Genomic DNA, 56,740 nt, shown 5'->3' with positions numbered 1-56,740 from the left:
ATGAAGCCGTCGCAGGTGATCTGGGTGGTGGTGCGGGGGTCGTCCTTGACTCGTTTGGCCCAGGCGGCGCGTTCGGTGTCGACGAAGCGAACGCCGCCGCGGCGGGGGCTGGTGAGGCTGTCGAAGGTGGATTTGATGAACTCGCCCTGCTCAGGCGGAAAGAGCCCGTCGATGCGCACCTGCCCGGTGTTCAGGGTCCAGATGCGCAGGTAGCGGTCGTCCCAGGCCTTGTGTTCCCGCACCCGGATACCGGCTTCATCCAAGGAATCCCGGGTTTGCCGGGCGCGTTTGAGGAGCTGGTCCACGTTCATCGTCTCGGCGTCGGTGAGCAACCGGTCCAGCGCGCCGGCGAGGACCGGGCCCGTGACGACGGTGTCGACGTCGCCCAAACCGGTGCGGATAGCGTGGGCGGCATCGATGGAGAGGGTGCCGGCGTTCACCGCGCGGGAGATCGGCGCGTGCCACGGCACCGGCAGCAGGGGATCGGCCGGTTGGAGCGCGTCCACGGCTGGATCGAGCGGACCGGTAAGTGCCTCGTCGACGAGCCGGCGGGCGGCTTCCGCCTCGGCTTGGGCGGCTTGCAGGTCGGCGGCTTCGGCCTCGGCGAGCATTTGGCCCACGCCGACGAGTTTGCGCGACTCGACCTTGCTCGCGCCGGTCAGCTCCTGGATCAACGCCTCGGGCGACAGGAACCCCTGCTTCTTCGCGAGGCCCGCCTGGCCCAACTCCCACCGCGATCGCTGCGCGAGGGTCTTCGCCATCCACGCCTTGCGGGTATCGAGCTCCCGCTGGGCCCGGGCGAGGGTCTGCTGCCCGGCCAGCGCGTCGGCATCCGAGAGGGCGTCGTACTCGGCACTCGTGGAGCCCAACCGGGCCACACTCGTCGCCGCGGCCACGAGGCCGTCACCACCGACAGCAGCACGACCAGCAACCCCGGCAGCAGACCTCTCAGCTAACCTTTCTGCAGCGCCCGCGTCGGGACGAAAAGCACCGTCGAGAAGGTTCCCGACGGTGAACGTGTCTGCGATGCTCGACTGGATTGCCATGCCCCGAATCTAGCCCGATATCGTATCCTTGTGTGAGCAAAACTCACCTTGTGGATAAGTTTTTTGGCCCCGGATCCCAGTGCTCGTCTGGCGAACGCTCCCGCCCTGTTGTGACACCGCCCTCGACGCGACGGCGTGTGCATGACTCCTGCAACTTCCCTCCGCCGAGAAAGCCTCCCGCTGCATTCCGGGCTCTGACCCGGTGACCTGTCGGGAACTGCAGGAATCCCGCCGAGGAGAGGTCGAGCCGATACCGCGGTTGGGGCGCGGGAAATCACGAGGATTCGGGGTTAGGGTCAATAGATGTCCGGTGCACCGCTTCCCGTGCCCTTCGTCAGGCGTCAGGCCGATGAGGTGCCCGTCGCTCCTGCCGTGCACACGGATGCCCCGCTCGTCGACACCCTCAACCGCCCGCTGCACGACCTGCGCCTGTCGGTCACCGACCGGTGCAACTTCCGCTGCGTGTACTGCATGCCCAAGGAGGTCTTCGGTAAGGACTTCGCGTTCATGCCGCGGGGCGACATGCTCTCCTTCGAGGAGATGACCCGGCTGGCGCGCATCTCGGTAGCGCACGGGGTGGAGAAGATCCGGCTCACCGGCGGCGAACCGCTGCTGCGGAAAGGCCTCGAAGAGCTCATCGCTATGCTCGCCGCCCTGCGTACCCCGGCCGGCAAGCCGGTCGACATCGCGCTGACCACCAACGGTTCGGCCCTGGCGATGAAGGCGCAGGCGCTCAAGGACGCCGGTCTCAAGCGCGTGACGGTCTCTCTGGACTCCCTCGACGACACCACCTTCCGGGCCATGAACGACGTCAACTTCCCGGTCGCCCGCATCCTGGCCGGCCTCGACGCAGCCCACGCCGTGGGCCTCGGCCCGATCAAGATCAACATGGTGGTCAAGCGCGGCCAGAACGACCACGACATCGTCAACATGGCCCGCTACTTCAAGGGCACCCCCTACATCCTGCGGTTCATCGAGTTCATGGACGTGGGCACGAGCAACGGCTGGGACATGGCCGCCGTGCTGCCCTCCAGCGAGGTGCGCGATCGCATCCACGCCGAACTGCCGCTGGAAGAAGTGGCCCCCAACTACACCGGCGAGACCAGCCGGCGCTGGCGCTACCTCGACGGCGAGGGCGAGATCGGGCTGATCTCCAGCGTCACCCAGTCGTTCTGCCACACCTGCTCGCGCGCCCGGGTCTCCACCGACGGCAAGCTGTTCACCTGCCTGTTCGCCAGCGAGGGCCACGACCTGCGCGCGCTGCTCCGCGACGGCAGCACCGACGAGCAACTCTCCGCCGCGATGGGCGCCATCTGGCGGCAGCGCACCGACCGTGCCTCCCAGCTGCGCAGCGCCCAGACCGGCGCGGTGCGGTCGTCGGGTCGCAAGAAGATCGAGATGTCCTACATCGGCGGATGACCGCCGCCCGCGGTGGTTTAACCGCACGCTGCTACTCTAAAATCATGGTTCCGACCACGCAGACCGATGCCAGGCACGCCGCCCTGGCCAGTGAACCCCGCCGCCGCGCGCTGGCCCTGCTCGCCGAGTCCGCCGTGCCGTTGGGAGTGGGCGCCGTGGCAGAAGCGCTCGGCCTGCACGTCACCACGGCACGCTTCCACCTCGAGCACCTCGAAGCGGCCGGGCTCATCGAGCGCCAGGTCGCCCGGGCCGGGCAACGCGGTCGGCCACAGGTGCTTTTCCGCGCGGTAGCGGCGCCGCTGCCCGCCGAAACGGCCCAGCAACAGCTCACTCAGGCCCTCGCCGCGGTGATCGGCGAGGACCCCGACGGCGGCCGAGCCCGCTCGGAGCGCGCCGGCGAACGCTGGTCGGCGCAGTACGCGGCCGCCGCCGACGCGGTGGCGCCGCCCGCCCCGATCAGCAACGCCCCCGCCGAAGCCCCCGCCGAAGCCCCCGCCGAAGGCCTGGCTAGTGGAGCGCCTACCGTCGCCGTCGCCCTGGTGCCCCCGCTGCTGCGGGTGCTCACCGAGATCGGCTTCGAGCCCGAACTGCGCTCCGACGAGGCCGCGATCGCCCTCACCGCTTGCCCATTCCGGGCCGAGGCCCGGGCCAATCCCGACGTGGTCTGCTCGGTGCACCTGGGCCTCATGAAGGGCCTCGCGCGCTCGCTCGGTCACGACGGCGAGGGCATCCGACTCGAGCCCTTCGTGCAGCTGCACCTCTGCCTCGTGCACCTGCCCGCCCCCCTCGCGAACTGAGAGAAGAGCACCTTAATCGGGCCAGATTGGGTGCTTTTCTCACAGTTCGCGACACTAGGCGTACGTCGAGACGTCCACTTGCGTGCTGACGTCTACGTAGACGTCGCCGTCGATGATGGTGAGGGGGTAGACGGGGACGGGTTCGGAGGCCGGCAGAGTGCGGGCCCGCCCGGTGGCCAGCTCGAACCGGCCGCCGTGCGCCCAGCACTCCAGGTCGTCGCCCTCGACGAAGCCGTCCGAGAGCGAGATGTCGGCGTGCGAGCACATGTCGCCCAGCGCGAAGCAGTTGCCGGCGCTGTCCTTCACCAGGGCCACGGCCACGCCGTCGACCATCACCTTGATCGCTTCGCCGAGCTCGAGCTCCGATTCCGCGCACACCCTGGTTGCCACCTGTTCCTCATTCCTGCCGATGCTGGATCAGCTCGTGGGACGAACGTCCCGATTAAAAGGATATGCATCCTCTAAAGTAACTCACCAGGGTCATTCGACCCGGCGAAGGAGAAATCTTGTGAGTAGCGAACCGATCGTCCTGTCATCCAGCCGCCCCGGCGCCGCCCCGGCCGAGCATGCGGCACCCGCCGAAGCGCACACCTGCGCCTGCGGTCACGAAGACGAAGAGAAGATCGTCCTGGACTCCCGCAGCATCCCGCACGCCATCCGTCACGCCACGATCTTCGGCGCCCTCGGCGCCATCAAGCCCGGCTTCGCCCTCGACCTGATCGCCTCGCACAACCCGCTGCCGCTGCTCGGCCAGCTCGAGAGCAGCCGCCCCGGCGAGTTCCTCGTCTCCTACCTCGAGAACGGACCCGAAACCTGGACCATCCGCCTCACCCGCGCCAACTGACCCGGCGCCAGCCTGACCTTGACCTGACAGCAGCCGCCGATGACCACCCTGAGCCCTCTTCGCCGCACCGGCAGCGCCGCGCGCGGCACCGGCCCGGCGGCGCGGCCCAGAGTGACCGGGCGGCTGGTCTTCCTGCTCTGCGGCGGTATCGCCCTGCTCGCCGGCCTCGACGGCGCCCTGCTGCTTCTTGGCCTGGCGGCCCCCGTCGACAGCACCCGGCTCAGCGCGGTGCACGGCCCGCTGATGGTGTTCGGTTTCGTCGGCACCGTGGTCGTGCTCGAGCGGGCCGTGGCCGTGCGCCGCGGCTGGGCCTACCTCGCCCCAGGCCTCCTCGGCGCCGGCGGTCTCGCGCTCATCTCACCGCTGCCGGTGATCGTGGGCCAGGTGGCCCTGGTCGCCGGCAGCACCATGCTGCTGGCCGTCTACGCCGAGATCTGGCGGAAGCAGGGCTCGGTCTCCACCGCGGTGCAGGTGCTCGGCGCCCTCACCGGTCTGATGGCCACCATCTTCTGGCTGCGCGGCATCGGCATCCCGCAGCTCGCGCCGCTGCTCATCCTGTACCTGGTGCTCACCATCGCCGGCGAGCGCCTCGAGCTGTCCCGCATCTCGCCCACCGTCAACCGTCGGGCCGAGGCGTGGATGCTGGGCATCAGCCTGGCCCTCAGCTTCGGCTCGGTCGTGGCCCTGGTCTGGCCGGTCGCCGGCTACCCGCTGCTCGGTGCGGGGATGCTGGCCCTGGTGGCCTGGCTGTTCCGGCACGACATCGCCACCCGCATGGTGCGCTCCACCGGGCTGCCCCGCTATATGGCCTGCTGCCTGTTGGCCGGCTACGGCTGGCTCGTCGTGGTCGGCGGCATCTGGCTGCTGCAGGGCCCGGTCTACTCCGGCCCCGGCTACGACGCGATGATGCACGCCGTGTTCCTCGGCTTCGTGATGTCGATGATCATGGCGCACGCGCCCACCATCCTGCCCGCCGTGCTGCGCCGGCCGCTTCCCTACCGGCCGGTCATGTACCTGCCGGCGGCGCTGCTGCACATCTCGCTGCTGGCCCGGGTGCTGCTCGGTGACGCCTACGGCTGGCCGGTGCTGGTGCAGTGGGGCGGGATGTTCAACATCGTCGCGGTGCTGCTGTTCGTGGGTGTGGCGGTCGTGTCGGTGCTGCGCGGCAGCAGCGCGCTGCCGAGCCGGGTGCTGCCGCGGAAGGTTGCGGCGCCGGGCTTGCCCGCCGAGCCCGCTGCCTCCCCGCCGGACAGCGTGCCGCCATCAGCCGTGCGGCCCACATCTCTGCTGCGGGGGCCGCTCTCATGAAAGACAAGCTCTGGCACATCGTGTCGGGCAGCCTGGTGCCCGCCTGGCTGGCCGCCGCGGTGATCCTCACGGTGCTGCACCGCCAGCTGCCGTCGTCGGGGTGGCTCCTGGTGCACCTGCTGCTGCTCGGCGCGGTGAGCACGGCCATCCTGATCTGGAGCCAGCACTTCGCCGACACCCTGCTGCGCCGGAAGGCCCTCGGCCACCGACTCTCCCTTGGCCTGCGGCTGAGCGCACACACCGTCGGCGCTGTCGCCGTCATGACGGGCATGGTCATCGGCTGGTTCCCGCTCGTGCTGGTCAGCGGCATCCTGGTGGGGTTGAACGCCCTGGCCCACGCCGCGGTGATCATCACGCAGACCCGGGGTGCGATGTCGGGCCGATTCGCCCCGCTGGTGCGCTACTACGTGGCCAGCGCCGTGATGCTCGCCGCCGGCGTGACCCTGGGCATCCTGATGGCCAGGCTCGACGGCGGCGGCGAGGACTACGAACGCCTCTTCATCGGCCACCTGGCCCTCAACCTGCTCGGCTGGGTAGGCCTGGCCGTGATCGGCACCATCGCGCTGCTCTGGCCCACCGTTCTGCACACCCGCATCGAGGGCGCCACCATGGCGGCCGGCAGCACCCTGGCGGTGCTGGCGGGCGGCCTCGGCCTCGTCGCGCTCGGCTGCCTGGCCGATCTGCGCCTTGTGGTGGCGCTTGGCGTTCTGGTCTACCTGGTAGCCCTGGGCCGGGTGCTCGTGGAGGGTGTCGGGCACCTGCGCGGGGCGCCCGCCGTGACCTTCGCCGCCTGGAGCCTCGGCGCGGCGCAGGTCTGGTTCGCGCTCTGCACCCTCGGGTTCGGCCTGCAGGTGGCGCTCGCCCCGAGCTGGACGGCCGCCGCAGCCGGCGTCCAGACCCTGGTGCCGTACTTCGCGATCGGATTCGCCGCGCAGATCCTGCTCGGCGCGCTCAGCCACCTGGTGCCCGTGGTGCTCGGCGGCGGCCCGGCCGCCCTCAAGGCCACCGCCGCCGAACTCGACCGCGGCGGCCTGTTCAGGGTTGTGGTCGTCAACGGCGGACTGGCCCTGTCGCTGCTCCCCGTCTCGAGCACCCTCACGGTGGTGTTGTCGATGCTGGTCGTGGCCACCCTGGCCGGCTTCCTGGTGCTCTTCGCCCGGGCCCTCCGCGTCAACCGTCGGGTACGCTCCCTGCCGCTCGTGCGCGTGGCGCCGGGCGAACGACCCCCGCAGGGCGAGCGGCCACGCATGACCGGGCGGATGCTCGCGGCCGCGAGCGTGCTGCTGCTCACGGTGACCGTGGGCATCGTGGTCGACCCGGCCTCGGTGGGCCTCGGGGCGATGTCGACCCAAGCCGCCGGCTCCGCCGCCGCCGGGGCGACCGGGCACACCACCACGGTGGCCGTCGATATGGTCGACACCCGCTTCGTGCCCGACCGCATCGAGGTGCCGGTCGGTGACGAGCTCGTGATCACGCTCACCAACAGCGATGAGATGACGCACAACCTGGTGCTGGAATCCGGCCTGGTGTCGGGTTCCCTCGACCCGGGCGCATCCGAGACCGTGCGGGTGGGCGTGATCGGCGCGAGCGTGGACGGCTGGTGCTCGATCGCCGGCCATCGGCTGCTGGGCATGGAGATCAGCATCGCGGCCGTGGGCGCCGAGGCGTCGGTGGGCGCAGCCGCAGCCGCAGCCGCAGGCATCGGCGACACGGCGATGGACGGGGTGGACGGGATGGCCGCCGAGGGCAGCCACACCAGCCACGAACAGGCCGCTACCGGGGCCTCCGACGCAACCGCCGCATCCGCCGCCGACGACCTCGACCCGTTGGCCGAACCCGACGCCGACTTTGCGGCGCGGGACGCCACTCTGCCGCCAGCCACGGCCGCCACCGTGCACCGGCGCACCCTGATCGTGCGCAATGTGGAGACCGAGGTGGCCCCCGGGGTGACCCAGATGCTGTGGACCTTCAACGGCTCCGCGCCCGGTCCCACCCTGCGCGGCACGGTGGGCGACGTGTTCGAGATCACCCTGGTGAACAAGGGCACGGTCGGGCACTCCATCGACTTCCACGCCGGCGATGTCGCCCCCGACGCCGTGATGCGCACCATCCAACCCGGTGAGAGCCTGGTCTACACGTTCACCGCCACCCGGTCGGGCATCTGGCTCTACCACTGCTCCACCATGCCCATGTCGGTGCACATCGCCAACGGCATGTTCGGCGCCGTCATCATCGACCCGCCGGGCCTGGCCGCGGTGGACCGCGAGTACCTCGTCGTGCAGTCCGAGCTCTACCTCGGCGCCCAGGGCGGCGAGGTCGACGCCGTCAAGGTGGCGGCGCAGACCCCCGACCTCGTCGTCTTCAACGGCTACGCCAACCAGTACGCGGCCCGGCCGCTCACGGCCAGGGTCGGCGAGACCGTGCGCGTCTGGGTGCTGGCTGCCGGCCCGAACGTCGGCAGCGCCTTCCACGTCGTCGGCGGCCAGTTCCACACCGTCTACACAGAGGGCGACTACTCGCTCAAGGACGGCGGCAGCACCGGCACCGGTGGTTCCCAGGTGCTCGACCTCGCCGCCGCGCAGGGCGGTTTCGTGGAGCTCACCTTCAGCCAGGCGGGGCACTACCCCTTCGTGAGTCACGTCATGTCGGATGCCGAGAAGGGCGCCCGCGGCATCCTCGAGGTGCTGCCCTGATCACCCGGCCCGAGCGGCCGGAGACGCCGCAACCACCCGGGCCCGCTCGTGCACCAGCAACCCCCACACGATGAGTGTCTGGGCCGCGATGTAGGTGACCATGATCACAAGGTCCGCCAGGGGGATCCCCGCCTCGGGCAGGAACTTATTGATGGCCAGGACGGAGTCGGAGGCGACAAAGAGCGCCCCGCCCCAGGCGACCCAGCGGTTGCACCGTGAGGCGAAGGCTGCCATCAGAGAGAGCACGACACCGTACGCAATGACCGGGATCAGCAGAGCGCCGGTACTGGTGCCCAGAATCGTGAGCAGCAGGACGAGCCAGACCACGTAGGCGCTGGCCCACCATTGCACCCGTCGCTCGGCGAGTCGGGTGATGAAGAGCACTAGGTAGGCGATGTGCGCGAGCAGGAAGAAGACCAGCCCGACAACGAACCACCGGAGCGTGACGTCGCCCACCCAAGACAGCAACAGGGCGAGAACGCCGAGCACGACGGTGGGCGAGCGACGTTCGGGTGCGCCCCAGATCAGTCCGATCACCAACGCGGGCAGGAGCAACGCCTTCGTCCACTCCACGACGCCGGGCAGCGACAACAAGGTGGCGGCCAGGTGGACCAGGCCCACCACGATGATCGGGAGCAGCACGACGGTTGCTGCCTGCTGATCTGCACTGCGCTGCTGACCTGCACTGTGCTCTTGACCTGCACTGCGCTGCTGACCTGCACCGTGCTGCTGACCTGCACTGCGGGATTCGCGCACTTGCTCACCTCGTTGGGGTCGGATGTCACCCACTGTACGCAGACGCACCCGCCGTACGCCCGCTTCCGGCACCGGACTCGCCGCGGGCGCCGAGCCGGAGCAGCACGATCCCCGTCCAGACCACCCACACCCACTGCAGCAGCGCAGCCAGGTAGAGGCCGGGCAGAACGAACCGCAGCACTTCCGCGGCGAGCCCGAGCACGCCGACGGCCACGCCGAGCCAGCCGAGCGGACGCGGGAACACCCCACGGGTCATCACCAGCGCGGTCACCAGCAGCCCGATCATCCAGAGCGGTCCGGTGAAGGTCACCGTGGTGTTCTCCGCGATCACGGCCTCGGCGGCGGCCACGATGCCCGGCTGTTCCTCGGCCGGCGCGCTCGCGTACCGGTCGCTCAGGGGCACCAGAATCAGCGAGCCGCGGGTGGAGACCGGGATCGCCAGCGAGAGCGCAGGGGGCATGGCGCCGAGCAGACCGGCCAGCAGCGCCCAACTGCGGCCGACCGGCGCCAGGGCGATGCCGACGGCGACGTAGACCAGCACCGCCAAATAGCCGGGCAGGATCCACAGAATCTGCCCTGCGGTGTAGAGCACCCGATGGTCGGCGATGAACACCAGCGTGTCCAGGCTGCCCGTCACCGGTGGTGGCGCCAGAGTATCGAGCACCACCGCGGTGAGCAGCACCACCACGTAGAGCAGCGCGGCCACGCCGCCCACCCTGTAGAGCGGATGCCAGGAGCCGTGCCAGGCCGCCGCCGCTCGTGCTGCGGTCGGCGAGGCCTGCTCAGCGCGTGACGTCATCACGGTCGGCGCCCGGCTCGAGATGTCCGGGCGGCGAGCCGGCGCTGTCGGGCGGGTCGAGGAAGGAGAGCACATCGGGCAGGAACCGCGGGTCGACGGTGGTGCTCAGATGCCCTCTGCCCGGGTAGAGGGCCAGGCGCCCGCGGGGAATGCCCGCCGCGGTCTGCCGGAACAGCTCGGGGGAGTAGAACGCATCCCGCTCGCCGCCGACCACCAGGGTCGGCGCGACGATGTCGTCCAGCCGGGTGAGCAGGTCGAAGCCGTCCTCGGCCCGGATGGTGGTCATCAGATCGGCCGTGGCGCGGGCGAAGTAGGCGGTGCCGAACAGCCAGCCCAGCACCGCCAGCAGGCGTTTTGACCCGGCACCCGCGCCGGTCATCCGCATCAGCTCGGACCCGGCGGCACGCGGGCGGCCGTCGAGCACGTCGTCGGCGACGTTCAGCTGGGTCTCCCGGCCCTCCTCGCCGAGCCGGTATGCCGCCGAAACGATGACGAGCCGCTTCACCACGGCCGGATGGTCCGCGGCCAGCTGCAGCGCCACGCTGCCGCCGGTGGACTCCCCGATCACGTCGACGGGCTCGTCGAAGCGGCGCAGCATCGCGTTGGCGTAGTCGTCGGCGATGTCGGCCATCGTGGCGGCGGGGTCGAGGCCAGGGCGTCGGTTCACCCACCAGACCCGGCGCGACCCGGCATACGGCAGCAGCTGCCGGGTCTGGCGCCGCCGGTCGGCGCCGGTGGGCAGGTAATGGTTGGGCGTGATGCCCGGTAGGAACACCAGCGGTGGGCCGGAGCCGACCGCCAGGAACGGCATCCCGCCCGGCCAGGTGCCGTAGACGCGGGGCGGCGGCGGAGCAGCTGGAGACATGAGAGTGGCCCTTCGCTCGGGGGCAGGTCGGCGCGCGGCGCTCGGAACGTAGCCGAGAGTAGCGCGGCCGGGTCTTTCCCGGCAGTGCGGGGCCGCTCCCGGTCAGGCGCTGGGCAGCACCGCGATCAACCGCAGTCGTTCGAGCACGACCTCGGTGTCGTCGGTGACGGTGAAGACCGGGTCGCCGAGGACCTCGCGGGTCTCGGCGCCGTGCCAGAACCCTTCGTGACCGGCCCGCCAGGCCGCCACCGAGTCGAAACCCTCGCCCTCGTCGCGGGCATGGTCGAGATCGACGGCGCCGAGGCGCACCACCCGCACGTCGGTGGTTTCGATGATCGCCACCGGCCGTTCGGCGGAGTCGATCAGCACCTGCCGGCTGCCGACCGTGGGCAGCGGGTCGTTCTCGATCCCGTACTCGACGAGCAACGAGGTGGTCGAGGTCTTCGACCCGGCCAGGATGGCGGCGACCAGGCGGTCGCGCAGCGGGCCGGGGTAGCCGAACTCCGCGACCGGCAGATCAGAGGGCGCCACCGGGGCCGCCGCCGACGTGGTCGTCTCGAACGGCCCGGCACCGATCTTCAACGCCTCGGCCGCGATCCGGGCCGTGGCGCCCACGTCGGTCATCCAGAGCGGCACGGCGGCGGCGCGGATGCCGGCGGCCGCCAGCGCGGGCAGGGCCGCGGCATCCGTCTCGTCGACCAGCCAGGCGTCGAGCACGCCGCCCTGCCGGCGGAAGCCGTAGTGCAGCCCCACCGCGAGGGCGGTGGTCTCCACGCCGATCGTGCTCAGGCAGGCGTCGGCCATGCCGCGCACCGCGGCGCCGGCGATGATCGGCGCGATCCCCACCACCCGGGCCGGGGTGGCGCGCAGGGCCTCGCGGATGCCCGGGATCGACAGGATCGTGCCGACCGACACGACGGGGTTCGACGGCGGCAGGATCACCAGGTCGGCGGTGAGGATGGCGTCGATCACGCCGGGAGCCGCGACGGCGTCGGCCAGGCCCACCTGCACGAACTCGGTGACCGGCAGGGTGGCGCGGTAGCGCACCCACCACTCTTCGAAGTGGATGAGGTCGCCGGCGCGGTGCTCGTCGGCGTCGGCGGCCAGCCGCACGTGGGTCTCCACGAACTGGTCGCTCATCGGCAGCAACCGGGCGCCGGGCTGCCAGCGGTGGCAGAGGAACTCGGTGGCGGCGCTGAGCGTCGCGCCGTTCCGAAGCAGGTCGGTGCGCACGATGTGGGTGGCCAGGTCGAGGTCGCCGAGGGTGAACCACGACCAGCCCCGGCCGTATGCGGCGATCTCGGTGGAGGTGCGCCGGGACTCATCGGGCCGCCCCCAGCCCTGCTCCTCGCTGATGCCGCCGCCGAGGGTGTACATCACGGTGTCGAGGTCGGGGCAGATGCGCAGCCCGTCCAGCCACATGTCGTCGCCGGTGTTGACGATCACGGTGACCTCGCTGGCCTGCCCGGTCGCCGAGTTGCCGGAAAGTGCCCCTTCCGCGCCGCCGAAGGAGACATTCGCCGCACGTCGAGCGTCCTCAAACGCCAGGTGCTGCAGCAATCCGCGGGTGAACCGGGCGCCGCCGACGCCGCCGGCGAGAACTGTGACGCGGGTCATGGGGTTCCTTCAATCGTGCGGTGCCGTGAATTGCCAGTTGCTGCCGTCTGCCGGATGTCCGGGGGGTCGGAAGCGGCATCTCGCGAGGCGGGCGGGGCGGATGCGGCGCGCGCGTGCGGGCCGGGCTGCTCGTCGGGCCCGGAGAACACGATCACCGGGCGACCGGTGCGGGGGTGCGGCACGATGTCGCAGTCGACACCGTAGACCGCCTGGATGATCTCGGGGCGCAGCACCTCGGCAGGCGTGCCGAACGCGGCCACCCGACCATCCTGCAGCAGCACGATGCGGTCACAGTACGCGGCCGCGAGGTTGAGGTCGTGCAGCGCGAGCACCGAGGTGAGTCGGAGGCCGCGCACCTGGTGCAGTAGCGAGAGTTGCGCGCTCACGTCGAGGTGGTTGGTCGGTTCATCCAGCAGCAGCAGGCTCGGCCGCTGGGCCAGCGCGCGGGCGATCTGCACCCGCTGCTGCTGCCCGCCGCTGAGGGTATGCCAGCGCCGGTCGATCAGGTCGCCGGCGCCCACCATCCCCAGCGCCTCGGTGGCCACGCCCAGGTCGTCCTCGCCGCCGAAGCTGCCCAGCATCCGGCTGCGATGCGGGATGCGGCCGAGCAGTACGACCTCCCGCACCGACAGGTCCACGCTGGGGGCGACGTTCTGCTCGAGCAGGGCGATGCGCCGGGCGGCCTCACGCCGGCGCAGCTGCCCCACGACCGCGCCGTCAAGGGTGACGCTGCCGGCATCCGCGCGGTCGATGCCCGCGATGATGCGCAACAGGCTGGACTTGCCCGCGCCGTTGGGCCCGAGCAGCCCGGTGACGGTGCCCGGCGGCAGGGTCGCTGAGACATCCCGCAGGATGCTGGTGCCCTCGATGCTGAGCGACACCCCGTCGAGCACTACGCCCGCAGTGCTTGCCGCTGGTGCGTCGCCCCGCGCCGTCGAGAGGGCAGTTGAGGTCAGTTGTGCGCTGGGGGACTGCCCCGAAGTGTCTTCTCGTGTGGTGGGGTCTGCCGAGAGGGCAGTTGGGGTCAGTGAGGCGCTGCGGGACTGGCCTGAAGTGCCTTCTCGCGAGCTGGGGGCTCCAGCGGGGGCAATCATGCCCAGGCCGCGCTTCGCTTGCGCTTGATCAGCAGGATGAACACGGGCACCCCGATGAACGCCGTGATGATGCCCACCGGCAGTTCGCGCGGGTCGAAGACGGTGCGGGCGAGGGTGTCGGCCAACACCAGGAACAGCGCCCCGACCACCGCGACGAGCGGCAGCAGCCGGCGGTGCCCCGGCCCGCTGAGCCCGCGTACCACGTGCGGCAGAATCAGCCCGACGAAGCCGATCGCCCCGCTCACCGCCACCATTGCGCCGGTGAGCAGCGCGACCGCCACCAGGAAGCCCCACCGGGTGGCGTTGACGTTGATGCCCAACGACGCGGCGTTGGTGTCGCCGAAGGTGAAAGCATCCAGCCGGCTGGCAGCGAGCAGGATGCCGCTGCCCACCAGGACCAGCGCGACCGAGGAGATCAGCACGGTGCTCCACGAGCTGCCGGCCAGGGAGCCGAGCAGCCAGTTGAGGATCTCCCGGTACGAGTCGCCCTTGGCGGCCCAGAAGATGATGAACGAGGTGCCGGCCGAGCCGAGCTGGGCGATCGCCAGCCCGGCCAGCACGGCCCGGCCGGGGGTGATGCTGCCGCCGACGCGGGCGATGTTGAGGGTGGCGAACAGGGCGATCAGGGCCCCGGCGAACGCGGCCGCCGGCAGGGCGAAGCCGATGCCGAGGATGACCACGCAGACCGCGCCGAGCGATGCGCCGGAGGACAGGCCGAGCAGGTAGGGGTCGGCGAGCGGGTTGCGGGTGACGCTCTGCATCACCGCGCCGCTGAGTGCGAGGCCGGCTCCCACGGCGGCGGCGGTGAGCACCCGCGGCATCCGCAGCTGCCAGACGATCGCGTCGGTCAGCGGCGGCAGCACGGTGTCGCCGGCGAGTGCGGGCAGGCCGAGGTGGCCGACCACGCTGGCCCAGACCTGCGGCAGGCTCACGTCGGCCGGTCCGATCGTCACGGCCACAGCGCTGCCGAGCACCAGGGCAGAGACGGCCGCGACCAGCCAGAGCAGGTACAGCCCCGGCCCGCCGCGCCTCGCCCGAGCGGATGCCGCGACCGGCTCCGGCGCCGACACCGCCGCCGCCGCCGACGCCGACCCGCCGGAGCCCGCGCCCGATGCCGAGCCCGCCGCCGCCCCGCCGGGGCCCGATCCGGAGCCGGCGCCCGATCCGGCCGCTGCCCCGCCGGAGCCCGCGCCCGATCCCGCCGCCGCCCCGCCGGGCCGCGCGGCAACGCCAGGCACCGTCGCACCGGGCGCGTCGGTGCCGCGGCCCTGGGTGCTCGGGGTGACGCTCATTCGTGGTCCTTCGGGTCGGTTCAGCTGCCGGTGGGTTGTGGGCGGGTCGGGAGGGGTGTCCTGCTCTACTTGGCCTCGAGGGCGGCGAGCTGGTCGATGATCGACCCGGCGGCCTCCACGTTGCGGATTCCCGCCTCGGTGGCCGCGAACGGCACCACGATGTAGCGCTCGTTCAGCACGGCGTCCAGTCCGGCGGTCGCGGCGTTGGCTTTCAGGTTGGCGATCTTGGACTCGGCGGTGTTCCAGGTCGCATCCACGAGCACGATGACGCTCGGGTTCGCCTCCACGACAGACTCCCAGCCGGCCGAGGTCCAGGTGTCCTGCACGTCGGCGAAGATGTTCGTCAGGCCGGCGGCATCCATGATCATCTGCGGCGAGCCGATGCCGGCGCCCACATACGGGGTATCCGTGCCGCTGGAGTACCAGAGCGCGGTGGTGTCGCCGGTGGCGGGATCAAGCGCGGCCAGAGCCGCCTCCTGCTCGGCGACGAGCGCGTCGGCGGCATCCGGCACGCCGAACACCAGGCCGGCCTCATCGATCTCGTCGAACACGGTGTCGAAGGTGAGAGGGTCGGGCATCGCGTCGCCCTTGCACGCGGCCGGTGACACGTAACTGCCGATGCCCAGGCCGGCGAGCGCGCTTCTGTCCCCCACGCCCTCTGCCGAGAAGTTCGACTCCCAGCCGCCGTAGACGAAGTCCGGGGTGAGGGCAAGCACGGCCTCCTGGCCGGGCACGAAGTCGCTGATCACATTGAGATCCGCGCCGGCGTCCGCCAGGGATGACGGCAGCGGGCCGTCGAGGAACGCGGAGCCGACGATGCGCCCGCCGAGTCCGAGCGCCAGCAGCAGCTCGGTGGTGGTCGACTTGATCGTGACGATGCGCTCCGGAGCGGCCGCGAGGGTGAACGTGGTGTCGCAGTTCGTCAACGACACCGGGAAGGCGTTCGGCATGCCGGTCGACGGCGTGGGGGCCGGAACGGCGGCGGGCGTGCCGGAGGCGCAGCCGGCGAGCAGCAGCACGGCCGCCGCGGCGGCGACGGGGAGGTAGCGAGTCTTCATGGGACCAATCTGAGGGGCGGGAGCCGGGTATCCGACGGTGCGGTCGCGGGCGACCAATCGACAACACGGTGTCGCGGGCGACACCGACGCCGGCCGGCACCGCGGGCGAACACGTCGGAGCAGGGCTCGAACGAAGTGGGGGTCGTACTCAAGGCAAAGCCCCGACCTGCCGCCCAAATCCGGGCCAGCGCAACCGGTCAGATCGAACCGGGGGTCACATCCAGCCTAAACCCATCGTGTTCGGGGCGGATGCCCGCGCCCGCGCTGCAGCGCAGCTACGCGGGCGACGCGCCGCTATGCGGCTGGCGCGCCACCCGCGCACCGGCGCCTACCCCGCACAACGGCGCTGGCCCCGCGCACCGGCGTGGCCCCGCGCACCGGCGCTGGCCCCGCGCACCGGCGCTGGCCCCGCGCACCGCCTACTTCGCCGCTACGCGGGCTACGCGCCGCTATGCGGGCGGCGCGCCACCCGCGCAACGGCGCCTACCCCGCGCACCTCCTGAGCCCCAGACCCACCCTGTTTCGAAAACGTTTGCGCTGCCCACCTTCCCTTGCCTAGCCTCAATCGAAGGAACAACGCAAACGATTGCGGCCAGCTCACCTCGGGGGCGAACAAGTGACCGGCGCCGCCTGGTGGCAGACCGCGGTCATCTACGAGGTCTACCCGCGTTCGTTCGCGGATGCCGACGGCGACGGCGTCGGCGACCTGGCCGGGCTCCGCCAGCGGCTGCAGTACATCGCCTCCCTCGGGGTGCAGGGAATCTGGCTCACCCCGTTCCAGACCTCGCCCCAGGTCGACCAGGGCTACGACATCAGCGACTACTGCGACGTCGACCCGCTGTTCGGCACCCTGGCCGGCTTCGACGCCCTGCTCGCGGATGCGCACGCCCTCGGCATGCGCCTGCTCGTCGACCTCGTGCCCAACCACACCAGCACCCAGAATGTGCTCTTCCAGGCGGCCCACGGGTCCGCGCCCGGCTCGGCGGCCCGGGCGATCTTCCACTTCGCCGACGGTCCGGATGCCGCGGGCTCATCCCGCCCAACAACTGGATCAGCGTCTTCGGCGGCAGCGTCTGGGACCGGGCGCACCCCGGCTCCGAAGGCGACCGGCAGTGGTACCTGCACCTGTTCTCGTCAGCGCAACCCGACTGGAACTGGCAGAACCCCAGGGTGGCCGACTACTTCGACGATGTGCTGCGGTTCTGGTTCGACCGCGGGGTGGACGGCATCCGGGTGGACGTGGCGCACGGCCTGTTCAAGGCCGACGGGCTGCCGGACGCGGCGACAGTGCCGACGGTGATCGACGGCCTGCGGTCCAACCCGATGGCCATGGACCAGGAACCCGTCCACGAGGTGTACCGCCGCTGGCGCCGGATCGCCGACGAGTACGACCCGCCGCGGCTGCTCGTGGGTGAGGTCAACCTCGAGCCCGATCGCGCCGGCCGGTACACCCGGCCCGACGAGTTGCACCAGACCTTCGCCTTCGCGTTCGCCCGCCTCGGCTGGCAGCCCGCGGAGTGGGTGGCGGTGGGCCGGCAACTCGAGGAGGCCCGTCGTGAGTACGGCGGCGACCCCAGCTGGGCGTTGGAGAACCACGATCTGGTGCGCACCGTGACCCGGTTCGGCGGCGGCGAGCGCGGTACCGCCCGGGCCAGGGCCGCGCTGCTGGCCCTGCTCGGCCTGCCCGGGGCGATGTATGTCTACCAGGGCCAGGAACTCGGCCTGCCCGAGGTGGACGTGCCCGTTGAGACCCGGGTGGACCCGATGTGGAGCCGGGGCGGGGTCAGCCGGGACGGTGCGCGCATCCCGCTGCCCTGGACATCCGGTGTGGCAGGCAACCACGGTTTCTCCCCCGATGGTGCACAGCCGGCCTGGCTGCCGGCTCCGGAGGGCTGGGGCGCCTGGAGCATCGACGCCCAGCAGGCCGCCGAGGGGTCGGCGTATTCGGCATTCACCGCCGCCATCGATCTGCGGGCCGAACTCCTGGCCTCGGGGGTGTTCCAGGCCAGCGAATCGACGCGATGGCGGCTGGAGGGTGACGGCCTGGTGCTCTGCGAGCGCGAGGGTGGCGTCACCGTCGCGGTGGCGATGGGCGACGGCCCGGTGCGGCTGCCGGCGGGCCGGCTGCTCTGCAGTTCGGCGCCGCTGCTACCGGATGGCAGGCTCCCGGCCGACGCCGCGGCGTGGGTCTTGCGCGGGGCCTGACGCGCCACGCGGGTCAGGCGCCGTTGTGCGGGTGGCGCGCCACCCGCATAGCGGCGCCTACCCCGCCCACCGCCCATGCCGCCCCACCGGGCACTGACCGGGTCACCGTCGACACCAAGAATGCCCTCGTGCACCCGGCCCGCGACCTCGGCACGGGCTCAGGGCGTGATGTTGAGGTTGTGGGCAAACACGTTCTCGGGGTCGTAACGACGCTTGGCCGCCCGCAGCCTTTCCATGGTGGCCGGCGGATACATCCGGTCGAGCACGTCGGGATACGCGCGCAGGTTGAAGTTACCGTAGGTCCCCGTCAATCCCTCGGCCACGGGCAACCAGTTGTCCATGATGCGCCGCTCGGCCTCGTCGGGGGCGTCCGGCGGCAGGAACGCCGCCGACATCAGGAAGGCCTCCACATCGCGGTGGGGGAATGCCGTGGCGTCAGCGGGCACCCGGTTCAATGCCCCTCGCAGGTAGCGCACCATCAGCACCGCCGAATCGAGCGCGGCGTTCGCGGTGGTGACCCGGTCGATGAGCGTGTCGTCGAGGTCGCGGGCGAAGCCGTTGCGGTCGACGATCCGGATCGACCCGGGCGGGGCGGATGGTTCGTCGAAGATCTCCACGAAGAGTTTGAGTTCCAGGTCGTTTCCGGTCACTCCCGGCAGGGCGAGCAGGGGCCGGATGGCCGCCATGGCCTCGTCCTGATCGGCGCTGCCGTAACAGACCAGCACCTTCGTCGCCGCGGGCATCTCCGGGCCGAACTCGGGAATCGAGAACACCGTCGAGTTGAGCTTCTCCGGCGAGGCGCGCATCACGTCCCGCCAGCCGCGCAGCGTCTCGGCGAGCAGCCCCGGGCGCACGTTGATGGTGCCGAAGACCACCCCCCGCAGCGGGTGCGCCTGGAAGGTGAACCTCGTCACGACACCGAAGTTGCCGCCGCCGCCGCGCAGCGCCCAGAACAACTCCGGCTCACTGGTTGTGTTGGCAGTCACGATGGTGCCACTGGAGAGCACCACCTCGGCCTCGAGCAGGCTGTCGATCGCCAGGCCATGCTGCCGAACCAGCCAGCCGATTCCACCGCCCAGGGTGAGACCGCCGACGCCCACCGTGTAGGTGTCGCCGCTGGAGACCGCCAGGTCGTAGTGGAGCAGCCCCTGGGCCACACCGCCCCAGGTTGCGCCGCTGCCCAGGCGAACCCGGTTGCTGTCCTGTACCTCGACGTCACGGATGCGGGACAGGTCGAGCACCATTCCGCCGTCGTTGGTGTTCAGCGGACTGTGCCCGCCGCTCCGCACCGACAACACCAGGCCCTGGGCCCTTGCATAGGCGATCGCCGCCGCGACATCGGCCGCATCGGTCGGTCGGGCCGCCAGCACCGGCCGGCCGACTTTCCCGTAGGCCGTGGCCGCCAACAGGTATTCGTCCGAATCGGGCAACAGAATCGTGCCCGCAAAGCCGTCGATCATGATTCCTCCGCACCTGTCGTGTGCGGCGTCGATCGTCCCCGGCGCGCATTCGCCGGACCGCACTGGTGAGTCGTTGTCTCTGCCCAGCATGCCCCTCGGCAGTGTTGCCCGCGACCCCCGCCGGCGCCCGCGCCACAGGGGACGCGGTAAGGGCGGATTTTCTCGCCACACGCCGCGACAACCGGCCGCTCGAGGCGGCGTTTTGCGAACTTCTCCGCCTTTGTGCACGGATGCCCGGTCCGCTTTCATGCACGGATGCCCGGGCCTGCCACTCAGCCGCCGAGTGTCCCGGCCGCCGCCGCGATCGCCCGGGCGATCGGGAACACGTCATCGGGCAGCGCCCCGGCGGTCACCCGGATGAACGACTCCGGCCGGTCAACCGCGAGAAACGGGCTGCCGCCGGCCACCCGGATGCCCGACGCCGCCAGCCGCACGATGGCGTCGCGTTCGTCGGCCACCGGCACCCAGGCGTTGATGCCGTCGGCGCGGGCCACGGGCAGGCCGAACCCGGTGAGGGCATCCGCCAGCGCCTTCTGCCGGGCGAAGTACACGTGCCGGGCTTCGTTGACCTGCGCCATGCTGGCCCCGTCGGTGAGCAGCTCGTACAGGATGGTCTGCAGCATCCGGCTGGTCCAACCGGGCCCGAGCATCCGCCGTGCCACGATCCGGTCTACCAGCACGGCCGGCCCGCCGAGCGCGGCGATGCGCAGGTCGGGCCCGTGCGACTTGGAGTAGCTGCGCACGTGCAGCACCCGCTCGGGCAGCCAACGGCCGAGGGACACGTCGGGGGAGGTGCTGATCGCCCCGGAGTGGTCGTCCTCGATCACCACGGTGTGCGCGGCCCGGCTGCTGGCGCCCAGCAGCCGGGCCAGCAGGGCGGCGCGCTCGGCCGACATCGACGCCCCGGTGGGGTTGTGCGCGCGCGGCTGCAGGATGATTGCGGCCGGTGACAGGGACAGCGCCGCCTGGAACGCGTCGGGCACGATGCCCTCGGCATCCACGGTCACGGGCAGTCGCTCGATGCCCATCTGGTCGAGAAGGTCGAAGAACGCTGGAAAACCGGGGTCCTCGACGATGACCCGGTCACCGAACCTGGCCACCTGCTCGAGGCTGCGGGAGACGGCGTCGAGGGCGCCGTCGACCACTGTGACCGACTCGCACCGGTACGGCCAGGACTCGGCGAGCACGGTGAGCAGCTCGGGAATCACCGGCAGCGCCTGGTAGCTCGGCGTCATCGCCCGTTGCGACACCCTCGACAGCGCGGGGCCGAGCGCCGGCAGCAGCAGCGGATCGGGGGTGCCGCGGGACAGGTCGATGCGGGCGTCGCTGACGTGGCCGGCCAACGATTGGGCCCTGGCCGGCAGCCACTGCCGGGCCGGTTCCCGCACGAAGGTGCCGCTGCGGCCCCGGGAGACGATCAGGCCGGCCGCTGAGAGCGCCTGCCAGGCGTGGCTGATCGTTGCGGGGCTCACCCCGAGGAGGCCCGCGAGGTTCCGCACGGTGGGCAGGCGCTCGCCGGGAGCGAGCCGGCCCGAACTGATCAGACGCCCCAGCGCCGCGGCGATCCCAACAGGAGTACTGTGCTCGATCTCGTCGAGATACAGCTGCATCGCTCACGCCTTCCTGGCCGAATGCTTGCCAGCGGGCCTTCCGGCCGACAGGATGATGATTTACGCATGCGTCATATGAAGAAACAGAACAGAAATGTTTACGTCGAATAATAACAAAACCGGACACCGTGATGTGGCTCGATCTCGACAGGCTTTTTCCCCTACGACTCGCAGATGATGCGATGTCTTGCTCCTCCTGCTGACGAGGTTCCACCGTGTGAGACCCAGTGGAGGCAAGAGTATGAGCACCGACCCGACCAGCACCGGCACAGCCAACATCGTGCGAGCGGCGATCACCCAGACCACATGGACGGGGGATATCGACTCGATGCTCGACAAGCACGAGAAGTTCGCCCGCGATGCGGCCGCGGCGGGCGCCCAGGTGATCTGCTTCCAGGAGCTGTTCTACGGACCCTACTTCGGCATCACCGAAGACGCCAAGTATTACGACTACGCGGAGCCGGCCGACGGCCCGATCGTGCAGCGGTTCGCCAAGCTGGCCAAGGAACTGAACCTGGTCATGGTTCTCCCCATCTACGAAGAAGAACAGCCCGGTGTGTACTACAACACCGCTGTGGTGGTGGATGCCGATGGCACGATTCTCGGCAAGTATCGCAAGCACCACATCCCCCACCTCGACAAGTTCTGGGAGAAGTTCTACTTCCGCCCCGGCAACCTCGGCTACCCCGTCTTCAACACCGCCGTCGGACCGATCGGCGTCTACATCTGCTACGACCGGCACTTCCCCGAGGGCTGGCGGGAGCTGGGCCTGAACGGCGCGCAGATCGTCTTCAACCCCAACGCCACCAAGCCGGGGCTCTCGAACCGGCTCTGGGAGATCGAGCAGCCGGCCGCGGCCGCCGCGAACGGATACTTCGTGGCCGCACCCAACCGGGTGGGCCGGGAGGACAACGAGTACGGCGACCTCGCCGTCACGTTCTACGGCACCAGCCAGTTCGTCGACCCGCAGGGCAACTACGTGGGCGAGCTGGGCAGCGGCGTCGACGAGGAGGTCGTGATCCGCGACCTCGACCTCGGCATGATCCGCCGGGTGCGCAACAACTGGCAGTTCTACCGGGACCGCCGCCCGGAGTCCTACACCTCGATCCCCAAGCCGTAGCGATCGCTGGTCGAGCTTGTCGAGACCTCGTAACCAGGTCTCGACAAGCTCGACCAACGGCGTGGTGCGACCCGTAGACGAGCAACGAACAGGAGAACCCAGATGAAGACCCTGATCAAGAATGGCACTGTGGTCAATTCCACGGGCACGGCCACCGCGGATGTGCTGATCGACGGCGACACCATCGCCGCGGTGCTCGCCCCCGGCTCCACCCTGCTCGGCTTCGACATCGAGCGGAACGTCGACACCGTGATCGACGCCGCCGGCAAGTACGTGATCCCCGGCGGCATCGACGCGCACACCCACATGCAGATGCCGTTCGGCGGCACCGAGGCCAGCGACACCTTCGAAACCGGCACCCGGGCCGCGGCCTGGGGCGGCACCACGAGCATCGTCGACTTCGTCGTGCAGTACGCCGGCGAGAACGTGCTCGACCAGTACCACCTGTGGCAGGAGAAGGCCCGCGGCGAGTGCGCCATCGACTACGGCTTCCACCAGATCCTCTCCGACGTGCAGGACTCCTCCCTCGTCGCGATGGACGAGCTCGTCACCGAGGGCGTCTCCAGCTTCAAGCTGTTCATGGCCTACAAGGGTGTGTTCCTCTCCGACGACGGCCAGATCGTCAAGGCCATGCAGAAGGCATCCAGCAACGGCAGCATGATCATGATGCACGCCGAGAACGGCAGCGTCATCGACCTGCTCGTGCAGCAGGCCATCGCCGCCGGCAACACCTCCCCGTACAATCACGGCCTCACCCGGCCGTGGCAGGCCGAGGAGGAAGCCACCCACCGGGCGATCATGCTCGCGAACCTCACCGGCGCCCCGCTCTACGTGGTGCACGTGAGCGCCAAACAGGCCGTCGAGCAGATCGCCGTGGCCCGTGACCGCGGCCAGAACGTGTTCGGCGAGACCTGCCCGCAGTACCTCTATCTCTCGCTGGAGGACCAGCTCGGCGCCCAGAGCGACGAGTGGGGCAGCTTCGAGGGCGCCAAGTGGGTGTGCTCCACCCCTTTGCGCTCCAAGGCCGAGGGCCACCAGCACCACATGTGGCAGAGCCTGCGCACGAACGACATCCAGATGGTCTCCACCGACCACTGCCCGTTCTGCATGAAGGGCCAGAAAGATATGGGCCTGACCGACTTCTCCAAGATCCCTAACGGCATCGGCTCGGTCGAACACCGGATGGACCTCCTCTACCAGGGTGTGGTCGACAAGCAGATCTCCCTCGAGCGCTGGGTGGAGGTCACCTCCACCACCCCCGCGCGCATGTTCGGCATGTACGGCCAGAAGGGCGTCATCCAGCCCGGTGCCGACGGAGACGTGGTGATCTACGACCCGCAGGGCCACACCTCCATCGGGATACCTGAAACGGGGAGGGTCAAGACCCACCACATGAACATGGACTACTCCGCCTACGAGGGCTTCGAGATCGACGGCCACGTCGACACCGTGCTCTCCCGCGGCAAGGTCGTCATCGATGACAACCAGTACCTCGGCGCCAAGGGTGATGGCACGTACATCAAACGCGGCATCAGCCAGTACCTGATCTAGGCGGACACCATGGACTTCGGCGCAGTACTCCAGACCAACCCGCCCTCGGCGCGCACCGTGCAGCTGGCGGTGTTGGCCGAGAACCACGGCTTCAGCCACGTGTGGACCTTCGACTCGCACCTGCTCTGGCAGGAACCCTATGTGATATACAGCAGGATCCTTAGCCGTACCCGCAAGGTGATCGTGGGGCCCATGGTCACCAACCCGGCCACCCGGGACTGGACCGTAACGGCCTCGACCTACGCCACCCTCAACGAGATGTACGGCAACCGCACCATCTGCGGCATCGGCCGCGGCGACTCCGCGGTGCGGGTCACCAACGGCCGGCCCAGCACGCTCAAGACCCTCCGGGAATCGATCCACGTCATCCGTGAACTCGCCAACTCCCGGTCCGTCGAATACAACGGCGCCACCCTGCAGTTCCCCTGGAGCCGGGGCTCGACCCTCGACGTCTGGGTGGCCGCCTACGGCCCGCTCGCGCTCAAGCTCACCGGCGAAGTCGGTGACGGTTTCATTTTGCAGATGGCCGACCTCGACGTGGCGGAATGGATGATCACGACGGTGCGCACCGCCGCCAAAAACGTGGGCCGCGACCCCGACGCGATCAAGTTCTGCGTCGCCGCGCCCATGCACATCGGCGACGATTGGCAGCACATGCGCGACCAGAACCGCTGGTTCGGCGGCATGGTCGGCAACCACGTCGCCGACATCGTCGCCAAATACGGCGACCCATCGACAGGCTCAGGGACCGGCGCGGTGCCGAAGGCCCTCACCGACTACATCAAGGGCCGCGAGGGCTACGACTACAACGAGCACGGCCGCGCCGGCAACACCCACACCGACTTCGTGCCCGACGAGATCGTCGACAGGTTCTGCCTGCTCGGCCCCGCCGAGGCGCACATCGAGAAACTCAAGGCGCTCAAGGAGCTCGGCGTCGACCAGTTCGCCGGCTACCTGCAGCACGACAACAAAGAGGAGACGCTGCGGGTCTACGGCGAAACCGTCATCCCCGCCCTCGCCGACCACATCACGGCCAAGGCATGACCCAGACCGGCTCCGTCAGCACCGCCCCGGCGAGGGCGACCACTGCGGCGCGCAGCCGGTCCTGGCTCGGCCAGGGGATGCCGCGGCGCATCCTGGTGGGCGCGCTCGGTGTGCTCGCCCTCGCGGTGCTCTGGGAGCTGTACATCTTTCTCGGGCCCGCCGACGGCGTGATCGTCGGCGGTCTGACCGTGCTGCCGCGGGCTAGCGAGATGGCCATGCCGCACCTCTGGGTGATGCTCGAACGCATCCTCGAGCCCGTCACCGGCAGCGCCAGCGCGGTGCCGATGTGGCGTGCCGTGCTCGAGGCGTCCCTGTTCACCCTCGGCATCGCCGCGGTCGGTTGGCTCGTGGGCGTCACCGTGGGACTCGCCCTAGCCCTGCTCATGCAGCGCTTCACGCTCGCCGAATCGGCCATCCTGCCCTGGATCATCCTCAGCCAGACCGTGCCGCTGATCGCCCTCGCCCCTCTCGTGCGACGCTGGGGCGCGCAGATCGAGTTCGGCGCGTTCAGCTGGGAGAACTGGATGTCGGTGGCGCTGATCGCCTCTTACCTCGCGTTCTTCCCGGTCTCGATCGGCGCCCTCAAGGGCCTTGGCTCGCCCGACGCCAACCACGTGGACCTCATGCACTGCTATGCGGTGGGCTGGTGGAAGACGCTCTGGCGACTGCGGTTGCCGGCGAGCGTGGGCTATCTGCTGCCCGCCCTCCGCCTCGCCGCGGCCAGCGCCGTGATCGGCAGCGTCGTCGCCGAGGTGTCCATCGGCCTCCGAGGCGGCATCGGCCGGCTCATCGTCGAATACGCCGGCGCCGCAGGCAGCGACCCGGGCAAGCCCTGGGCCCCCATCTTCGGGTCGGTGCTGGTGGGACTCGTGGCCGCTGGCTTCGTCGGCCTGATCTCACTGTTCCTACGTCGATTCCGCAGGGGAGAGGTGGCCGCATGAGCACGGCAGCACTACCGGTACAGCACGCCGTTCAGGTGAAGACCGTCAGCCGCGTCTTCGCCGGTCGCAAGGGCGCTTCCGTCACGGCCCTGGATGCGGTGAGCCTCACCGTCGCCCCCGGTGAATTCGTCTCGCTGATCGGGCCCTCCGGCTGCGGCAAGAGCACCCTGCTGCGGCTCATCGCCGACCTCGACACCCCCACCGACGGCTCGATCGAGGTGTTCGGCAAGAGCGCCAGGCAGGCCCGCATCGACCAGGACTACGGCATCGCGTTCCAGCAGGCGGGCCTGCTGCCCTGGCGCACGGTGACCGGCAACATCGAGCTGCCCCTCGAACTGCACGGCACCGGCAAGGCCGCCCGCCGCGAGCGCGCCGCGGAACTGATCGAGCTTGTGGGCCTGAGTGACTTCGCCGGGCACTACCCCGACCAGCTCTCCGGCGGCATGCAGCAGCGGGTGGCGATCGCCCGGTCGCTGGCCGAGAGCCCGAGCCTGCTCTTGATGGACGAACCGTTCGGCGCCCTCGACGAGATGACCCGGGAGCGCATGCAGAACGAACTCGTGCGCATCTGCGCCGAGACCAGCGCCGCCGTGGTCTTTGTCACCCACTCCATCCCCGAGGCGGTGTTCCTCTCCAACCGGGTGGTGGTGATGTCGCCGCGGCCCGGCCGAATCCGCGATGTGCTCAGCGTCAACCTCGGCCGCATGAGCGACCGCGGCGAGAACTTGCGCGAAGACGAGGAGTTCTTCCACTCGGTCTCCCAGGTGCGCGAGCTGCTGCACGGCGCCACTCCCACCGGCGCGCGTGGGGTCGAGACACGATGAGCACCGGGGCGAGCACCAGCGTGGCGGCTCCGGCCGCCGCCGGGCCGGCACGCCAGGGAGCCGCCCGCTCCGGCCTGGGCCGCACCGTGCTGCCGCCGGTGCTGCTCGGCTCGGCCGCGATCCTGCTCTGGCAGGGCCTGGTGACCGTGCTGGCGATCAAGCCCTTCATCCTGCCGGGCCCGTTCGCGATCGGCGAGCAGTTCACCGCCAACCTGCAGAACGTGGTGAATGGCATGGTCGTCACGGGCCGCAACGCCCTGATCGGGCTGGTGCTCGGCGCGATCGTCGGTGTGTTGCTAGCCATCCTGTCGGCCCTGGTTCGGGTGTTCGACGAGATGGCCGCGCCCGTCGTGGCGGCCTTCGCGGTGGTGCCCATCGTGGCGCTGGCGCCCGTGCTCTACACGATGTTCGGCGCCAACGCCGAGACCGCCCGCCAGCTCGTGGCCGCCCTGGCCGTGTTCGTTCCGGTGTACTTCAACACTCTCAAGGGCCTGCGCATGGTGCGTCCGGTGCACCGCGACCTGATGCGCTCCTACGCCGCGTCGAGCTGGCAGGCCACCAAGACCGTCACCCTGCCCACCGCGGTGCCGTTCGTGTTCACGGGTCTCCGCATAGCGTCATCGCTCGCCGTGATCTCCGCCCTCATCGCCGAGTACTTCGGCGGTCCGGTCGGCGGCCTGGGCAAATCGATCACCTCGGCCGCGTCCAGCAGCAATTACGGCCTGGCCTGGGCCTATGTGCTCGGCTCCATCATTCTCGGACTCTTCTTCTATTGCGCAGCTCTCGGCCTCGAGAAACTGGTCAGCCGCCGCGCTCCACTTGCCTAACATCCCCGCACCACAGCATCCCGCAGCACCCCGCAGCAGTACCCAAAAGGAGGAACCCATGAAACACAGCACTCGATGGCTCACGACGGCCGGCGTCTTCGCCGCGGCCGGCGCGCTCGTCCTCTCCGGATGCAGCGCCTCCAGCGACACCGCACCGTCCGATGACTCCTCCAGCGCAGATCTCACGCCCGTCACCCTGCAGTTGCAGTGGGTGGCTCAGGCTCAGTTCGCCGGCTACTACGCGGCGGTCGCCCAGGGGTACTACGAAGACGAGGGCCTCGACGTCACCATCGAAGAGGGCGGCGCCGACATCGTGCCTCAGGACGTGCTCGCCTCCGGTGACGTGGACTACGCCATCTCCTGGGTGCCCAAGGTGCTCGGCTCCATCGAGCAGGGCGCCAACATCACCGACGTGGCGCAGATCTTCGAACGCAGCGCCACCACCCAGATCTCGTTCAAGGACAAGAACATCACCGGCCCGGCCGACCTGGCCGGCAAGAACGTGGGCAGCTGGGGTTACGGCAACGAGTGGGAGCTCTTCGCCGGGATGCAGAAGGCGGGCGTGGAGGTCGGCGACATCAGCCTCGTGCAGCAGGCCTTCGACATGAACGCGTTCCTGGCCGGCGACATCGACGCGGCCCAGGCCATGACCTACAACGAGTACGCGCAGGTGCTCGAGACCATCAACCCCGACACCGGCGAGCTCTACCAGCCCGATGAGCTCGACGTCATCGACTGGAACGACGAGGGCACCGCGATGCTCCAGGACGCGATCTGGGCCAACACCGACAAGCTCGCCGACGACGAGGCCTACGCCGACCAGACGGTGAAGTTCATCAAGGCTTCGATCAAGGGCTGGATCTACGCCGCCGAGAACCCCGAAGACGCCGCAACCATCGTGGCCGACGCCGGATCCGCCCTCCCCGCCGGACACCAGCTGTGGATGACCAACGAGGTCAGCAGGCTGATCTTCCCGTCCACGAACGGTGTGGGCCTGATCGACGAGGCCGCCTGGGCCAACACCGTCGACATCGCGATGAACACGAAAAACGAAACCGGTGGCACCATCATCACCACAGACCCTCCCGAAACCGCGTACTCCAACGAGTACGTGCAGAAGGCCCTGGATGAACTCACCGCGGAGGGAGTCGACGTCATGGGCGCCGACTGGGCTCCGATCGATGTCACCCTCAAGGAGGGCGGCGAGTAGAACAATCCAGACCGGGCGGCGGCGCACCCCGCCGCACGGGCACCACCGCCCCGCCCGTGCGGGGCAGAAACGAAGGAACAAGCATCGTGACCGACATCGATACCGGCACCGGCACATCCACCAACACCGAGCTCGGGCTGAACGAACTCACCACCCAGCTCGACAAGGCCCACGTCTTCCACTCCTGGTCCGCGCAGGGCGCCCTGAAGTCGCTCGTCATCGCCGGCGGCCTGGGCTGCCGGGTCTGGGACCACGACGGCCGCAGCTATCTGGACTTCTCCAGCCAGCTGGTCAACGTCAACATCGGCCACCAGCATCCGGCCGTGATCAAGGCCATCATCGACCAAGCTCAGCTGCTCACCACCATCGCCCCGTCCACGGCCAACCTGGCCCGCGGCGAGGCCGCCAAACGCATCGTCGACCGGGCCCCCGCCGGTTTCACCAAGGTCTTCTTCACCAACGGCGGTGCGGATGCCAACGAGAACGCCATCCGGATGGCCCGCCTGCACACCGGGCGCGACACCGTGCTCTCCACCTACCGCTCGTACCACGGCAACACCGGCGCGGCCATCGTCGCAACCGGCGACTGGCGCCGGATCCCCAACGAGTTCGCCCGCGGCCACGTGCACTTCTTCGGCCCCTATCTCTACCGATCCGAGTTCTGGGCCACGACGCCCGAGCAGGAGACCGAGCGGGCGCTGCGCCACCTCGAGCGGGTCATCCAGAGCGAGGGCCCCGCATCGATCGCGGCCGTGCTGCTCGAGTCGATCCCCGGCACGGCCGGGGTGCTGATGCCCCCGCCTGGCTACCTCGCCGGGGTGCGGGAGCTCTGCGACCGCTTTGGCATCATGCTGATCCTCGACGAGGTGATGGCGGGTTTCGGCCGCACCGGCCGCTGGTTCGCGTTCGAGGGCGCCGGCATAGTGCCCGACCTGATCACCTTCGCCAAGGGCGTCAACTCCGGGTACGTGCCGGTGGGCGGTGTCATCATCTCCGACGCCATCGCCGCCGACTTTGACACGACAGTATTCCCCGGCGGACTCACCTACAGCGGGCATCCGCTGGCGATGGCCTCGATCGTGGCGGCGCTGGACGCCATGGCGGACGAGGGCATCGTGGAGAACGCCGCCAGGATCGGCACCGAGGCCATCGGCCCGGGGTTGGCGGCGCTCCAGAGCAAGCACCCCATCATCGGGGAGGTGCGCGGCGAGGGAGTCTTCTGGGCGATCGAGCTCGTCGCCGACCGGGAGACGCGGGAACCCGTGCCGCCGGCCGTGATGGCCCGCATAAAGACCGAACTGCTGGCCCGCAACCTGCTCCCGTTCATCATGGACAACCGCATCCACGTGGTGCCGCCCTGCGTCGTCACCGACTCCGAGGTGGCCGAGGCCCTCGCCATCTACGACGAGGTTCTCTCCCTCGACCTCGGTCTCGCTGGTTGAGCTTGTCGAAACCCGCACAACGATCTCGACACCGCACCGATCGCTGGTCGAGCTTGTCGACGCCGTGCTGAGCTTGTCGAAGTAGACCCCGCGACCACGCCTGCGTTCAGAGGACGGCCCACGAGGTCTCGACAAGCTCGACCGACGGGATGGTCGCGACCCGCGCACGTCCTCTCACCCCCAACAGAATCGACTGACATGACCGACCTTCCCGTCCTCACCCACTGGATCGACGGCGCCCCCGGCGCCGGCGCATCCATCCGCACCGCCCCCGTCTACAACCCGGCCACCGGCCGAGTGCAGCGCCTGGTGTCCCTGGCTTCCGCCGCCGACGTCGACACCGTTGTCGCCTCGGCCCAGGCCGCTTACCCCGCCTGGCGTGACGCGTCCATCGCCAAACGCCAGGGCGTCATGTTCGCCTTCCGCGAGTTGCTCAACGCCCGCAAGGGCGAGCTCGCCGACATCCTCACCAACGAACACGGCAAGGTCACCTCCGATGCCCTGGGCGAGATCGCCCGCGGCCTCGAGGTGGTCGAGTTCGCGCTCGGCCTGCCGCACCTGGCCAAAGGCGAGTTCTCCGAGAACGTCTCCACCGGCGTCGACGTCTACACCCTCCGGCAGCCGCTCGGCGTGGTGGGCATCATCAGCCCGTTCAACTTCCCGGCGATGGTGCCGCTCTGGTTCTTCCCCCTCGCCATCGCCGCCGGTAACACCGTTGTGCTCAAGCCCAGCGAGAAGGACCCGTCCGCCGCGAACTGGCTCGCCGCCCTGTTCACCGAGGCCGGCCTGCCCGACGGCGTGCTCAACGTCGTGCACGGTGACAAGGAGGCCGTCGACGCCCTGCTGGTCAACCCCGACGTCCAGGCCATCTCCTTCGTCGGGTCCACCCCGATCGCCAAGTACATCTACGAGACCGCCGCGCACCACGGCAAGCGCGTGCAGGCCCTCGGCGGCGCTAAGAACCACATGCTGGTGCTGCCGGATGCCGACCTCGACCTGGCTGCGGACGCCGCGGTCAACGCCGGCTTCGGTTCGGCGGGGGAGCGCTGCATGGCCATCAGCGTGATCGTGGCCGTGGAGCCCGTCGCCGACGAGCTGATCGCCAAGATCGCCGAGCGCGTGAAGGGACTGACGGTGGGCGACGGCATGCGCGGCTGTGACATGGGCCCGCTGATCACCGAGGCGCACCGTGACAAGGTCGCCGGCTACATCGACATCGCCCACGCGGATGGCGCGGAGGTCGTGATCGATGGTCGCGGCATCGAGGTCGACGGTGAGGCATCCGGTTTCTGGCTCGGCCCCACCCTGTTCGACAAGGTCAGCCTGGACTCCGCCGTCTACACAGACGAGATCTTCGGCCCGGTGCTGAGCGTCGTGCGGGTGGCCAGCTACACCGACGGCGTGGCCGTGATCAACGCCAGCAAGTACGGCAACGGCACCGCCATCTTCACCAACGACGGCGGCGCCGCGCGCCGGTTCCAGCACGAGGTGCAGGTGGGCATGGTCGGAATCAACGTGCCCATCCCGGTGCCCGTGGCGTACCACTCCTTCGGCGGCTGGAAGGACTCCCTCTTCGGCGACGCGAAGGCCTACGGCCCGGCGGGAATATCTTTCTACACCCGGGAGAAGGCCGTCACCGCGCGCTGGCTCGACCCCAGCCACGGTGGCATCAACCTGGGCTTCCCGCAGAACACCTAAGTCCGCTCGCAGCGTGCGTTCGGCCCGGTGGCCGGCCGGGTGGCGGCCACCGGGAAACCGACTAGTTCCGGACGCTACGACGGCCGCTGACACGGATGTAGACCAGCAGCACGACGATCGCGCCGATGATGGATCCGATGATGCCGGCCGGCTGGAAGAAGCCGTCCATCGGGTCGTGTTGGAAGATCAGGAAACCGAGGAATCCGCCGACGAAGGACCCGATGATCCCCAGCACGATGGTCATCGGGATGCTGATGTTCTGCCGGCCGGGCACGACGAGGCGGGCGACGGCGCCGGCGATGATGCCGACGACGATGAGGCTGATGATGAGACCAAGCATTGTGGTCTCCTTCCTGTTAGATGAGGCTGAGTGTTCGGTACGGCCGGTGGTTACCGGCCGGAGAACAGCAAAACACCCGCACAGAGGCGGCGGTACACCCCTAGGGGTGTAGTCGGTCGGTCTGCTCTGGCAGTATCGTCCTACTATGTCCCCGTCACAGCCCGTTACCGTTGCTCTGGTCGATGACTACGACATCGTGCTCAAGGGCCTGGCGCACATGTTCGATCACTACCGGGATCGTGTGGTCGTTGCGGAGATCGACGCGAATGCGGCCCTCTCCGACCGCACCGACATCGTGATGTACGACTCTTTCGCCCAGCCCGAATCCGATCTGTCGGAGCTCTCGGCTCTCGTCCGCAACCCACGCGCCGGTCGCGTGGTCATGTACACCTGGAACTTCCAGCCCGACCTGATCAGCGCGGCGCTCGACCAGGGCGTCAGTGGATACCTGTCTAAGACGTTGCCGGCCCGTGACCTCGTGGCTGCCCTGGAGTCGGTGCACGCCGGCGAGATCGTGGTGAGTGATCCGCCGAAGCGGGCGGGCAGTGCGCCGGGACTGGACTGGCCCGGCCGTCGCGAAGGAATCACGGATCGCGAGTCCGAGATCCTGGCCCTGATCACGCAGGGCAAGAGCAACGCCGAGGTGGCGGCGCTCACCTACCTCAGTCCCAACACCGTCAAGTCCTATATCCGCAGCGTATACGGCAAGATCGGGGCCGAGAGCCGAACCCAGGCCGTGCTCTGGGGTGTCGGCCACGGATTCACCCCCGATCACCACCGGATCGACAGCTGGCTCGGCGGACCCTGAATCAACCACACCGGCTACGCCGGTGCCGGATTCAGCGCGCGCGAAACGGGATCGAGGACGCGCGCTGCCCGGTTTCCTTTTACAGTGGGGCCAGAGTCACAATCAGGATCAGTGAGGACCGGATCATGAGTACAGCATTCAGCAAAGAGGAAAAGGCCGCGATGCGGGCGGCCGTGGCGGAAGCGAAGGCCGCGAAGCTCGGTGCCGACCTGGAGGCCGCGTGCCTGGCCGCGATCGACGAGATGACCGGCACCGACCAGGACCTTGCCCAGATCCTGCACCGGCTGGTGAAAGAAAACACCAATCTGGGCGCCAAGACCTGGTACGGCATGCCGGCCTATGCCAACGCCGACGGCAAGGTGATGGTGTTCTTTCAGAGCGCCGCCAAGTTCAAGGTGCGCTACGCCACCATCGGCTTCCAGCCGGACGCCGAACTCGACGACGGTAACCTCTGGCCGACGTCGTTTGCCGTCGTCAAGTTCACTGCCGCCGATCAGGAGCAGATGGTCGAGCTACTGAGGAAGGCCGTTGGTCCGGCTTAGGTCCGTAAGTCCCACCCACTCAACATGTCGGGTTCAACGGTCACGGCGGCCCGCGCACGGGTGAGCGCTCCGAGGGTGAACGTCGCCGCTCCTGGTGCTTCTGCGTTCGCGGCGGCGCAGGCCGCCGCCGCATACATGGCGTCACGAAGCGGCCGGTCGGCGGCGAGGGCTTCGACGAGCCCCGCTAGGAAGCTGTCACCGCTGCCGACCGAGTAGATGTCGGGTGGGGCTGCCGATCGGGCACGCCACAGCGAACCGTCCTGATCCCGGGCGAGAGATCCGTGCACACCGTCGGTGATGACGACGATCTCAGCCCCGAGCTGGTGCACGCTCGTGACAAGCCCGGCTAGTGGCACGTCCGCTGCCCGGCTGGCCTCCAAACCGAGGAGTTCGGCCGCTTCGCTGCGATTGATTTTCACCAGGTGTGGCCGGGCCAGAGCGACAAGCACGGCAAGAGCTTCACCGTGCACGTCTACGGCCACACGAACGCCGCGATCCGCGGCACCACGCAATGCTCCGGCCAGGTCGGGGAGCGGAATTCCCCGCGGCACACTGCCGGAAAGCACCAGCCAGCCGTCGTCAACGGCCTTGATGGCGGCGTCCAACTCCATCCACGTCCCGGCCCCGAGGTCGTCGTCGTGTTCGTAGAACTCGGTGAGCGACGCCGCGGTGGTGTCGGCGACGGTCACGCAGAAGCGGGTCTGCGTATCGGTGTTGACGGCAGTCAGCCGGATAGGGCTTGCCGCCAGCTGCTCGATGATCATCGACCCGATACTGCCGCCGAGCGGTGCGATGGCGTGCACCGGCTGGCCGAGGCTGGCGAGGGCGCGGGCAACGTTGAGCGACTTGCCGCCCGCCAGTTTGATGACCATCCCCGGGCGGTGGATGCCGCCGGGCGCCAGCGCAGGCACCGTGTACGTGACGTCCAAGGCCGGGCTGAGGCCGAGACAATGGATCATGCCGACGCCTCCAGCAGTTCGGCGAGTGTGGCCTGCGCATCGGTGCCGCCGGCGGCCCTGGTGGAGAGCGAGCCCGCGACGGCGGCCCAGCGCAAACGTTCCGGTTCCGACGGGACGCCGCTGAGGAAGGCGGTGATGTAACCGGCGTCGAAGCTGTCGCCGGCGCCGATGGTGTCAACGACGTCGAGCACCAGCCCAGCCGCCCGGTGCACCTCCTGGTCGGAGTCGACGGAGAATCCGCCTTCGGCTCCGGCCTTCACAACAACGCGCGGTTTCAGCGCGGCGAGTGCCGACGCGGCGGCGAGGTCGTCGGCGAGTGTTTCGCCGGTGACCGCCCGCGCGATTGCGATCACTTCCTCCCGGTTGGGTAGGAAGACGTCGACGCTGGGCAGCACCTCGGCCAGGCCGTCCCAGAGTTCGGCCGGATCCCAGTTTGTGTCGAGGCTCGTCGTGATTCCCCGCCCGCGCAGCCAGCCGAGCAATGTCGGCAGTTCTGCCGCCAGGGCGGGTTGCAGGAAGTACGACGCTATGTGAACGTGCCGAGGCTCGAGGAGTTTCACGGCGGCGCGCACGTCTGCCGCGCGCAGTACCGGAATCGTTCCCGGGAGCGTGAGGATGGCCCGATCGATGGACTTCGCAAGAATGATGGACAGCCCGGTCGGCAAGTCGGCACGGACGACGAATGGCGCGGTGTCGACGCCGCGTTCGTCGAGTCGGGCCCGGACCAGACGGCCGAAGTCGTCGTCTCCGATGGCAGCGATCATGGCGGTGGCCACCCCGAGCCTGGCAAGTCCGGCCGCGACGATGGCCGCGCTGCCGCCGAGCACCAGGTCGGCGCTGTCGAGGAGTTGCTCGGCCTGGCCGAAGCGGGGCACGACATCGCCGCTGATGATGAGGTCAGGGTTGGCGTCGCCGACGACCAACACCGTGCACGAGCCGTCGCCGCTCATCCTTTGATCCCGGAGAAGGTCATGGTCGCCATGAACTGACGCTGCGCGAACAGGAAGAACAGAATGAGCGGCAGCGTAGCGACCACGTTGCCGGCCATGAGCAGGTCCCACTGGGTGCGCCGGGTGGACTGGAAGTTCGCGATGCCGAGCTGGAGCGTGAACGCCTGGTCGTTGTTGATCGCGATGAGCGGCCAGACCAGGTCGTTCCACGACCCGAGGAGTGTGAAGATGGCCAGGGTCGCGATGGCCGGTCGTGCGAGAGGCAGCACAATGCGGAAAAACACCTGCAACCGGGTGCAGCCGTCGATCATCCCGGCTTCCTCGAGTTCCGCGGGCAGAGAGAGGAAGAACTGACGCATGAGGAAGATGCCGAACGCTGTCGCCAGCCACGGCACGATCGCGGCGCCCAACCCGTCAAGCAGGCCGAGGGTGGCGAACAGAATGTAAGTCGGGATCATCAGCAGCTGGGTCGGGATCATGATCGTGGCGAGAATCAGGAAGAATCCGACGCTGCGACCGGCGAACTTCAGTCGCGCGAAGCCATAGCCGGCCAGGGAGCACAGCACGATGTTCGACAGGATCGCGGTGCCCGACACGATCACCGTGTTTCCGAGCCACCGCACGACATCCGTCTGTGTGAAGAGCTTGATGTAGCCGTCGAAGGTGAGATGCGATGGCACAAACGGCGGCGGGAAGGTGACAAGCTCCTTCTCAGGTGAGACCGAAGCGAGCATCATCTGCACGAACGGCAGCAGGAACAGGATGGCGATCGGGATGAGCACGAAGTGCCACCAGCTGAACCGGCGTTTACGGCGCCGCGGGGCATCGACGGGGCGCGTCGCAACGTGTTCGAAGGAGGTCAGGACCTCGCTGAGGACGGTGGTCGACATCAGAATGCCTCCAGGTTGCGTTTGCGGGAGTAGACAACGACGATGATGGTGATCAGCAGGGTGGCGGCGAACAGCACATACGCTGCCGCCGATCCGTAGCCGAACTGCAGGGTTTTGAATGCTTTCTCGTAGAGGAAGTACACGATGGTCTTCGTGGCGTCGAGCGGGCCGCCGCGGGTGGTCGTGTAGACGAGGTCGAAGAGCTGGATGGCACCGATCGTCTGCCAGATTGCGACGAAGATCGTGACCGGTGACAGCTGTGGCCACACGACCCGCCAGAAGGTCTGCCAGTGGTTCGCCCCGTCGATGCGAGCGGCTTCGAGCAGCTCGCCGGGAATGTCCTGCAGGGCCGCGAGGTAGATGACTGTTGTGAACGCAGCCTGACCCCACAGCGACATGATGGCGATCACCACCATCGCCTGCGACTGATCCTCCAGCCACCCTTGCTGCGGCAGACCGAACACCCGCAACACGTTGTTCACGATTCCGTACTGCGGGCTGAACAGATAGGTGGTGAGTACACCGGTCGAGGCGGCCGAGACCACGAAGGGCACAAAAATCGCCGTGCGGTAGATGCCGATGAAGCGGATGCTTCGGTTCAGCGCCACCGCGAGAAACAGGCCGAGAAGAACGGATGCCGGCACGAAGAGGACGGTGAAGCCGAGGGTGTTGACGACGGCCTTGCCGAATTCTTCATCGGTGACCAGTTCGGCGTAGTTCGCACCGCCCACGAACTGGGCTTCGCTGAAGCCGTCCCAGTTCTGCAGAGAGAGGACGAACGCCCACAGGGCCGGGAAGATCGACAGGCCGAGGATGATGAGCGTGGCCGGGCCGACGAATCCCCAGCCGGTCAGACTCGTGCGCCAGCCGGGGCGGCGCCCGCTTTCGCGGCCTCCCGGCTTCACCCCGGGTGCGGCGGTGGTGACAGACTCCAAGACGGGTGCCCGTCGCGCCTTCAGCATGACCAGGTCCTAGTCGCTGAGGGCTTGGTCGGCTATCGTGGCAGCCTTCTCGAGGGCGGACTTCGGATCGCCCTGCCCCTGCAGCACGTCGGAGATCGCTGATCCGATCGCCTCGGAGAGGCCGACGTATCCGGGGATCGTCGGGCGTGGCTGCTGGGCATTGGCCATGTTCTCGGCCATCACGTCAAGTCCGGGGTAGGTGGCGACCTGTTTCTTGAACGCGTCGGATTCCACCTCGGAGCTGCGCAGCGGCAGGTTGCCCACCTCAACGTTCCAGCGTTCGTCCTGGGCGGCATCCGTGAGCCATTTGGTGAACTGGAAGGCCCAGTACTCACGGTTCTTGTCCTTGTGGTCGAACAGCGCCCAGATGTCGGCGCCGGACACCGTCTGGTGGTCACCGTCCGTTCCCGGCAGCTGCACGACGCCGTAGTTCGTGCCTGCGGTCTTGAAGTCGGCAAGTTGCCATGGCCCAGACGTGATCATCCCGATGCGGTCGCTGGCGAACAGCTGCGCGAACTTGGTGTCAGTCTGGTCGAGGTAGATGCTCTTGTCTTCGATGGCCATGTCGCGCAGGTCTGTGAGCGCGTCGACACCCGCCGTCGAGGCGATTTCGGACTTCGTGGAGTCGTCGCTCAGAATCGTCCCGCCGTTCTGCCAGAAGTGCGGCCAGAACTGCCAGGTGGTCTCCTCCGAGCCCGACACCGAGTAGGCGTAGCCGTAGGTCTCGGTCGGCGCATCCGTCAGCCGCTTGGCGGCACTCCGGAAATCCTCCCAGCTCCAGTCGGAGGTGGGGTAGTCCACCCCGGCGCTATCGAACACGGTCTTGTTGTAAATCAGCGAAAGATTGTCGACGATCGCCGGGAAGCCGATGGTCTTGGTCCCGGTGGGTTGGGAGGTGGCGCGTGCGGATGCGGAGAACTCGTCCCAGTTCACGTCGGCTTCGGCGACCTGCTCGGTGATATCGAGGGTGCGCCCCGAGGATTCCAGCTGACCCGCCCACGACCCGAACGCATAGGAGATGTCGGGGTACTTGTTGCCGGCGAATCCCGCGGAGAGTTTCTGCAACAGGTCCTCGGTGGAGGACGCGCCGGCTGAGACCTCGATGGTCACGTTGGGGTTGTCCGCCTCGAATTCCTCCACGAGCTGCTCGAGGACCTTCTGGGCTTGGTCGGTTTGACCCGTCCACATCTCCAGCTTCACCTGCGCGTCGGGGTTGAGTTCCGTGGCGCCCTGGGCGGCGCCACAGCCCGTGAGCGACACGATGAGGGCTGCCCCGAGCACGAGGCCGGAAACCCGCATCAGTGCGGTGCGGGGAAAGGTGCGCTTCATCATTGAATCCTCTTTCAGTTCGGGTGACAGTAGCGAATCGCTTCTCGGGATCTAGCCGAGAACGATGGAGCGGGTGAGGTGTCGCGGGGTGTCCGGGTTCAGGCCGCGCAATTCTGCGACGGCTACAGCGAGGCGCTGGGCCTGCGCGAGTTCGATGAGCGGGTCGTGCGAGCTGGTCACGACGTGCGCACCGACGGCCTCGATTTGTTCGACGAGGTTGTCATCGCTGCGCCCGATCATCCAGACGAGTGACCCTGGTCCAGCGACGGCGAGCGGTCCGTGACGGTAGTCGAGCAGCGGGTAGGACTCCGACCAGGCCTGTGCGGCCTCGCGAATCTTGAGTGCGGCCTCCTGGGCGAGGCCATGGGTCCAACCGCTGCCGAGGTAGACGAAGTGGCTGAGGAGGGAGACGTCGATCGGGAGAGGCCGTGCCAGCAACGCCTCTGCCGCGGCCGGCAGCGCGGAGACATCCTCGCCGAACGCCGCACGGGCGAGCAGCAGGAAAGTGGTGGGGAATCGGGTCTGCACGACCGACTCCTCGTCAGCGAAATCCAGCAGGAGCACGTCGTCGACAACTGCAACGACCGGAGAATCGGCGACTCCGGTCACAACGATAGTGCGCACGCCGGCCGGCACGGCGCTGAGCGCCTCGAGAACCTCGGTCGTGGTGCCGGAGCGCGTGAGTGCGATGACGGAATCGTACCCGCGCCAGACCCGCGGTTCCGACGCGTAGGCCGCGTCGGTGATGCCGAGGCCTGCGCTCTCCCGGAGCGCCGCGAACGACTCCGCGACGAACGCGCTGGTCCCGCATCCGATCACGAGTACGCGCTCTCCTGGCCGCGCGAGGAGGTCGGTGGCGCGCTCGACGTGGGTGAGTGCCTCTCGCCAGATGCGCGGCTGGCTGTCGATTTCGCGGGCGGTGAGTGTCACGGGTGTCCTCCAGTTGCCGCCGACCGGATGGGCCGGAAAGCGTTCTGATGATCATCTCTCAAAATGAGCGACCAACAACTAGAATGTCCATATCGCTCACTCTGAGTGACTATTTGCGGTGAGAGGATGTGCTACCTGTGCCTGATTGGGATGGAATCTCTGCCTTGAGGCTGGCCGACTGGACCCCGCGCAGTCAACTGCGGGCAGCCGAGACGGTCGTGAACCGACCTGCATACGCGGCGATCGACATCCACAATCATTTGGGGCGTTGGCTCAGCGACGGGGAGTGGATGGTCCCCGATGTTGACGACCTCGTCGCGGTGCTGGACGCACACGGCGTCGAGACGATTGTCAATCTCGACGGCATGTGGGGCGATGAAGTGACCGCCAATGTCGAGCGCTATGACCGGGCGCACCCGGGGAGGTTCCTCACCTTCTGTCAGCTGGATTGGGCGGTGCTGGCCGAAGCCGACGGTGTCGGGCAACTGCTGGAGTCACTCGACGACAGTGTGTCGCGTGGCGCCCGCGGACTGAAGGTCTGGAAGAACCTGGGCCTGACGGTGAGGGATGCGGACGGTTCGCTCATCCGGCCCGACGATGCCAGGGTTGTCACCGTGCTGCAACATGCCGGCACCCTCGGGCTGCCGGTCTTGATCCACACCGCGGATCCGATCGCCTTCTTCGAACCGGTCGATGCGTTCAACGAACGTCTCGACGAACTCGCGACCGCTCGCGACTGGTGGTTCGGTGACCGGGACAGGCACCCGAGCTTCGACGAGCTACTCGACGCGCATGCTGCCCTCGTGCTGGCCTGTGCGGAAACGACCTTCATCGGTGCGCATGTGGGCGGAGCGGCGGAGGACCTGGACCGGGTCGAGCGCCTGCTCGCCGCTGCCGACAACTACACGGTCGATATCGCCGGGCGCATCGCGGAACTCGGCCGCCAGCCGCGGCGTTTCGCCCGCCTGGTCGAGGGATTCCCCGATCGGGTCCTGTTCGGTACCGACACGTATCCAGTGTCCGGAGAGCAGTATGCCCTGCACTACCGCTTCATCGAGACCGATGACGAGGGCTTCCGTTACGACCCCGGCAGCAGCATCCCCGGACAAGGCCGATGGGCCGTCTCCGCGCTCGATCTTCCGCCGCAGCGCCTCGAGGCGTTGTACCGAGGCAATGCCAGGCGAGTGCTCGGTCTCGACTGACCTCAGGCTCCCAGTCGGGCGAAAGAGATCACCCGGCACAACTGGGCCACGAGCGCGACCGTCGCGTCGCGGGCCGCCCGGCTAAATTTGCGCGGGTCGATCACGTCTGGCGCTGCGGCGAGGGAAGCTCGCAGTGCGGCGGTGCTCGCGATGTTGAGGGCGGTGCCGACATTGACCTTGCGGATACCGGCCTCGACGGCCTGCCTGATCATGTCGTCGGCGATGCCCGACGAGCCGTGCAACACGAGCGGCACGGAGACACTAGCGGCCAGGCGTCCCACTAAGGGAAGGTCGATGACCGCCGAACGCTCGAGCATGGCGTGCGAGCTTCCGACGGCGACGGCCAGGCCGTCGACGCCGGTCTGCTCGACGAAGGAGCGCGCCTCGTCGGGGTGTGTGCGCACTCCGGGAGCATGAGCGCCGTCTTTGCCGCCGATCGCGCCCAGTTCAGCCTCGACCCACAGCCCTGCAGCCTGAGCATCCTCGGCGATGCGCCGGGTGGCCCGCACATTGTCGCTGTAGTCCAGTCGCGACGCGTCGAACATCAGCGAGCCGATGCCGAACTCGCCAGCTCGTGCGAGAATTTTCCGCACCAGGTCCGCATCCTCGAGGTGGTCGAGGTGGATGCCGATCGGGACGGATGCTGCGTCGGCGAGCTCGCGGCAGGCAGCGAGAATGGGCCACGGCGAACCGTGGAAGCGGATGGCGTTCTCGCTCAGCTGCAGGAGAGCGCCGGTGCCGGCCGTACTGGCCCCGGCCACGATCGACTCGGCGTGATCGAGGGTGATCACGTTGAAAGCAGCGACGGCCCCGCCGTCGGCCGAAGCCTGCGCCACGAGCCGACGCGTCGACGTGAGGCTCACACGCTGACCGTGCCCGGAATCTCCAGCCGTCCACCGAGTGCGCGGGGAAGCAGTCCGGCGTGCAGTTCGGTGAGTTCGTCGCAGAGCGCCCAGATCTGCTCCGGAGTGAGGGTGGAGCTCGCGTTCGGATCCATCAGCACCGCCTGGCGCACCAGAAGGGGGTCTCCAGTGCGTGCGGCCTCGATCGTGAGGGCGGCGACAGCCAGGTAGGTGCGGTTCAGAGCGGCGCCAGCCTCGGGGATCGAGCCGAACGGCAGCGGGTGCACCCCGTCGCAGTCCACGCGACTGGGCACCTCGACAACGGCGCCCTGCTGCAGATTGTCGATGAGCCCGTCGTTGACCACGTTGGCGTGGATGACGCGCTCGGTGCCCGTGAGCAGAGAGTGAATGATCTGCGGGGCGTACTCGGCGGCGCCCTCCTCCAGCTCGAGGTCCTGATCGGCCGCCAGCAGCTTCTTCGCGTGCTCGAACTCCGCCACGTTCTCTTCTGAGATACCGACGTATTGAAGCGGTTCGATTCGGAAACGCTCGATCTGCTCGTCGGAGTGCAGGAACCAGTCCAGGTACTCCGAGGAGTGTTCGCTGGTCTCGGTCGGGTAGTAGCCGATGCGCTTGAAGATCTCGACACGGACACGGCGCTGTAGTTCAGGATCGGCTGCAATCAGCTCGCGTAACACCGGATAGAGGTCAACGCCGTCCCGGCTCCACTCGAGCAGCCACGCCTGATGATTCACCCCGGCGGCACGGTAGTGCGTGCCGTCCAGCGGCACCCCGATCAGCTCACAGAGGTCGTTCACCGTCCAGTGCACGCTGTGGCAGAGCCCGACGACCTTGAGTTCAGGCGCCACCACCGACATCCACCACACGTTCATCGCCATCGGGTTCGTGTAATTCAGGAACCAGGCGTCGGGGCAGAGTTCGAGCATGTCGTGCGCGATGCCTGACAGGACCGGGAAGGTTCGGAGGGCACGGAACACCCCGCCGACACCGGTTGTGTCGCCGATCGTCTGCCGCAGGCCGTATCGGGCAGGAACCTCCAGGTCGATGCGGGTCGCGGCGATGCCCCCCACCTGGATCATGTTGACGACCACATCTGCGCCCTCGAGTGCTTCCCGGCGGTTCAGGGTGGCGACGACAGTGATGTCCCGGCCGAATCTGCGGTTCACCTGCAGTGCGGTGCCGTGCGCAACCGCCAGCCGGTCGGCATCGATGTCATGCAAGACAAGCGTGAACGCGGGGAGATCGTCGAAGCGGGCCAGGTCGGCGACAAGCTGGCGAGTGAAAACGACGCTCCCGGCGCCAAGGAAAACAATCTGTGTCATGCACTGATCTTGGGACGTATTGCACAGACTACGCAACTGAATGAGCATTTTATGTATAAAATGATCACTGCAGATGATTGGCCAGCGCCAGAATGGGGAAAACGTGAGTGCCTCGGACGAAAGTTCCTTCGCCGCCATCCAGGGCGGGTCAGCCAAGCGCGCCCAGCGGATGGTGGGAATTCTCGATCTTGTCGCCGCCCGCGGTCACCTGACCTTGGACGCCATGGCAGCAGAATTGAGTATCTCTGCCGCAACAGCTCGTCGCGACCTCGCCGTACTCGCCGACCAGAAACTCCTGATCCGAACACACGGAGGCGCCACGTCGATAAGTCACGGCACCGAACTCCCCGTCGTGCTGCGCGACACCAAGTTCCAGGATGCGAAACGACTCATCGCTCGCCGCACGGCAGCCCTCATCCCCCTCGAACGCCACGCAGTCGCCCTGAGCGGAGGGACCACGACTGCCGGGGTCGCGCGAGCATTGGCCGGGCATCGAGAACTCACCATCGTGACCAATTCCCTGTCGATCGCGGGCCTTGTCACCCTGTACCCGCAACTGAAGGTGATAATGACCGGCGGTGTCCTCCGACCTCAGTCGCTCGAACTGGTCGGGGTGCTTGCGGAGAACACGTTCAGCGCGGTCAACGTCGGCACGGCGATCCTCGGTGCCGACGGTGTGAGCGCTGCGGCGGGAGTGACGACCCACGATGAGACCGAAGCGCGAACCAACCATGCCATGGTCGCGAAGGCGCAGCGCACCATCGTCGTCGCCGACGGCTCGAAGATCGGCCGTGTTGCTCTGGCCCAGATGTCGGAGCTCGATCAGATCGATTTTCTGATCACAGATAGTTCCGCCGACGCCGTCGAACTCGACCGCATTCGGCAAGCCGGCGTCAGGGTGATCCTGGCTGACACCGAATGAGCGCCAGTGCGCCCACGACGTCCAGGCGTGGACCATCTCGATGATTCCCCTGGAAGGGAATACCGGCGGGCAGACACCGCCATAATCGAGGTATGACGAGCAATGATGCATACGAGGCCGCCCGCAACTCGATTCTCAGCGGACGAACGTCCCTGGGAATCGAGCTGGGGTCGACCCGCATCAAGGCATGCCTGATCGGTGAGGACCTGTCCGAGGTCCTCGCCGTCGGCAGCCACGAGTGGGAGAACAAGTTCGTCGACCGGGTCTGGACCTACTCGTTGGACGACGTGTGGTCCGGCATCCAGGCCGCGCACGCCGCCCTCATCGCCGACATCGACGCGAAGTACGGCATCCGGCCGGAGGGCTACGGCGCGATCGGCGTCTCGGCGATGATGCACGGCTACCTCGCGTTCGACGCCGCGGGCGACCAGCTGGTGCCGTTCCGCACCTGGCGCAACACCACCACCGGGCCCGCGGCGGCCCAGCTGACCGAGCTGTTCGGTGTCAACATCCCGCTGCGCTGGTCGATTGCCCACCTGCACCAGGCCGTCATCGACCACGAGCCGCACGTGCCGCGGCTCGACTTCATCACCACCCTGGCCGGCTACGTGCACTGGCAGCTCACCGGCCGCAAGGTCCTCGGCGTCGGTGACGCGTCGGGCATGTTCCCCATCGACGCCGCCACCGCCGACTACGACGCCGAGCTCCTCGCCCGCTACGACGGCCTGGCCGCCGGGTCCGCTCCCAACCTCAGCCTGGTGGCGGTGCTGCCGAAGGTTCTCGTTGCCGGCAAGCCGGCCGGTGACCTCACGGCTGCGGGTGCGGCGCTCCTGGACCCGACCGGTGCGCTGCGACCCGGCTCCGTGCTGTGCCCGCCAGAGGGCGACGCAGGCACCGGCATGGTCGCCACCTGCTCAGTCGCCCCGCGCACCGGCAACGTCAGCGCCGGCACCAGCATTTTCGCAATGGTCGTGCTCGAACGCCCACTCACCCAGGTGCACCATGAACTCGACCTGGTCACCACCCCGGCCGGCGATCTTGTCGCGATGGTGCACTGCAACAACGGGGCAAGCGAGCTCGCCGCGTGGGCCGGGATGTTCGGCCGCTTCGCCGCGGCCAGCGGCAACCCCGTCTCGAGCGACGCGGTCTTCGACGCCCTGTTCCGTGAGGCGCTCGAGGGCGACGCGGATGCCGGCGGACTGCTGGCCTACAACCACCTGGCCGGCGAACCCATCGCCGGTCTCACCGAGGGTCGGCCGCTGTTCGTGCGCACCCCCGACAGCCGGCTCACGCTGGCCAACTTCATGCGCGCCCAGCTCTACGGCGTGTTCGGCACGCTCAGCCTGGGCATGCGGGTGCTCGCCGAAGAGGGCGTCCAACTCGACGCGATGTTCGCGCACGGCGGGCTCTTCCGCACCGCCGGTGTCGCCCAGCGCTTCCTCGCCGGTTCCCTGGATGCCCCGGTCTCGGTCGCCGAGACGGCGTCGGAGGGCGGTGCCTGGGGCATCGCGGTCCTGGCGGCCTACACCTCCGCCGTCGCATCCGGAGTGGACCTCGATCTTGACGGCTACCTGCGCGAGCGGGTGTTCGTAGGCCAGGACTTCGAGACCGTCGCCCCCGACTCGGTCGACGTCGCCGGTTTCTCCAGCTACCTCGACCGCTACGCCGCGGGCCTCGCCGTCGAACGGGCCGCCGTCGAGACGCTCTGATTCAAGCGCCGCCACCACCTTCGAACCGCGATGGAAGGACCCACATGGAACTGATCTTCGTGCACGGCGCCCTGGTGCGCGACGGGCAGTGGTGGTGGCAGCGGAGTGCTGACCTTCTGCGGGAACGCACCGGCATCCGCAGCCGGGCCCTGGCGCTGCCGTCCTGCGGCGAGACGACGTCGGAGCAGATGGCCGGCGGCCTGATCATCGATGCCGCAGCGCTTCGTCGCGAGCTCGATGACGTGGACTCGGCGGTCGTGGTCGGCCATTCATATGGCGGAACCGTCATCGCCGAGGCCGGCGCGCATCCCTCAGTCGCGCACCTGCTCTATGTGTCGTCCTATCTGCCCGAGATCGGGCAGTCGCAGGGCGCGATCATGAGCGATGAGAGCGACCCGGTCTCGATCGCGGTCAACGATGACGGCACGCTCGGCGTCTCGGGTTACGACGTGACCACCTTCGGCAGCCGATTCCTGCAGGATGCCGACGCTGACACCCAGCGCAAGGCCTGGGAGCGGGTGACCGTGCAGGCCGTCGGAGCGTTCATGACGCCCACCACCGCTGCCGGCTGGCAGGGCGTCGACTCGACCTACATCGTCTGCGGGCAGGACCGCAGCACGTCGGTGGAGTTGCAGCGTTCCCATGCCGAGCGAGCCACGCGCGTTGTCGAGATGCCGACCGGGCACCACCCGTTCATCACCCGTCCCGACCTGATCGTCGAGCAGCTGGAGGCCCGGCTGCGGCACCCGAATTCCTGATCCGAGCGCTGGCTGGCCGGGACCCTGAACGACGCGATGCGCTAGTCCGGGCGAGGTGCGCCGTCACCACCAGAACGGCTCCTGGGTTGTCTCGGGAGCTTCCAGGCGCTGGATGTCGTCGGCCGAGAGCTCCTCGTATTCTGTTGACGGGCCGGCCGGGCGAATTGCGGAGCCGGGGCGAGCGGATCGCGATATCCCTCAGTGGAGGCCAACCGGGAGTTCGTCACGAAATCGGTGGAATATTTCGTTTCTGTGCGGCGCGTTCCCCACGAAGTCACCGGAATCCGCTCCGGTGGCCGTGCCCGGCACTATCGTGTCTCCCGTGAGCAGTCGCCGTAATCTCGGGTCGCAGTCGTCCCTGCGTGAGGCCAACCGCGCCCGGATTCTGGACGCGATCACCCACTACGGCGCTCTCACCCAGGTGGAACTGGCCGCGGTCACCGGGCTGTCGCCGGCCACGGTCTCGAACATCGTCAAGGAACAGGCTGCCGTGGGGGTGCTGAAGACCACACCCACCTCGCGGAGCGGCCGCCGAGCCGTGCGCGTCACGCTCGCCCGCGAGATGGGCCTGGTGGTGGGCCTGCACGTGTCCAACCGGCAGCTGAGGCTGGCCCTGGCCGACGCCGGGCACCAGGTGTTGGCCGAACGGATGCTGCCGCTGGCCCGCGACCACCGGGCCGACAGCGAGCTCGACAGGGTGATGCTGCTCATCCAGGACATGGCCGAATCGGTCGGCGCCGGTCAAGACGAGGTGCTCGCGGTCGGGGTGGGACTGGCCGCGCCGGTCGACCCCCGCACCGGCGTCATCGCCACCGCCGGCTTGCTGCGCGGCTGGGACGGTGTGCCCGTCGCCGAGGAGCTCGAATCCCGGCTGCATCGGCCGGTATTCGTCGACAATGAGGCCAATCTCGGCGCGCTCGCCGAATACCGCATGGGCGCGGCCCAGGGCATCCGGCAGGCGGCCTACCTGCGCGTGTCGCACGGCGTCGGCGCCGGCCTCATCGTCGACGGCCGGGTCTACCGCGGCGGCAGCGGCAAGGCCGGCGAAATCGGCCACCTCACCCTGGACGAGCAGGGCCTGGTCTGCCGGTGCGGCAACCGCCGTGGCTGCCGTTCGCCGGGAATCCCCGGGCGCTCGCGTGGTCGTGGCGAGCTATCTCCTTGCGCCAGGCACCTTCGCCGGGCTAGCCCGCGAGGCCGGCGCCGATGTGGTCACCGCGGAATTGCTGGTTGACGGCGAGGAGCCGCCCGCCGCGCTTGTCGACATTGTCGTCGACCGTTATCTGGCGGCCGTCTCGGCACTGCCGGGCACCGCCCGCTAACGCTTCCCCGCCGCGGCCGGCCGCCATCGGGGAGCATCCGACCTCAGTTGCCAGTTGCGGCCCTCTGGGCGCTGCCAAGGGGCGACAACGGGCAACTCAGCTGACCTCGCCGAGCTGACTTGCCAGTTGCCGCCCCTCCAGGGCGTCCAAGGTGCGGCAGCTGGCATGTCGCCGGCGTGCCGTCTGGGGAGACATTGCCCGAGGTGCCGCGCAGTTCCCCATGCCACCCGCTGAAGGGCGCTTCGGCGCAGTCGGCGCAGGAACCGACGCCAGCGCTAGGAGGCCGCTGAACAACTTTGGGTGCGGGTGTCGCTTATTTAAGGCGCGCCTGCGGCGGGTCGGCTCTTGGTCGTTAAGACTGGGGTGATGCAGGGTTGTGATGATGGTCAGCGTGAGATTTACGATGTCGATGCCGTAGCGGGGCACTTGCTTCCGCCTGGATCGGTGTTCGCTTTCCTTGCAGCGCACCGTCGGGAGCTGTTTCCCGACGATGCGTTTGCGGACTTGTTTTCCTCGCAGAACGGCCGCCCGTCAATACCGGCGGACGTGATCGCGTCGGTGATGGTGTTGCAAACACTGCACAACCTTTCCGACAGGGAAGCGGCCGAGGCGTTGACGTATGACCTGCGGTGGAAAGCCGCCTGCGGGTTCGCGCTGACTGAAACCTCTTTCCACCCGACCGTGCTGGTCTATTGGCGCAAACGCTTGGCTGCCAGTGACCGGCCGCACCGCATTTTTGAGGCCGTGACCGCGGTCATTGCCCAGTCCGGAGCATTGTCGGGGCGCAAACGCCGGGCGTTGGACTCAACAATTTTGGAGGATGCGGTTGCCCGGCAGGACACCGTCACGCAGCTGGTCGGACAGATCCGCCGTGTTGGCCGGGAGATCCCCGGCGCGGACGTGAGCGTCGCCGGCTTGACCGGCCATGATTACTCCCAGCCGGGCAAGCCCGACATTGCGTGGGACGACCGCGACGCCCGCGACGAGCTCGTCTCCCGCCTGGTCACCGATGCTCTCGCTCTGCTGGGCAGCATCAACGTCCATATCCTCAACAAGAAGCAGCAGGAAACCGTCGCGCTGCTTGCCTTGGTCGCCGGCCAAGACGTGGAACCCGCCGACGGGTCCGACGGGACCGACGGGCGGTGGCGGATCGCCCGCCGGGTCGCTCCCGACCGGGTGATTTCCACCGTCGATCCTGATGCCCGCCATGCGCACAAGAGCCGCCAGAAAAAGATCGACGGCTATAAAGCCCACGTCAACGCGGAGCCCGACACCGGGTTGGTGACGGCGGCAATGCTCACGAAAGCCTCTGGTTCGCAAAACAGCGACGCGGCTCGCGGCGGCGAGCTGCTCGCGGCCGACGTCAGCATCGGTGAGCAAAACATTGACGTGCTGGGTGATTCGGCCTATGGCAGCGGCGGGCTCCTGACCGAGATTCATGCCGCTGGGCACCGGCCGATCATCAAGCCGATGCCGCTGGGCCGAGCCGTTCCGGGCGGATTCACCATCGATGACTTCACCGTGGATGAAACCCTGCAGACCGTGACCTGCCCGGCCGGGAACGTCCGGTCGCTCAGCCCGAAACGACGGGCCAGTTTTGGTAGTTCGTGCCAGGCCTGCCCGCTGATGGCGCAGTGCACCACCGCGAAGTCCGGCAAGAAGATGCAGATTCATCCGCTGGATCAGGTTCGCCGGGAGCACCGCGTCACCGCTCAGGACCCGGACTTTCAAGCCGTTTATCGCCAGCACCGTCCAATGATTGAACGGACGCTGGCGTGGATGACGCGCGGGGCCCGGCGGGTCCGCTACCGCGGCGTTGCCAAGAACAATGCGGGGTGGGTGATCCGTGCTGCCGCGATCAATCTCAAACGGCTCCTCAACCTCGGTTTGACCAGCCAGAACGGGGTTTGGGCCCTTGGATAACACCCCGACGCACGAGGACCACCTCGGCGCACGGTCCCAGGCGGCAGAGCCGCCCACTACGGCCCCATCGATCAGCCCCGACGCGAGATCCCACCATCGTGGCCGATCGCTCAGTCGACCGCACAAAGCCCCACAGCGGAGCAAAAAAACACTCGAAGAACTCGCCGAGGCAACTGGACCCCTAATATTCAGCGCCCTCCTAGACCTCGAGGCCGTCGCGGATGATCGTCTGCCCGGTCGGCCACGCCCTGAATGGTGACGTCACCGGCGCACGTGCCGCGTTGCGATTAACCGGCCGCCGCCGCGTGCTCGGCCTGCACCTGCGCCGCGCGGGCGCGCAGGGCGTCGACGACGGTGCGCACGGCCAGACGCTCGGCACGGTCCGGGCGCATCAAGGCAACGATCTGCCTTTCCGCGTCGAACCCGCGCAGGGGTTTGAGCACCATCCGGCCGGGTTGGTTTCCGCCGGAGGTGTACCGGGGCACCAGGGCGATGCCCAGGCCCGCCATGATGAACGACTCGATCAGGCGCATGTCCGCGAATCGCTGGGTGACCCGGGCCCGGCCGCCGGTCTGCTGTTCGATGTCGTGCAGGATGCGTTCGAACGGGTAGCCGTTCGGCACCCCGATCCAGGTCTCACCGATCACATCGCTCGCGCCGAGGGAGGCGCGGCCGGCCAGGCGGTGGTCAGCCGGCAGGCCCACGTCAAGCGGTTCGGTCATCAGCGGCACCGAGGTGAGTCCGCGGCCGCCCCACGTGAGCTGGCCGCGCATGCTGTGAGCCAGGACGATGTCGTAGTCCGAGGTGAGCGCCGGAAAGTCGCTGAGTTCCGGGTCCAGGTCTGTGCAGTGCACCGCGAGGCCGTCCAGGCCGGCGAGATCCTGTAGCACGCCGGGTAGCAGCATCTGCCCTGCGGTGGGAAACGTGACCAGGCTCACGTCGCCGGTGGCCGTGTTGCGGAAAGTGTCCCAGACCGCCCTCGCGCGCTCCAGGGCGACCGCGATGTCGGTGGCGCTCGCAGCCAGCGCGCGGCCGGCATCCGTGAGTATCAGCCCGCGCCCGCTGCGTTCGGTCAGCGGCAGACCGGCCTCGCGTTCGAGTACTTTCAGCTGCTGGGACACCGCTGACGGGGTGCGATGGGTGGCCAGCGCGACTGCCGTCACGCTGCCGCGCTCGGCCAGTTCGCGGAGCAATTCGAGGCGTTGCACATCCATAAAGCCAGCCTACATAGTCACTGCAGAACTATGTGATTGTGCTGAATGGTTGTTGGTGGTCTGATGAAGACGTCGGTTACCGGGCACCAGCCCGCAATAACACGGCCATTCACTTCCCTCGAAAGGCACGACCGTGTTTGTATTCATGATCCTCATCTCCGTTGTTGCCGCCGGCTCCATCGTCGGCACCGTCGTGGCCGTGAACAAGGATGGCTACGGTCGGGTTCCCGAGCGCAAGTTCGTTCGCAGCTTCTAATCACGCCGTCCCGCGCATGCCTGCAGCGTGCGCGGGGCGCGTACGCGCGTGGTGGCCTAAAGTAGCTCTGTGATGGATACCCGCAGAAAACTCATCGACCACATTTCGGCCGACGCCGTCTTCCACGGCGACTTCACCCTCACCAGCGGCAAGAAGGCCACCTACTACGTCGACCTCCGCAAGGTGAGCCTCGACCACCGGGTCGCCCCGCTGATCGGCCAGGTCATGCTCGACCTGATCAAGGACATCCCGGATGTCGTGGCCGTCGGCGGCATGACCATGGGTGCCGACCCCGTCGCCACCGCGATCCTGCACCAGGGCGCCGCCCGCGGCCTCGCCTATGACGCGTTCGTCGTGCGCAAGGAGCCCAAGGACCACGGCCGCGGCCGCCAGGTCGAAGGCCCCGACCTTGCCGGTAAGCGGGTCATCGTGCTCGAAGACACCTCGACGACCGGCGGGTCGCCGCTGGCCGCCATCGAGGCGCTGCTCAAGGTGGGAGCCATCATCGCCGGAGTTGCCGTGGTCGTGGACCGCAGCACCGGGGCCCGCGAAATCATCGAGGCGGCCGGCTATCCGTACTACGCGGCCATTGGGCTCGAGGACCTGGGACTGAGCTGATGCCAGACCACAAGGGCAGTGACGACGACAAGAACCTCGGCCTCGACTGGCTCGCAGCCCAACTGAACGCCGACGGCAGCAGCAAGTCCGCCGGCGAGGGCGACGATTCCGACGAGGGCGACGGTGCGGCGGATGCCCGGCCCGACTCCGCTCCCACCGTCGCGCTTCCAGTTGCACCGGCCCCGCGCCCGGCCAGCCTCGCCTCCGAGCGGCCCGCCGACGCCACCGCTCCCGTCGAATCCGCACCGGCTCCCGAGGCCGGCGGCTTCCGCTGGGGCCTCACCCCGACCATCGAGCCCGCCCCCGCCCGCCGTACCCCTCCGCCGGCCAAGGCCACCCCCGCCACGCCCACGCCCGCCGCCGCCCCGTCCGTCGTTCCTGCCTCACCAGCCCCGGTTCCCGTGACGCCGGCCGCCGCCGTGCCGCCGTCCGTCGTTCCGCCGGTGGCCCCTGCCCGCCCTGCCGCGCCCGCACCGGTGAGCGACACGCAGCCCTCCCAGCCCCTCACCAAGACGCCGGCAGCGCCGCGCCGGTCCCCGGCCGACCTCGAAGCAGCCCCCTGGTGGACGACCCCGGCCCAGTCCAGGCTGGAGCCCACAGCGGAGGAAGCGGCCGCTGCAGAGGGCCGTCGCACACCGGCCAGCCCGCTGGACACCGGCGTCGAACCGCGCACCGCTGCCGCCGCATCCGCCGCGTCCGCACCGCACCGAGCCGCCCACGTGGCCGCGCCGGCTGCCGACGAGCCGCCGGCCGCGCTGCCGGTGTCCGCAGCGACCGCGGCCGCGGCCACCGGCGCGGTCGCGCCGTCCCCCGTCACAGACGCCCACGCCGCACCGGAGCCCACGACCGGCGAGCCCGGCCCCCGCCGCAGCCGTCCGGCCGAGGGAACACCGCCGAGGCGCCCGACCACGCGCAGCCTGTACTGGGCCGGTGGCGCCGTGCTCGCCGTGCTCGTGATCATCGGACTGTTCTTCCTGGGCCAGAACCTGGGCGGCTCCCCGGTGGCCGCGCCCACGGAATCCGCGTCGGCCGAGCCCAGTGCCACGCCGACTCCCACGGCGCCCCCCGAGCCCGCTGCCAGCGCGCCCCTGGCCGCCGGCGTGTACGCCTGGGACGCCTTGTTCGGGACCGAATGCCTGGAGCCGTACACCTCACCGTGGGACGAGGAGTTCACCGTCGTGGACTGCGCCACCCCGCACACGGCCCAGCTGGTGTACCGGGGCACCCTCGAGGGCGACAGCGGTTCGCCATTCCCCGGTGAGCAGGCGTTCGCCGACCAGATCAACGTGCTCTGCAGTGCTCCCGGTGTGATCGACTTCGGGGCCGCCGGCGCCTACGCGGATGTGCAGCTGCAGGGTAGCTACCCGGTCACCGCCGAGCAGTGGGATGCCGGTGACAGGTACTACTACTGCTTCGCCAGCCGGTCCTCCGGGGAGCCGCTCACCACGAGCCTGGCCCCGGTCGCCTGAGCGCTCGCCGCACCTGCGTGAAGACACACGACAGCCGGGCCCGGGGGCCCGGCTGTCGTGTGTGCGGGCGGATGCCGGCGGCTAGATCTCGTCGGACTCGATCGGCCCGGCGGCCAGGAGCTGGTGCACGCCGTCGAGGATCTCGTCCGGACGGAACGGGTAGCGGGCGATCTCGGCTGGGTCGCTGATTCCGGTGAGCACCAGAACGGTGTGCAGGCCGGCCTCGATCCCGGCCACGATGTCGGTGTCCATCCGGTCGCCGATCATGCCGGTGTTCTCGGAGTGCGCACCGATGCGGTTCATCGCCGAGCGGAACATCATCGGGTTGGGCTTGCCCACCACGTACGGTTCCATGCCCGTGGCCTTGGTGATCAGCGCGGCGATCGCGCCGGTGGCCGGCATCGGTCCCTCGGCGCTGGGGCCGGTGGCATCCGGGTTGGTCACGATGAACCGTGCGCCCTTCAGCAGCAAGCGGATGGCCTTGGTGATGGCCTCGAACGAGTAGTTGCGGGTTTCACCCACCACCACGTAGTCCGGGTTGGTCTCGGTCATGATGAAACCGGCCTCGTGCAGCGCCGTGGTGAGTCCGACCTCGCCGATCACGAAGGCCGTGCCGCCCGGGCTCTGCTGCTTGAGGAAGTCGGCCGTGGCCAGCGCCGAGGTCCAGATGCGTTCCTCAGGAACGTTCAGCCCGGACGAACGCAGGCGGGCCGACAGATCGCGTGGCGTGAAGATGGAGTTGTTGGTGAGCACCAGGAACGGCGTGCCCGCATCGGTCCACTGCTGCAGCAGTTCGGCAGCGCCGGGCAGGGGCTGATTCTCGTGCACCAGCACGCCGTCCATGTCGGTGAGCCAGCATTCGATCTCGTCACGGGTTCTCATGACTCGCTCCTTCTTTCGGGGCCGTTTCGCGAAGTCGCGGTGCGGCCTGCGCCTTCCAGACTATCGGGGAGAGGTTTCGGCCCGTCACCCCGCGGGCTGTACTCGTGTGCGGCGTCCAGCGGGCACTCAGCTGGTCAGCCAGATGGCCCCGGCGGCCTCCGCGGCCAACGGGTGCAGCTCACCTGCTGGCAGGCGCACCGTGGTCGCGTCGACCACGGCCAGCCGGCTGCCCGGGCGGATGCCGGCCTCAGCGAGGGCGCGCAGGACGGCCGGATCGCGATCACTGACCCGCAGCACCGTCCCGGCATGCCCCGGTGCCGCCTCCGCGAGCAGAACCGCGGGCACCCGCTCGCTGGAGCCGTCCGCGGCGGGGATCGGGTCGCCGTGCGGGTCGGCCGTCGGGTGGCCCAGATGGGCCTCGATGGCCTCGAGCAGCCTGTCGGAGATGGCGTGCTCGAGCACCTCGGCCTCGTCGTGCACCTCGTCCCAGGTGTAGCCGAGCTCACGCACCAACCAGGTTTCGATCAAACGATGCCGACGCACCACGGCCGTGGCTCGCATCCGCCCGGCCGGCGTGAGGGTGAGCGGGCCGTACGGCACGTGGGCGATGAACCCGTCGGCGGCGAGTTTCTTCACCATTTCGGTCACCGACGACGGGGCGATGCCCAGCCGGGTGGCCAGGACCCGGGGCGTGATCGGGTCCGGCTGCCACTCGGTGTGCGCGTAGATCGTCTTGAGGTAATCCTCGGCGGCGGGGGTGGTGGGTTTCATGACCCCTTCAGGGTAGCTGGCCGGTTCCGGTTCACGAACCGGTGAAGATCAGGACGAGCAGCACGGCGTTGAGGGTAACCAGCAGTACCGCGGCAATCGCGCCGGCGACCGTGGTGAACCAGCGATTGGCGTAGTCGCCGAGCAGCCCCTTCTGCGCCGTGAGCCAGACCAGGGGGATCAGCGCGAACGGGATGCCGAACGACAGCACCACTTGGCTGAGCACCAGCGCCTGGGTGGGATCGAACCCCACGCCGAGTATCAGCAGCGCCGGGATCAGCGTGACGACGCGGCGGAGGAGCAATGGAACCCGCAGCTTGAGCAGGCCCTGCATGATCTCGGCGCCCGCATAAGCGCCCACCGAGGTGGAGGCGAGGCCGGAGGCCAGCAGCCCGAGAGCGAACACCGTCGCGATCACCGGTCCGAGTGTGCTCTGCAAGGCCGCGTAGGCACCCTCCAGCGAGTCGGTGCCCGGCACCCCCTGCAGGGCAGAGGCCGCGAGCAGCAGGATGGCCAGGTTCACCGTGCCCGCGATGGCCATCGCGATCGTCACGTCCCACTTCGTCGCCCAGAGCAGGCGCCGGGTCGCGGCCGGTCCCTCCTGCATCGGGAACCGGTCCCGGGTGAGGGCGGAGTGGGCGTAGATGGCGTGCGGCATGATCGTGGCGCCCAGGATCGACGCGGCCAGGAGCACCGAGTCGGCGCCCTGGAAACGCGGCACCAAGCCGTCGATGACGCCGCCGGCGTCCGGCGGTGCGAAGAAGACGCCGGCAGCGAACCCCACTGTGATGATCAGCAGCAGGGCCACGATGACCCGTTCGAAAACGCGCGGGCCTCGCCGGGTCTGCACGGTGAGCACGATCATCGAGATGACGCCGGTGATCAGGCCGCCGGCCAGCAGCGGCAGGCCGAACAGCAGGTTGAGCGCCACGGCGCCGCCGATGATCTCGGCCAGGTCGGTGGCCATGGCCACCAGCTCGGCCTGCACCCAGTACAGCCGGCGGGCGGCCGGGCGCCGCAGCCGCACCCCGAGGATCTCCGGCAGGCTGGTACCGGTGACGATGCCCAGCTTCGCCGACAGGTACTGGATCAGCCAGGCCATCAGGTTGCCGGCCACGACCACCCAGACCAGCAGGTACCCGTACCGGGCGCCTGCGGTCATGTTGCTGGCCACGTTGCCCGGGTCCAGATACGCCACGCCCGCCACGAGTGCCGGGCCCAGCAGCCAGAGCAGCCGGGTCGAGGTGACCGAGCTCAGTGCGGGCGGGGTAGCCGGTTCGGCGACGGCGGCGGTCGCGGCTGGATCAGGTTGAGGCATTTCTAAAGCCTACAGATTATTTAGGTATCCCGAAACCCTGCACTGGACCGCCCATTGAGGACGCCGTCGTGGTTCGCGGCTCAGGTGCCGATGATGAGGACCAGTCCGTTGGGGCTGTTCGTCTCGGCGAGGAGCGCGGCCATCCGGTCTCGGTCCAGAGACGGGGGGCGAGAGGCGCGGTAGTGGAACTGCACTGAGATGCTCGGGGTCAGCCAGATCATGGTGCGGCTCTCCCCGGTGTTGGCGGGGTAGCCCCAGCTGAAGTAGAAGGACTGCTTGAGCCGGAACTTGGCCCCGATCACGGCCTGGAGGTGGCTGAGCAGGTCGTCGTCCAGGGTCACGGTCAGCGTGGAGTCATAGATGAACCGGCCCATCGCGACACCCCCCGGGTCGTGTGATCCTGCTGCCTCGCGCGGTCGCTCGGCATCGTCAGGTCCTCAATCTAGCGAGGCGCAGCTGGGGTGGGTCAGCCCCAGTCCGGGGTAGGCATCCGTCGGGTTGATGACCCTACTCGAGCACGTCCTCCGGCAGCTCCACGGCAGGCACCGCCGCTTTGCCGCGGGTGCGGATGGCCTCGCGCCCGGCCTTGAAGAGTTCGCTGAGGATGGGGATGCCCGAGAGCAGCACGATGCCGATGATGAAGTACTCGGAATAATCGGCGACGAACTGGATCTGCCCGAGCAGGTAACCCACCATGGTGAGGCCGACGCCCCAGGCGAACGCGCCGATCAGGTTGAAGGTCACGAAGGTGCGGTAGCTCATCTTTCCCACGCCCGCGGCGAGGGGCACGAAGGCGCGGAAGACGGGCAGGAAGCGCGCGATGATGACGGCCTTGCCGCCGTGCTTGGCAAAGAACGCGTTGGTGCGTTCCACGTTTTTCGGGTTGAAGAAACGGTTCTGCTCGCGCGCGAAGACGGCCGGTCCGGCCTTGCGGCCGATGCCGTAGGCCAACTGGTCACCGGCG

At 68.7% G+C, this 56,740-nt stretch carries 52 protein-coding genes and 1 pseudogene (2 of these 53 cut by a window edge); 27 read left to right on the top strand and 26 right to left on the bottom strand.

What is annotated here, in order from left to right:
- On the bottom strand, positions 1-1,046 hold the 5' portion of the coding sequence (locus BJQ95_RS17545) for an HNH endonuclease signature motif containing protein (protein ID WP_256041449.1). The gene continues 682 nt to the left of window position 1, outside the view; the window shows 1,046 of its 1,728 coding nt (coding positions 1-1,046); its start codon is at positions 1,044-1,046; its stop codon lies off the left edge, out of view.
- A 303-nt stretch (positions 1,047-1,349) separates the two neighbouring features.
- Here BJQ95_RS17545 and moaA point away from each other — a divergent pair, with 303 nt between their 5' ends.
- Together moaA and BJQ95_RS17535 are read left to right on the top strand one after the other, a co-directional pair.
- On the top strand, positions 1,350-2,465 hold the full coding sequence (gene moaA / locus BJQ95_RS17540) for a GTP 3',8-cyclase MoaA (RefSeq protein ID WP_130177341.1): 1,116 nt from the start codon (positions 1,350-1,352) through the stop codon (positions 2,463-2,465).
- A gap of 44 nt (positions 2,466-2,509) precedes the next feature.
- The gene (locus tag BJQ95_RS17535) at positions 2,510-3,262 is read left to right on the top strand and encodes a metalloregulator ArsR/SmtB family transcription factor (protein WP_256041448.1); all 753 of its coding nucleotides are present in this window, start codon (positions 2,510-2,512) and stop codon (positions 3,260-3,262) included.
- Between the two features lie 54 nt (positions 3,263-3,316).
- Here the strand turns inward: BJQ95_RS17535 and BJQ95_RS17530 are convergent, their stop codons facing one another.
- Positions 3,317-3,595 carry a Rieske 2Fe-2S domain-containing protein gene (locus BJQ95_RS17530; protein ID WP_240694821.1) on the bottom strand — a complete coding sequence of 93 codons (279 nt, stop codon included), beginning with the start codon at positions 3,593-3,595 and terminating at the stop codon, positions 3,317-3,319.
- A gap of 175 nt (positions 3,596-3,770) precedes the next feature.
- Between BJQ95_RS17530 and BJQ95_RS17525 the strand changes: the two genes are divergently transcribed.
- From BJQ95_RS17525 to BJQ95_RS17515, 3 genes are read left to right on the top strand one after another with little or no spacing between them, the layout of a single operon-like run.
- Positions 3,771-4,106: a DUF2249 domain-containing protein gene (locus tag BJQ95_RS17525; RefSeq protein WP_240694819.1), complete on the top strand. Its 336-nt coding sequence runs from the start codon at positions 3,771-3,773 to the stop codon at positions 4,104-4,106.
- 39 nt (positions 4,107-4,145) lie between these two features.
- Positions 4,146-5,414 (top strand): hypothetical protein, encoded by a 1,269-nt coding sequence (locus BJQ95_RS17520; protein WP_205750164.1) that lies wholly within the window; start codon positions 4,146-4,148, stop codon positions 5,412-5,414.
- Positions 5,411-8,107 (top strand): multicopper oxidase domain-containing protein, encoded by a 2,697-nt coding sequence (locus BJQ95_RS17515; RefSeq protein WP_130178313.1) that lies wholly within the window; start codon positions 5,411-5,413, stop codon positions 8,105-8,107. Before BJQ95_RS17520 ends, BJQ95_RS17515 begins: the two co-directional genes overlap by 4 nt.
- On the opposite strand, the gene BJQ95_RS17510 is transcribed toward BJQ95_RS17515, so the two are convergent.
- From BJQ95_RS17510 to BJQ95_RS17475, 7 genes are all read right to left on the bottom strand, one after another.
- Positions 8,108-8,749, bottom strand: coding sequence for a lysoplasmalogenase (locus BJQ95_RS17510; protein ID WP_256041447.1), 642 nt, complete (start codon positions 8,747-8,749; stop codon positions 8,108-8,110). It abuts the gene before it with no gap.
- Positions 8,750-8,888: 139 nt separating this feature from the next.
- Complete coding sequence (locus tag BJQ95_RS17505) at positions 8,889-9,662, bottom strand: DUF4386 family protein (RefSeq protein WP_165384969.1); 774 nt, start codon at positions 9,660-9,662, stop codon at positions 8,889-8,891.
- Positions 9,646-10,527 carry an alpha/beta fold hydrolase gene (locus tag BJQ95_RS17500; protein ID WP_205750163.1) on the bottom strand — a complete coding sequence of 294 codons (882 nt, stop codon included), beginning with the start codon at positions 10,525-10,527 and terminating at the stop codon, positions 9,646-9,648. The genes BJQ95_RS17505 and BJQ95_RS17500 overlap by 17 nt, the downstream gene beginning before the upstream one ends.
- A 102-nt stretch (positions 10,528-10,629) precedes the next feature.
- Positions 10,630-12,144 carry a 2-phospho-L-lactate transferase gene (gene cofD, locus BJQ95_RS17490; RefSeq protein WP_165384968.1) on the bottom strand — a complete coding sequence of 505 codons (1,515 nt, stop codon included), beginning with the start codon at positions 12,142-12,144 and terminating at the stop codon, positions 10,630-10,632.
- Entirely contained in the window at positions 12,141-13,037 is an 897-nt protein-coding gene (locus BJQ95_RS17485) for an ABC transporter ATP-binding protein (protein WP_240694818.1), read from the bottom strand. The genes cofD and BJQ95_RS17485 overlap by 4 nt, the downstream gene beginning before the upstream one ends.
- A gap of 197 nt (positions 13,038-13,234) precedes the next feature.
- Entirely contained in the window at positions 13,235-14,530 is a 1,296-nt protein-coding gene (locus tag BJQ95_RS17480) for a putative F420-0 ABC transporter permease subunit (RefSeq protein WP_205750165.1), read from the bottom strand.
- A 65-nt stretch (positions 14,531-14,595) separates the two neighbouring features.
- A complete protein-coding gene (locus tag BJQ95_RS17475; RefSeq protein ID WP_130178376.1) occupies positions 14,596-15,588 on the bottom strand; it encodes a putative F420-0 ABC transporter substrate-binding protein in 993 nt (330 codons plus the stop codon).
- Positions 15,589-16,204: 616 nt separating this feature from the next.
- On the opposite strand from BJQ95_RS17475, the pseudogene BJQ95_RS19600 reads away from it, so the two are divergent.
- Together BJQ95_RS19600 and BJQ95_RS17470 are read left to right on the top strand one after the other, a co-directional pair.
- A pseudogene (locus BJQ95_RS19600) lies at positions 16,205-16,534 on the top strand (alpha-amylase family glycosyl hydrolase); the annotation flags it as partial.
- A gap of 86 nt (positions 16,535-16,620) precedes the next feature.
- Positions 16,621-17,793 carry an alpha-amylase family glycosyl hydrolase gene (locus BJQ95_RS17470; protein WP_370688399.1) on the top strand — a complete coding sequence of 391 codons (1,173 nt, stop codon included), beginning with the start codon at positions 16,621-16,623 and terminating at the stop codon, positions 17,791-17,793.
- 158 nt (positions 17,794-17,951) lie between these two features.
- Here the strand turns inward: BJQ95_RS17470 and BJQ95_RS17465 are convergent, their stop codons facing one another.
- Positions 17,952-19,253 carry an FAD-binding oxidoreductase gene (locus BJQ95_RS17465; protein ID WP_165384974.1) on the bottom strand — a complete coding sequence of 434 codons (1,302 nt, stop codon included), beginning with the start codon at positions 19,251-19,253 and terminating at the stop codon, positions 17,952-17,954.
- A gap of 272 nt (positions 19,254-19,525) precedes the next feature.
- Entirely contained in the window at positions 19,526-20,863 is a 1,338-nt protein-coding gene (locus BJQ95_RS17460; protein ID WP_130178374.1) for a PLP-dependent aminotransferase family protein, read from the bottom strand.
- A 241-nt stretch (positions 20,864-21,104) separates the two neighbouring features.
- Here BJQ95_RS17460 and BJQ95_RS17455 point away from each other — a divergent pair, with 241 nt between their 5' ends.
- The 9 genes from BJQ95_RS17455 (at position 21,105) to BJQ95_RS17415 (ending at position 31,520) form a co-directional block, all read left to right on the top strand.
- A complete protein-coding gene (locus BJQ95_RS17455) occupies positions 21,105-21,983 on the top strand; it encodes a nitrilase-related carbon-nitrogen hydrolase (RefSeq protein ID WP_130178373.1) in 879 nt (292 codons plus the stop codon).
- A 102-nt stretch (positions 21,984-22,085) separates the two neighbouring features.
- Positions 22,086-23,534, top strand: a complete 1,449-nt coding sequence (gene hydA, locus BJQ95_RS17450; protein WP_130178372.1) for a dihydropyrimidinase — start codon at positions 22,086-22,088, stop codon at positions 23,532-23,534.
- 9 nt (positions 23,535-23,543) lie between these two features.
- On the top strand, positions 23,544-24,578 hold the full coding sequence (locus BJQ95_RS17445; protein ID WP_130178371.1) for a TIGR03842 family LLM class F420-dependent oxidoreductase: 1,035 nt from the start codon (positions 23,544-23,546) through the stop codon (positions 24,576-24,578).
- Positions 24,575-25,519 (top strand): ABC transporter permease, encoded by a 945-nt coding sequence (locus BJQ95_RS17440; RefSeq protein WP_205750167.1) that lies wholly within the window; start codon positions 24,575-24,577, stop codon positions 25,517-25,519. The genes BJQ95_RS17445 and BJQ95_RS17440 overlap by 4 nt, the downstream gene beginning before the upstream one ends.
- On the top strand, positions 25,516-26,343 hold the full coding sequence (locus BJQ95_RS17435) for an ABC transporter ATP-binding protein (protein ID WP_130178370.1): 828 nt from the start codon (positions 25,516-25,518) through the stop codon (positions 26,341-26,343). Before BJQ95_RS17440 ends, BJQ95_RS17435 begins: the two co-directional genes overlap by 4 nt.
- On the top strand, positions 26,340-27,170 hold the full coding sequence (locus BJQ95_RS17430; RefSeq protein WP_130178369.1) for an ABC transporter permease: 831 nt from the start codon (positions 26,340-26,342) through the stop codon (positions 27,168-27,170). Before BJQ95_RS17435 ends, BJQ95_RS17430 begins: the two co-directional genes overlap by 4 nt.
- 58 nt (positions 27,171-27,228) lie before the next feature.
- On the top strand, positions 27,229-28,380 hold the full coding sequence (locus BJQ95_RS17425) for an ABC transporter substrate-binding protein (RefSeq protein WP_130178368.1): 1,152 nt from the start codon (positions 27,229-27,231) through the stop codon (positions 28,378-28,380).
- A gap of 95 nt (positions 28,381-28,475) precedes the next feature.
- A complete protein-coding gene (locus BJQ95_RS17420) occupies positions 28,476-29,822 on the top strand; it encodes an aspartate aminotransferase family protein (RefSeq protein ID WP_205750168.1) in 1,347 nt (448 codons plus the stop codon).
- A gap of 198 nt (positions 29,823-30,020) precedes the next feature.
- Positions 30,021-31,520 (top strand): CoA-acylating methylmalonate-semialdehyde dehydrogenase, encoded by a 1,500-nt coding sequence (locus BJQ95_RS17415; protein WP_130178367.1) that lies wholly within the window; start codon positions 30,021-30,023, stop codon positions 31,518-31,520.
- A 61-nt stretch (positions 31,521-31,581) separates the two neighbouring features.
- On the opposite strand, the gene BJQ95_RS17410 is transcribed toward BJQ95_RS17415, so the two are convergent.
- Complete coding sequence (locus tag BJQ95_RS17410; protein WP_130178366.1) at positions 31,582-31,860, bottom strand: GlsB/YeaQ/YmgE family stress response membrane protein; 279 nt, start codon at positions 31,858-31,860, stop codon at positions 31,582-31,584.
- A 145-nt stretch (positions 31,861-32,005) separates the two neighbouring features.
- On the opposite strand from BJQ95_RS17410, the gene BJQ95_RS17405 reads away from it, so the two are divergent.
- Both BJQ95_RS17405 and BJQ95_RS17400 read left to right on the top strand, forming a co-directional pair.
- Positions 32,006-32,668 carry a response regulator transcription factor gene (locus tag BJQ95_RS17405; RefSeq protein WP_130178365.1) on the top strand — a complete coding sequence of 221 codons (663 nt, stop codon included), beginning with the start codon at positions 32,006-32,008 and terminating at the stop codon, positions 32,666-32,668.
- A 125-nt stretch (positions 32,669-32,793) separates the two neighbouring features.
- Positions 32,794-33,210: a hypothetical protein gene (locus tag BJQ95_RS17400; RefSeq protein ID WP_130178364.1), complete on the top strand. Its 417-nt coding sequence runs from the start codon at positions 32,794-32,796 to the stop codon at positions 33,208-33,210.
- On the opposite strand, the gene BJQ95_RS17395 is transcribed toward BJQ95_RS17400, so the two are convergent.
- From BJQ95_RS17395 to BJQ95_RS17370, 6 genes are read right to left on the bottom strand one after another with little or no spacing between them, the layout of a single operon-like run.
- Positions 33,207-34,169, bottom strand: a complete 963-nt coding sequence (locus BJQ95_RS17395; protein WP_130178363.1) for a 1-phosphofructokinase family hexose kinase — start codon at positions 34,167-34,169, stop codon at positions 33,207-33,209. The two genes, BJQ95_RS17400 and BJQ95_RS17395, sit on opposite strands and share 4 nt — an antisense overlap.
- Entirely contained in the window at positions 34,166-35,119 is a 954-nt protein-coding gene (locus BJQ95_RS17390; protein WP_130178362.1) for a carbohydrate kinase family protein, read from the bottom strand. Before BJQ95_RS17390 ends, BJQ95_RS17395 begins: the two co-directional genes overlap by 4 nt.
- Complete coding sequence (locus BJQ95_RS17385) at positions 35,116-36,009, bottom strand: carbohydrate ABC transporter permease (RefSeq protein WP_130178361.1); 894 nt, start codon at positions 36,007-36,009, stop codon at positions 35,116-35,118. Before BJQ95_RS17385 ends, BJQ95_RS17390 begins: the two co-directional genes overlap by 4 nt.
- Positions 36,009-36,971: a carbohydrate ABC transporter permease gene (locus tag BJQ95_RS17380; RefSeq protein WP_130178360.1), complete on the bottom strand. Its 963-nt coding sequence runs from the start codon at positions 36,969-36,971 to the stop codon at positions 36,009-36,011. Before BJQ95_RS17380 ends, BJQ95_RS17385 begins: the two co-directional genes overlap by 1 nt.
- A gap of 9 nt (positions 36,972-36,980) precedes the next feature.
- Complete coding sequence (locus BJQ95_RS17375) at positions 36,981-38,303, bottom strand: ABC transporter substrate-binding protein (protein ID WP_240694828.1); 1,323 nt, start codon at positions 38,301-38,303, stop codon at positions 36,981-36,983.
- Between the two features lie 48 nt (positions 38,304-38,351).
- Positions 38,352-39,230 (bottom strand): SIS domain-containing protein, encoded by an 879-nt coding sequence (locus BJQ95_RS17370; protein WP_130178359.1) that lies wholly within the window; start codon positions 39,228-39,230, stop codon positions 38,352-38,354.
- Between the two features lie 137 nt (positions 39,231-39,367).
- On the opposite strand from BJQ95_RS17370, the gene BJQ95_RS17365 reads away from it, so the two are divergent.
- On the top strand, positions 39,368-40,432 hold the full coding sequence (locus BJQ95_RS17365) for an amidohydrolase family protein (protein WP_130178358.1): 1,065 nt from the start codon (positions 39,368-39,370) through the stop codon (positions 40,430-40,432).
- A 2-nt stretch (positions 40,433-40,434) separates the two neighbouring features.
- Here the strand turns inward: BJQ95_RS17365 and BJQ95_RS17360 are convergent, their stop codons facing one another.
- Both BJQ95_RS17360 and melA read right to left on the bottom strand, forming a co-directional pair.
- Positions 40,435-41,295 carry a class II fructose-bisphosphate aldolase gene (locus BJQ95_RS17360; protein ID WP_130178357.1) on the bottom strand — a complete coding sequence of 287 codons (861 nt, stop codon included), beginning with the start codon at positions 41,293-41,295 and terminating at the stop codon, positions 40,435-40,437.
- The gene (gene melA, locus BJQ95_RS17355) at positions 41,292-42,617 is read right to left on the bottom strand and encodes an alpha-galactosidase (protein ID WP_130178356.1); all 1,326 of its coding nucleotides are present in this window, start codon (positions 42,615-42,617) and stop codon (positions 41,292-41,294) included. Before melA ends, BJQ95_RS17360 begins: the two co-directional genes overlap by 4 nt.
- A gap of 103 nt (positions 42,618-42,720) precedes the next feature.
- On the opposite strand from melA, the gene BJQ95_RS17350 reads away from it, so the two are divergent.
- The 5 genes from BJQ95_RS17350 to BJQ95_RS17330 all read left to right on the top strand — a co-directional run bounded on the left by BJQ95_RS17350 (position 42,721) and on the right by BJQ95_RS17330 (position 49,251).
- Positions 42,721-43,539: a DeoR/GlpR family DNA-binding transcription regulator gene (locus BJQ95_RS17350; protein WP_240694827.1), complete on the top strand. Its 819-nt coding sequence runs from the start codon at positions 42,721-42,723 to the stop codon at positions 43,537-43,539.
- Between the two features lie 92 nt (positions 43,540-43,631).
- Entirely contained in the window at positions 43,632-45,248 is a 1,617-nt protein-coding gene (locus BJQ95_RS17345; RefSeq protein ID WP_130178354.1) for a xylulokinase, read from the top strand.
- Positions 45,249-45,292: 44 nt separating this feature from the next.
- Positions 45,293-46,006 carry an alpha/beta hydrolase gene (locus BJQ95_RS17340; RefSeq protein ID WP_130178353.1) on the top strand — a complete coding sequence of 238 codons (714 nt, stop codon included), beginning with the start codon at positions 45,293-45,295 and terminating at the stop codon, positions 46,004-46,006.
- Between the two features lie 322 nt (positions 46,007-46,328).
- Complete coding sequence (locus BJQ95_RS17335) at positions 46,329-47,240, top strand: ROK family transcriptional regulator (RefSeq protein ID WP_240694826.1); 912 nt, start codon at positions 46,329-46,331, stop codon at positions 47,238-47,240.
- A 454-nt stretch (positions 47,241-47,694) separates the two neighbouring features.
- Positions 47,695-49,251, top strand: coding sequence for an IS1182 family transposase (locus tag BJQ95_RS17330; RefSeq protein WP_256041382.1), 1,557 nt, complete (start codon positions 47,695-47,697; stop codon positions 49,249-49,251).
- 287 nt (positions 49,252-49,538) lie between these two features.
- On the opposite strand, the gene BJQ95_RS17325 is transcribed toward BJQ95_RS17330, so the two are convergent.
- Positions 49,539-50,465: a LysR family transcriptional regulator gene (locus BJQ95_RS17325; RefSeq protein WP_130177886.1), complete on the bottom strand. Its 927-nt coding sequence runs from the start codon at positions 50,463-50,465 to the stop codon at positions 49,539-49,541.
- A gap of 133 nt (positions 50,466-50,598) precedes the next feature.
- Here BJQ95_RS17325 and BJQ95_RS17320 point away from each other — a divergent pair, with 133 nt between their 5' ends.
- From BJQ95_RS17320 to BJQ95_RS17310, 3 genes are all read left to right on the top strand, one after another.
- Positions 50,599-50,721, top strand: a complete 123-nt coding sequence (locus BJQ95_RS17320) for a hypothetical protein (RefSeq protein ID WP_256041446.1) — start codon at positions 50,599-50,601, stop codon at positions 50,719-50,721.
- A gap of 72 nt (positions 50,722-50,793) precedes the next feature.
- Complete coding sequence (gene pyrE, locus BJQ95_RS17315; protein ID WP_130177887.1) at positions 50,794-51,339, top strand: orotate phosphoribosyltransferase; 546 nt, start codon at positions 50,794-50,796, stop codon at positions 51,337-51,339.
- On the top strand, positions 51,339-52,808 hold the full coding sequence (locus tag BJQ95_RS17310; protein WP_256041445.1) for a hypothetical protein: 1,470 nt from the start codon (positions 51,339-51,341) through the stop codon (positions 52,806-52,808). The genes pyrE and BJQ95_RS17310 overlap by 1 nt, the downstream gene beginning before the upstream one ends.
- Before the next feature lie 81 nt (positions 52,809-52,889).
- Here the strand turns inward: BJQ95_RS17310 and BJQ95_RS17305 are convergent, their stop codons facing one another.
- The 5 genes from BJQ95_RS17305 to BJQ95_RS17285 all read right to left on the bottom strand — a co-directional run.
- Entirely contained in the window at positions 52,890-53,690 is an 801-nt protein-coding gene (locus BJQ95_RS17305; RefSeq protein ID WP_130178745.1) for an HAD-IIA family hydrolase, read from the bottom strand.
- 126 nt (positions 53,691-53,816) lie between these two features.
- The gene (locus BJQ95_RS17300; RefSeq protein ID WP_130178746.1) at positions 53,817-54,461 is read right to left on the bottom strand and encodes a metal-dependent transcriptional regulator; all 645 of its coding nucleotides are present in this window, start codon (positions 54,459-54,461) and stop codon (positions 53,817-53,819) included.
- A 31-nt stretch (positions 54,462-54,492) separates the two neighbouring features.
- A complete protein-coding gene (locus BJQ95_RS17295; RefSeq protein ID WP_130178747.1) occupies positions 54,493-55,776 on the bottom strand; it encodes an Nramp family divalent metal transporter in 1,284 nt (427 codons plus the stop codon).
- A gap of 80 nt (positions 55,777-55,856) precedes the next feature.
- Positions 55,857-56,150 carry an ATP-dependent DNA ligase gene (locus BJQ95_RS17290; RefSeq protein ID WP_130178748.1) on the bottom strand — a complete coding sequence of 98 codons (294 nt, stop codon included), beginning with the start codon at positions 56,148-56,150 and terminating at the stop codon, positions 55,857-55,859.
- 133 nt (positions 56,151-56,283) lie between these two features.
- A protein-coding gene (locus BJQ95_RS17285; RefSeq protein WP_130178749.1) for a DedA family protein crosses the window boundary here: on the bottom strand, positions 56,284-56,740 show its 3' portion. Its footprint extends 233 nt past the window's final position; the window shows 457 of its 690 coding nt (coding positions 234-690); the start codon falls outside the window, past its right edge; its stop codon occupies positions 56,284-56,286.

Origin of the sequence: Cryobacterium sp. SO1, assembly GCF_004210215.2 — a bacterium.
Taxonomy (GTDB): domain Bacteria; phylum Actinomycetota; class Actinomycetes; order Actinomycetales; family Microbacteriaceae; genus Cryobacterium.
This window is presented reverse-complemented; position numbering and strand designations above follow the sequence as displayed.

Bases quoted from the DNA above. Each gene is read 5' to 3' on its own strand.
- BJQ95_RS17405 (WP_130178365.1), top strand. From the start codon at position 32,006: ATGTCCCCGTCACAGCCCGTTACCGTTGCTCTGGTCGATGACTACGAC.
- BJQ95_RS17300 (WP_130178746.1), bottom strand. From the start codon at position 54,461: ATGAAACCCACCACCCCCGCCGCCGAGGATTACCTCAAGACGATCTAC.
- BJQ95_RS17430 (WP_130178369.1), top strand. From the start codon at position 26,340: ATGAGCACCGGGGCGAGCACCAGCGTGGCGGCTCCGGCCGCCGCCGGG.
- BJQ95_RS17345 (WP_130178354.1), top strand. From the start codon at position 43,632: ATGACGAGCAATGATGCATACGAGGCCGCCCGCAACTCGATTCTCAGC.
- BJQ95_RS17425 (WP_130178368.1), top strand. From the start codon at position 27,229: ATGAAACACAGCACTCGATGGCTCACGACGGCCGGCGTCTTCGCCGCG.
- BJQ95_RS17305 (WP_130178745.1), bottom strand. From the start codon at position 53,690: ATGAGAACCCGTGACGAGATCGAATGCTGGCTCACCGACATGGACGGC.
- BJQ95_RS17385 (WP_130178361.1), bottom strand. From the start codon at position 36,009: ATGTCGACCACCGTCCTCAGCGAGGTCCTGACCTCCTTCGAACACGTT.
- BJQ95_RS17455 (WP_130178373.1), top strand. From the start codon at position 21,105: ATGAGCACCGACCCGACCAGCACCGGCACAGCCAACATCGTGCGAGCG.
- BJQ95_RS17475 (WP_130178376.1), bottom strand. From the start codon at position 15,588: ATGAAGACTCGCTACCTCCCCGTCGCCGCCGCGGCGGCCGTGCTGCTG.
- BJQ95_RS17480 (WP_205750165.1), bottom strand. From the start codon at position 14,530: ATGAGCGTCACCCCGAGCACCCAGGGCCGCGGCACCGACGCGCCCGGT.
- BJQ95_RS17415 (WP_130178367.1), top strand. From the start codon at position 30,021: ATGACCGACCTTCCCGTCCTCACCCACTGGATCGACGGCGCCCCCGGC.
- BJQ95_RS17310 (WP_256041445.1), top strand. From the start codon at position 51,339: ATGCCAGACCACAAGGGCAGTGACGACGACAAGAACCTCGGCCTCGAC.
- BJQ95_RS17375 (WP_240694828.1), bottom strand. From the start codon at position 38,303: ATGATGAAGCGCACCTTTCCCCGCACCGCACTGATGCGGGTTTCCGGC.
- BJQ95_RS17400 (WP_130178364.1), top strand. From the start codon at position 32,794: ATGAGTACAGCATTCAGCAAAGAGGAAAAGGCCGCGATGCGGGCGGCC.
- BJQ95_RS17535 (WP_256041448.1), top strand. From the start codon at position 2,510: ATGGTTCCGACCACGCAGACCGATGCCAGGCACGCCGCCCTGGCCAGT.
- BJQ95_RS17530 (WP_240694821.1), bottom strand. From the start codon at position 3,595: ATGGTCGACGGCGTGGCCGTGGCCCTGGTGAAGGACAGCGCCGGCAAC.
- BJQ95_RS17325 (WP_130177886.1), bottom strand. From the start codon at position 50,465: ATGGATGTGCAACGCCTCGAATTGCTCCGCGAACTGGCCGAGCGCGGC.
- moaA (WP_130177341.1), top strand. From the start codon at position 1,350: ATGTCCGGTGCACCGCTTCCCGTGCCCTTCGTCAGGCGTCAGGCCGAT.
- BJQ95_RS17460 (WP_130178374.1), bottom strand. From the start codon at position 20,863: ATGCAGCTGTATCTCGACGAGATCGAGCACAGTACTCCTGTTGGGATC.
- BJQ95_RS17505 (WP_165384969.1), bottom strand. From the start codon at position 9,662: ATGACGTCACGCGCTGAGCAGGCCTCGCCGACCGCAGCACGAGCGGCG.
- BJQ95_RS17290 (WP_130178748.1), bottom strand. From the start codon at position 56,150: ATGGGCCGGTTCATCTATGACTCCACGCTGACCGTGACCCTGGACGAC.
- cofD (WP_165384968.1), bottom strand. From the start codon at position 12,144: ATGACCCGCGTCACAGTTCTCGCCGGCGGCGTCGGCGGCGCCCGGTTC.
- BJQ95_RS17445 (WP_130178371.1), top strand. From the start codon at position 23,544: ATGGACTTCGGCGCAGTACTCCAGACCAACCCGCCCTCGGCGCGCACC.
- BJQ95_RS17295 (WP_130178747.1), bottom strand. From the start codon at position 55,776: ATGCCTCAACCTGATCCAGCCGCGACCGCCGCCGTCGCCGAACCGGCT.
- BJQ95_RS17435 (WP_130178370.1), top strand. From the start codon at position 25,516: ATGAGCACGGCAGCACTACCGGTACAGCACGCCGTTCAGGTGAAGACC.
- hydA (WP_130178372.1), top strand. From the start codon at position 22,086: ATGAAGACCCTGATCAAGAATGGCACTGTGGTCAATTCCACGGGCACG.
- BJQ95_RS17465 (WP_165384974.1), bottom strand. From the start codon at position 19,253: ATGATCGACGGCTTTGCGGGCACGATTCTGTTGCCCGATTCGGACGAA.
- BJQ95_RS17330 (WP_256041382.1), top strand. From the start codon at position 47,695: ATGCAGGGTTGTGATGATGGTCAGCGTGAGATTTACGATGTCGATGCC.
- BJQ95_RS17390 (WP_130178362.1), bottom strand. From the start codon at position 35,119: ATGAGCGGCGACGGCTCGTGCACGGTGTTGGTCGTCGGCGACGCCAAC.
- BJQ95_RS17340 (WP_130178353.1), top strand. From the start codon at position 45,293: ATGGAACTGATCTTCGTGCACGGCGCCCTGGTGCGCGACGGGCAGTGG.
- pyrE (WP_130177887.1), top strand. From the start codon at position 50,794: ATGGATACCCGCAGAAAACTCATCGACCACATTTCGGCCGACGCCGTC.
- BJQ95_RS17520 (WP_205750164.1), top strand. From the start codon at position 4,146: ATGACCACCCTGAGCCCTCTTCGCCGCACCGGCAGCGCCGCGCGCGGC.
- BJQ95_RS17395 (WP_130178363.1), bottom strand. From the start codon at position 34,169: ATGATCCATTGTCTCGGCCTCAGCCCGGCCTTGGACGTCACGTACACG.
- BJQ95_RS17440 (WP_205750167.1), top strand. From the start codon at position 24,575: ATGACCCAGACCGGCTCCGTCAGCACCGCCCCGGCGAGGGCGACCACT.
- BJQ95_RS17500 (WP_205750163.1), bottom strand. From the start codon at position 10,527: ATGTCTCCAGCTGCTCCGCCGCCGCCCCGCGTCTACGGCACCTGGCCG.
- BJQ95_RS17380 (WP_130178360.1), bottom strand. From the start codon at position 36,971: ATGCTGAAGGCGCGACGGGCACCCGTCTTGGAGTCTGTCACCACCGCC.
- BJQ95_RS17410 (WP_130178366.1), bottom strand. From the start codon at position 31,860: ATGCTTGGTCTCATCATCAGCCTCATCGTCGTCGGCATCATCGCCGGC.
- BJQ95_RS17515 (WP_130178313.1), top strand. From the start codon at position 5,411: ATGAAAGACAAGCTCTGGCACATCGTGTCGGGCAGCCTGGTGCCCGCC.
- melA (WP_130178356.1), bottom strand. From the start codon at position 42,617: ATGACACAGATTGTTTTCCTTGGCGCCGGGAGCGTCGTTTTCACTCGC.